Raw genomic sequence first — 56,445 nt, forward strand, 5'->3', positions numbered from 1 at the left:
CGAGCGCTTCGAGCTGCCGGCCGACCGGATCGGCGACGTCGTCGTCGTGGGCCGGCGCGACGTCGCGCTCGGCACGCGCGCGCGCGAGCACGACCTGTCGGGGCTGACGGTGCCGCTGCGCTCGCACGGCGGCCTGTCCGAGCAGCGCGTGCCGCTCCTGTTCAATCGCCGGATCGAGGGCATCGAGCCGGGCCGCCGGCTGCGCAACTTCGATCTGTTCGACCTCGCGCTGAACCGGCCCGCGCCATGACGACGCGCGAGCTTCGCGATCACCCCGCGTACCGCCGCGAGACATTGCGCTGGCGCGGCGAGCGGGCGACGCGCGCGCGCACGCTCGACGTATTCGACCCGTATTCGGGGCGGCGCGTCGGCACGGTGCCGCTCGCGACGGTCGACGACGTGCGCCGTGCGTTCGACTATGCGGCCGCGTACCGGCCGGCGCTGTCGCGCTACGAGCGCTCGCAGATCCTCGAGCGCGCGGCCGCGCGCCTGATCGCATGCGCGGAAGAGGCGTCGACGCTGATCTCGCTCGAATCGGGCCTGTCGAAACAGGACTCGCGCTACGAGATCGGCCGCGTCGCGGACGTGTTCAAGTTCGCGTCGATCGAGGCGCTGCGCGACGACGCGCAGAGCTACTCGTGCGATCTGACGCCGCACGGCACGTCGCGCCGCGTGTTCTCGCAGCGGCAGCCGCTCGACGGCGTGATCGTCGCGATCACGCCGTTCAATCATCCGATGAACCAGGTCGCGCACAAGATCGCGCCCGCGATCGCGACGAACAACCGCGTGATTGTGAAGCCGTCGGAGAAGGTGCCGCTGTCGGCGCTGTATCTCGCCGACGTGCTGTACGAAGCGGGCTTGCCCGAGCCGATGCTGCAGGTGCTGACGGGCGATCCGCGCGAAATCGCCGACGAACTGCTGACGCACCCGAGCGCGACGCTGATCACGTTCACGGGCGGCGTCGCGATCGGCAAATATATCGCGGCGAAGGCGGGCTACCGGCGCATCGTGCTCGAGCTGGGCGGCAACGATCCGCTGATCGTGCTCGACGACGCCGACCTCGAACGCGCGGCGACGCTCGCCGCGCAGGGCTCGTACAAGAATTCGGGGCAGCGCTGCACGGCGGTGAAGCGCATCCTCGTGCAGAAGCGCGTCGCGCCGCGCTTCACGGAACTGCTCGTCGAGCAGACCCGCGCGTGGACATACGGCGATCCGTTCGACCCGGCGAACCGGATGGGGACGGTGATCGACGAGGCTGCCGCCGCGCTGTTCGAGGCGCGCGTCGACGAAGCGGTGTCGCACGGCGCGCGCCTGCTGACGGGCAACGCGCGGCGCGGCGCGCTGTATGCGCCGACGGTGCTCGACCGCGTCGACGCGTCGATGACGCTCGTGCGCGAGGAGACGTTCGGGCCCGTGTCGCCGATCATCGCGTTCGACACGATCGACGACGCGATCCGGATCAGCAACGGCACCGCATTCGGCCTGTCGTCGGGCGTGTGCACGGATCGCGCGGATGCGATCGTGCGTTTCGTCAACGAACTGAACGTCGGCACGGTGAACGTGTGGGAGGTGCCGGGCTACCGGCTCGAGCTGACGCCGTTCGGCGGCATCAAGGATTCGGGTCTGGGATACAAGGAAGGAGTGCAGGAAGCGATGAAGAGCTTCACGAATCTGAAGACGTTCTCTTTACCGTGGGCGTGACGAAATGGCGCTGACCCTCGATGACATTCGCATGCTGTTCGACCGCCACGGCGACATTGCCTACAGCGGCGAGCCGGTGACGCAGCGCGAGCATGCGCTGCAGAGCGCGCAGCTCGCCGAAGAGGCGGGCGCGGGCGACGCGCTGATCGCGGCGGCGCTGCTGCACGATCTGGGCCACCTGCTGAACCGCCAGGGCGAGACGCCGACCGCGCACGGCATCGACGACCTGCATCAGTATTACGTGCTGCCGTTCCTGCGGCCGCTGTTTTCCGACGCGGTGCTGGAGCCGATCCGGCTGCACGTCGACGCGAAGCGCTGCCTGTGCGCGATCGACGCCTCGTATTACGCGCGCCTGTCCGCGGACTCGGTGCGCAGCTTGCATCTGCAGGGTGGCGTCTTCTCGGATGCGGAAGCCGAGGCGTTTCTGAAGCGTCCTTATGCGCCGGACGCGATCCGCGTGCGGCGCTGGGACGATCTCGCGAAGGTGGCCGGCAAGCCGACGCCGGATCTGGATCACTACATGCGCGCGGTTGCGCGCGTCATGGCGTCATGAAGTAACGACCGACTCCCGCATCCATATCTATAACGAGACCCTCAAAAAGGGCTTGCGCGGGGGAGGGGATGTGCTTAGAATCACGCCTCTTTCGCGCTGCGGCGAACGCGGCGCGAAGGGGGAAGTGGGAAGTCTTGAGCTCAGGCAGTACGGTCGACCGCGAGGACGGGCGGGAGCGCGAGACGGCGATGACGAGGTTTCGGTGGCGCGGCGGTAAAAAAGATGTTGACGCGCTGCGAATAAGTGATCATAATCTCATTTCTCTGCTGCTGACAACGCAGCGCTGCTGAGAAGGCGGTGGAAAGTGGTGAAATCTTCTCGCAGATATGCTCTTTAACAATGAACAGCCGATAAGTGTGGGCGCTTGATGTGGCGGACGATCTTCGGATCGCGAGCAAAAGTATCAAGAGTCTCACACAAAAGTAAGCCAGGTTTGTGAAGCAATTCACGACCTGTCAGCTTTGAGTGAGCGACCGGTTGGAAACAACCGAAAACAGTAACAGGCATTGAACTGAAGAGTTTGATCCTGGCTCAGATTGAACGCTGGCGGCATGCCTTACACATGCAAGTCGAACGGCAGCGCGGACTTCGGTCTGGCGGCGAGTGGCGAACGGGTGAGTAATACATCGGAACATGTCCTGTAGTGGGGGATAGCCCGGCGAAAGCCGGATTAATACCGCATACGATCTGAGGATGAAAGCGGGGGACCTTCGGGCCTCGCGCTATAGGGTTGGCCGATGGCTGATTAGCTAGTTGGTGGGGTAAAGGCCTACCAAGGCGACGATCAGTAGCTGGTCTGAGAGGACGACCAGCCACACTGGGACTGAGACACGGCCCAGACTCCTACGGGAGGCAGCAGTGGGGAATTTTGGACAATGGGCGCAAGCCTGATCCAGCAATGCCGCGTGTGTGAAGAAGGCCTTCGGGTTGTAAAGCACTTTTGTCCGGAAAGAAATCATTCTGGCGAATAACCGGGGTGGATGACGGTACCGGAAGAATAAGCACCGGCTAACTACGTGCCAGCAGCCGCGGTAATACGTAGGGTGCGAGCGTTAATCGGAATTACTGGGCGTAAAGCGTGCGCAGGCGGTTCGCTAAGACCGATGTGAAATCCCCGGGCTCAACCTGGGAACTGCATTGGTGACTGGCGGGCTAGAGTATGGCAGAGGGGGGTAGAATTCCACGTGTAGCAGTGAAATGCGTAGAGATGTGGAGGAATACCGATGGCGAAGGCAGCCCCCTGGGCCAATACTGACGCTCATGCACGAAAGCGTGGGGAGCAAACAGGATTAGATACCCTGGTAGTCCACGCCCTAAACGATGTCAACTAGTTGTTGGGGATTCATTTCCTTAGTAACGTAGCTAACGCGTGAAGTTGACCGCCTGGGGAGTACGGTCGCAAGATTAAAACTCAAAGGAATTGACGGGGACCCGCACAAGCGGTGGATGATGTGGATTAATTCGATGCAACGCGAAAAACCTTACCTACCCTTGACATGGTCGGAATCCTGCTGAGAGGCGGGAGTGCTCGAAAGAGAACCGGCGCACAGGTGCTGCATGGCTGTCGTCAGCTCGTGTCGTGAGATGTTGGGTTAAGTCCCGCAACGAGCGCAACCCTTGTCCTTAGTTGCTACGCAAGAGCACTCTAAGGAGACTGCCGGTGACAAACCGGAGGAAGGTGGGGATGACGTCAAGTCCTCATGGCCCTTATGGGTAGGGCTTCACACGTCATACAATGGTCGGAACAGAGGGTCGCCAACCCGCGAGGGGGAGCCAATCCCAGAAAACCGATCGTAGTCCGGATTGCACTCTGCAACTCGAGTGCATGAAGCTGGAATCGCTAGTAATCGCGGATCAGCATGCCGCGGTGAATACGTTCCCGGGTCTTGTACACACCGCCCGTCACACCATGGGAGTGGGTTTTACCAGAAGTGGCTAGTCTAACCGCAAGGAGGACGGTCACCACGGTAGGATTCATGACTGGGGTGAAGTCGTAACAAGGTAGCCGTATCGGAAGGTGCGGCTGGATCACCTCCTTTCTCGAGCTTAAATCCGCGAAGTTGAGCGCTCACGCTTATCGGCTGTGAATCAGGACAGACTCAGGGGTCTGTAGCTCAGTCGGTTAGAGCACCGTCTTGATAAGGCGGGGGTCGTTGGTTCGAATCCAACCAGACCCACCAATTGTCTGGCGAGAAGGGAACCTGAGTGTCTCTGTACGGGGGCATAGCTCAGCTGGGAGAGCACCTGCTTTGCAAGCAGGGGGTCGTCGGTTCGATCCCGTCTGCCTCCACCACAATCTTCAATGACAAGCGTTCGACTTGAGTCGAATCTTTGTCCTTGGCGATTGAGCCAGTCAGAGTGATGCAGGCAACTGTATCGGCTGTCGTTCTTTAACAATCTGGAAGAAGTAAGTAATTTGGATAGCGGAAGCGTCTTTGAGATGGACGTGGAAGTTATCCGGGTTGTGATTGTATCGATGTATCTCAAGATGATTCGAACCGCAAGGTTGAACTCATACTTGGAATACGGCACAACGCGAGAACTCAACCTGTAACGTACTTTGTATCGGATCCTCGTAAGCGCTAAAGCGCTAACGATGATCGAGAGACAGACTCGTTATAGGGTCAAGCGAACAAGTGCATGTGGTGGATGCCTTGGCGATCACAGGCGATGAAGGACGCGGTAGCCTGCGAAAAGCTACGGGGAGCTGGCAAACGAGCTTTGATCCGTAGATGTCCGAATGGGGAAACCCACTCCTTTTGGAGTATCCATGACTGAATACATAGGTCATGTGAGGCGAACGCGGTGAACTGAAACATCTAAGTAACCGCAGGAAAAGAAATCAACCGAGATTCCCAAAGTAGTGGCGAGCGAAATGGGAAGAGCCTGTACTCTTTATTTGTATTGTTAGCCGAACGCTCTGGAAAGTGCGGCCATAGCAGGTGATAGCCCTGTAGGCGAAAACAGTATGAAAGAACTAGGTGTACGACAAGTAGGGCGGGACACGTGAAATCCTGTCTGAAGATGGGGGGACCATCCTCCAAGGCTAAATACTCGTGATCGACCGATAGTGAACCAGTACCGTGAGGGAAAGGCGAAAAGAACCCCGGGAGGGGAGTGAAATAGATCCTGAAACCGCATGCATACAAACAGTCGGAGCCTCTTCGGGGGTGACGGCGTACCTTTTGTATAATGGGTCAGCGACTTACGTTCAGTAGCAAGCTTAACCGAATAGGGCAGGCGTAGCGAAAGCGAGTCCGAATAGGGCGTTCAGTTGCTGGGCGTAGACCCGAAACCAGGTGATCTATCCATGGCCAGGATGAAGGTGCGGTAACACGTACTGGAGGTCCGAACCCACTAACGTTGAAAAGTTAGGGGATGAGCTGTGGATAGGGGTGAAAGGCTAAACAAACCTGGAAATAGCTGGTTCTCTCCGAAAACTATTTAGGTAGTGCCTCGTGTCTCACCTTCGGGGGTAGAGCACTGTCATGGTTGGGGGGTCTATTGCAGATTACCCCGCCATAGCAAACTCCGAATACCGAAGAGTGCAATCACGGGAGACAGACATCGGGTGCTAACGTCCGGTGTCAAGAGGGAAACAACCCAGACCGCCAGCTAAGGTCCCCAAATATGGCTAAGTGGGAAACGAAGTGGGAAGGCTAAAACAGTCAGGAGGTTGGCTTAGAAGCAGCCACCCTTTAAAGAAAGCGTAATAGCTCACTGATCGAGTCGTCCTGCGCGGAAGATGTAACGGGGCTAAGCCATATACCGAAGCTGCGGATGCGTGCTTGCACGCATGGTAGGAGAGCGTTCCGTAAGCCTGCGAAGGTGCACTGTAAGGTGTGCTGGAGGTATCGGAAGTGCGAATGCTGACATGAGTAGCGATAAAGGGGGTGAAAGGCCCCCTCGCCGTAAGCCCAAGGTTTCCTACGCAACGTTCATCGGCGTAGGGTGAGTCGGCCCCTAAGGCGAGGCAGAAATGCGTAGCTGATGGGAAGCAGGTCAATATTCCTGCACCGTCGTTAGATGCGATGGGGGGACGGATCGCGGAAGGTTGTCCGGGTGTTGGAAGTCCCGGTCGCTGCATTGGAGAAGGCGCTTAGGCAAATCCGGGCGCAGGATTCAAGGGTGTGGCGCGAGCTCCTTCGGGAGCGAAGCAATTGGAAGTGGTTCCAAGAAAAGCCTCTAAGCTTCAGTCTAACGATGACCGTACCGCAAACCGACACAGGTGGGCGAGATGAGTATTCTAAGGCGCTTGAGAGAACTCGGGAGAAGGAACTCGGCAAATTGGTACCGTAACTTCGGGATAAGGTACGCCCTGGTAGCTTGATGCGCCTGCGCGCAGAGGGTGAAGGGGTTGCAATAAACTGGTGGCTGCGACTGTTTAATAAAAACACAGCACTCTGCAAACACGAAAGTGGACGTATAGGGTGTGACGCCTGCCCGGTGCCGGAAGATTAAATGATGGGGTGCAAGCTCTTGATTGAAGTCCCGGTAAACGGCGGCCGTAACTATAACGGTCCTAAGGTAGCGAAATTCCTTGTCGGGTAAGTTCCGACCTGCACGAATGGCGTAACGATGGCCACACTGTCTCCTCCCGAGACTCAGCGAAGTTGAAGTGTTTGTGATGATGCAATCTACCCGCGGCTAGACGGAAAGACCCCATGAACCTTTACTGTAGCTTTGCATTGGACTTTGAACCGATCTGTGTAGGATAGGTGGGAGGCTATGAAACCGGAACGCTAGTTTCGGTGGAGCCGTCCTTGAAATACCACCCTGGTTTGTTTGAGGTTCTAACCTTGGCCCGTGATCCGGGTCGGGGACAGTGCATGGTAGGCAGTTTGACTGGGGCGGTCTCCTCCCAAAGCGTAACGGAGGAGTACGAAGGTACGCTAGGTACGGTCGGAAATCGTGCTGATAGTGCAATGGCATAAGCGTGCTTAACTGCGAGACCGACAAGTCGAGCAGGTGCGAAAGCAGGTCATAGTGATCCGGTGGTTCTGTATGGAAGGGCCATCGCTCAACGGATAAAAGGTACTCTGGGGATAACAGGCTGATACCGCCCAAGAGTTCATATCGACGGCGGTGTTTGGCACCTCGATGTCGGCTCATCTCATCCTGGGGCTGTAGCCGGTCCCAAGGGTATGGCTGTTCGCCATTTAAAGAGGTACGTGAGCTGGGTTTAAAACGTCGTGAGACAGTTTGGTCCCTATCTGCCGTGGGCGTTGGAAGTTTGAAGGGGGCTGCTCCTAGTACGAGAGGACCGGAGTGGACGAACCTCTGGTGTACCGGTTGTGACGCCAGTCGCATCGCCGGGTAGCTATGTTCGGAAGAGATAACCGCTGAAAGCATCTAAGCGGGAAACTCGCCTTAAGATGAGACTTCCCCGGGGACTTGATCCCCTTGAAGGGTCGTTCGAGACCAGGACGTTGATAGGTCGGGTGTGTAAGCGCAGTAATGCGTTCAGCTAACCGATACTAATTGCCCGTAAGGCTTGATCCTATAACAAGTCTGTCTCGATAGCCGTTAGCGCTTCAGCGCTTACGGATATCGAGCGTCGAGTGCAAGGCACTCGACGTACAGCGGTTGAAGTACCGCGTATGTGTGAGATACAACCTCACAACCCAAAATTACTGCTTCTTCCAAGATTGGTTGCGCTGCCAAGCAGCGCAACAACCCTCTTTGCCTGATGACCATAGCGAGTCGGTCCCACCCCTTCCCATCCCGAACAGGACCGTGAAACGACTCCACGCCGATGATAGTGCGGATCCCCGTGTGAAAGTAGGTAATCGTCAGGCTCCTCCTCTTGAAACCCCCGTCCCTCACAGGCGGGGGTTTCGCCTTTTACCCCAGCCTCAACAAAAAACAACGCGCGGGCGCATCCCCCAGTCATCCAAGAAAAGAATCGGAAGAACGCGCTAACATCTGATTCTTCGATCCTGTCTGGAGCACGTCGTGAATATCGGGAGGGCCGCAAAGGCTTCGGGTGTCAGCGCGAAAATGATTCGCTACTACGAGAGCGTGGGGCTTCTCAATCCCGCGAAGCGGACCGATTCTGGATATCGCGTCTACCAAGACGAGGAGATCCATTTGCTTCGCTTCATTCGGCAGGCGCGGCGGCTCGGATTTCTTGTCGACGACATCAGGAGACTGCTCGCACTCTGGCAGGATCGCTCAAGGGCAAGCGCCGAAGTCAAAGCGATCGCGCTCGCGCACGTGGCCGAGCTCGATGGCCGGATCGCCGAGCTTACGGACATGCGGAATACGCTCGCGAACCTTGCAGCCCATTGCAACGGGGACGATCGTCCAGACTGCCCCATTTTGGAGCGCTTGGCGGATCCTTGTTGTGATCCAAAGTAGTGCATGCAAGGGTAGGGTCTTGCCGTCGCAAGCCGAGGAAATATCCAAAAAAATCAGGCGCTTAAGCTGGGATTGTTTGAGCTATTCCAAACTGGCATGCATCGCATTCGAGCATTTCACTGGCAAGTTGGTGCAATCCCGCTATAATCGGGTTAACCCTATACGTGATATCCCTGACATCGATTCACCAGGGGATCTCAACCTTCCTTGGAGAGCCAACATGTTTGCCTACATCATCGAAAAGCTGAGCAACTGGTTTGAGGCTGCAGAACGCAACCGCCGTGAAGCCTATCTGGCATCGTCGAGCGACATCGTTCAGCTCGAACAGCGTATCCGCTCGCTGGAAACCAACGGCTACTCGCTGTAACTCGGCGCGGCAAGACGCCGCACCACGCGCTCGATGCGCAAGCAAAGGAAAGCCCCGTATTGACGGGGCTTTGTCTTTTTGTAAGCTGAAAATGTCGTGCGCCAGAGATCACCGTCTATCAACATACAATCAACATCGTCTGAAACGGGGGCCGGATGAGAGTCGTCAATCGCTTCTTTTGCTATGCGACGAGCTGCGCTGCATTGTTCGGTATCGCGACAGCCGCGGTCGCCGGATCGGACAGCACGCGTGCACCGCTGATCCTGGATACCCAAAGCGGAATTCACGACGGCAAGAGCGGCATCGTGCTGCAAAACGCGCCATTATCGCGTGCGCCAATCGTCGCGCCGACGCAACCCGCCCCGATGACTGAACTGCCACCCGGTTCGACTGCGCCGTTGGTCGTCATCCCGTATATCGAAGTGCCGAACTCGGCCGTTCCGCTCAAGGCGCCCCAGCCGCGTCAATAAGCGGCGTTCCGGTTAGTTGGCGCGATGCTCGATCGCGAATTTCGCGCCGCCGTCCTGGCCGAGCACTTCGACGAGATAAGGCAGCGTTTCCTTCATCGTATCGACCAGCGTATATGGCGGGTTCAGAATGAACATCCCGCTGCCGAAAAGCCCAAAGCCGTCCGATGGCGGCCGGCTTACCGTCAAGCTCAGATGCAGCCAGTTGTTCGGCTGCAACTGCTTCAGGTGATCGGGGAATTTCTGCGATTCCGGGCGGCTTACCTGCGGATACCAGATCGCATAGCACCCCGTTGCAAATCGCTTCAGGCTTTCCTCGACGCAAGCGATCGTCTTCGCGTAATCGCGCTTGTCCTCGTATGACGGATCGACCAGCACGAGCGCACGCCGCGGTGGCGGCGGCAGCAATGCCTTGATGCCTTCGAATCCGTCGCCGGCGTAGATCATCGCGCGGCGTCCAGCGTCACGGAAATTGTGACGCAGCACGTCGATTTCGGTACTGTGCAACTCGAACAAGCGCATCCGGTCCTGTTCGCGCATCAGCCGCCATGCGAGATAGGGCGAGCCCGGGTAGTAGCGCAACTCGCCGTCGCTGTTCAGCGCGCGCACTTCGTCGACATAGTCGGACAGCGCCTCGGGCAGATCCGTCGCGTCCCAAATTTTTTCGATCCCCGTGCTGAATTCGCCGGTTTTCGCCGCATAGCCGTCGAACAGCGAATAGACGCCTGCGCCAGCGTGCGTATCAATGTACCAATACGACTTGTCTTTCTTGTTCAAATAACGCAGCAACTGCACGACGACGGCGTGTTTGAGGACGTCCGCGTGATTGCCGGCGTGAAAGCCGTGACGATAGCTGAGCATGGCGAGAGAAATACGGAGCGATACGTGAAAATCGGCCAAGCGCCGGGCGTGCAGATCATGCGGTGATACTGGCTCGCGGATGTGGCCGGCCGATGCGGTCGCGTATTGTACGCGAGTATGCAACACGGCCTGCCGTTCGGCTATTGATACGCATCGCCGACGATCTGCTCGATTCGCTGCTTCGCGTCCGGCGTGATCTTTGCCGCCACGTCGAGCGCGCGCATGTTCTCGACGATCTGCTCGACGCGCGATGCGCCGGTGATCACCGTGCTGACGCGAGGGTTTTTCAGTACCCACGCAAGGGCGAGCTGGCCGACGGTGCAACCGAGGTCGTTCGCAATCTCGCCGAGCGCTTCCACGACGCTGTTCCTCGCCGGGTCTGTCAATTGCTCGCGCAGCCAGTCGTAGCCGTGAATTTCGGCTCGGCTTCCGGCGGGAACGCCATGCCGGTATTTTCCTGTCAGCAGCCCCGAAGCGAGCGGGCTCCAGGTCGTGAGCCCCATGCCGAAGTCTTCATAGAGACGCCTGTATTCCAGCTCGACTCGCTTGCGATGGAACAGGTTGTATTGCGGCTGCTCCATCGTCGGCTTGCGCAGATGATGCCGTTCAGCAATTTCGTATGCGGCGCGAATCTCGTCGGCACTCCATTCGGACGTACCCCAATAGAGTGCCTTGCCGCGCGCGATGATGTCGCTCATCGCCCATACGGTTTCCTCGATCGGCGTATTGGGATCGGGACGATGGCAGAACACGAGGTCGACGTAGTCGAGCTGAAGGCGCTGCAGCGACGCGTCGATCGCGTTCAGCAAGTATTTGCGGTTGAGGGTGTGGTACTGATTCGGCGCTTCTGCGAGCCCCCAGAAAAACTTCGTCGACACCACGTAACTGATGCGCGGCCAGCCGAGGGACTTCAGCGCATGCCCCATGATTTCCTCTGATTTGCCGCCCGCATACACTTCGGCGTTGTCGAAGAAATTGACGCCGGCGTCGCGCGCGGCAGCCAGCGATTCTCGCGCCGTACGGCGGTCGACCTGGTTGCCGTAGGTGACCCATGAACCGATCGACAGCTCGCTGACCTGCAATCCGGAACGTCCCAGCCTTCGGTAGTTCATAACGCCTCCGATCGAGCGTGACCGACCACAAGCTTAGCTCGTTTGACCGCGATGCGCGGTCCCGTTCATGCACAATAGCGGTGTCGGCCGCGCGGCGACAGCCGCGCCATTCGGCCTATGCTATCCGGCAGACTGGATCGATGCCGGACGCGATGCTTTCATTGACTTGACTGACGGAGGCTTGGGGAATGACTTCGAACTTGAACGGGAAGGCGGCCGTCGTGACGGGCGCAGCAAGCGGCATCGGCAAGGAAATCGCGCTGGAGCTCGCGCGCGCGGGCGCGGCGGTGGCGATCGCCGACCTGAATCAGGACGGCGCGAACGCGGTGGCCGGGCAGATCAAGCAGGCGGGCGGCCAGGCGATCGGCGTCGCGATGGACGTGACCAACGAGGACGCGGTCAACGCCGGCATCGACAAGGTGGCCGAGACGTTCGGCTCGGTCGACATCCTCGTGTCGAACGCGGGCATCCAGATCGTCAATCCGATCGAGAACTACGCGTTCGCCGACTGGAAGAAGATGCAGGCGATCCACGTCGACGGCGCGTTCCTGACGACGAAGGCCGCGCTCAAACACATGTACAAGGACGATCGCGGCGGCGTGGTGATCTACATGGGCTCGGTGCACTCGCACGAGGCGTCGCCGCTGAAGTCGGCGTACGTGACGGCCAAGCACGGGCTGCTGGGCCTCGCGCGCGTGCTGGCGAAGGAAGGCGCGAAGCACAACGTGCGCTCGCATGTCGTGTGTCCGGGCTTCGTGCGCACGCCGCTCGTCGACAAGCAGATTCCGGAGCAGGCGAAGGAGCTGGGGATCAGCGAAGAGGACGTGGTGAAGAAGGTGATGCTCGGCCAGACGGTGGACGGCGTGTTCACGACGGTCGAGGACGTCGCGAAGACGGTGCTGTTCCTGTCGGCGTTCCCGAGCGCGGCGCTGACCGGCCAGTCGTTCGTCGTCAGCCACGGCTGGTTCATGCAGTAAGCGGTGGCTTGAATGAGCAAGCGTCGAAGTGCGGCATGGCACGGCCATTTTGCGTTGTTTCGGCCGTTCGGCTGCCCGCGGCCGCGCGTGAGTCCCGGGCGGAGTCCCGTGTGACCTGGGACATAAAGAAACGCGCTCCGCCGGGAGCGCGTTTCTCGTTTCCGTAGCGGCGGCGCCCGCTTTACTTCAGCACCACGGCGATCGCGTTTGCGACGACGTCGATGTTGCGCGTGTTGAGCGCCGCGACGCAGATCCTGCCGGTGCTCACCGCATAGATGCCGAACTCTTCGCGCAGACGGTCGACTTGCGCCGACGTCAGGCCCGAGTACGAGAACATCCCGCGTTGCGCATTGATGAAGCTGAAGTCGCGCTCGACGCCGGCCGCCTTCAGGCGCTCGACGAGGCCGTTGCGCATCGCGCGGATGCGATCGCGCATTTCGCCCAGTTCCTGCACCCACGAAGCGCGCAGTTCCGGCGAAGCGAGCACCGCGGCGACGATCGCGCCGCCGTGCGTCGGCGGGTTCGAGTAGTTCGTGCGGATCACGCGCTTCAACTGCGACAGCACGCGTGCGGCTTCGTCCTTGCTGTTGGTGATGATCGACAGCGCGCCGACGCGCTCGCCGTACAGCGAGAACGACTTCGAGAACGACGACGACACGAACACGTTCAGATCCGCCGCCGCGAAGAGGCGCACCGCGGCCGCATCGGCCTCGATGCTCTCGCCGAAGCCCTGATAGGCGATGTCGAGGAACGGCACGAGCTGGCGCGCCTTCACGACCTCGACCACTTGCGCCCATTGCGCGTCGTTCAGGTCGACGCCCGTCGGGTTGTGGCAGCAGGCGTGCAGCACGACGATCGTGCCCGGCTCGTAACCGTTGAGCGCGGCCAGCATGCCGTCGAAGTTGACGCCGTTCGTCTTCGCGTCGTAGTACGGGTACGCGACGACTTCGAAACCTGCCATGTCGAACAGCGCACGGTGGTTTTCCCAGCTCGGATCGCTGATCGCGACTTTTGCCTTCGGATTCAGCGTGTGCAGGAAGTCTGCGCCGATCTTCAGTGCGCCCGTGCCGCCGAGCGCCTGCGCCGTCACGACGCGGCCGGCCGCGATCAGCGGCGAATCGTCGCCGAGCAGCAGCTTCTGCACCGACGCGTCATAGGCGGCAATCCCGTCGATCGGCAGATAGCCGCGCGGCAGGCCGGCTTCGACCCGCGCCTTTTCCGCGTCGCGCACCGCACGCAGCAGCGGAATCTTGCCGTCCTCGTTGGTGTAGACGCCGACGCCCAGATTCACCTTGGTCGGGCGAGTGTCGGCGTTGAAGGCTTCGTTCAGGCCCAGGATAGGGTCGCGGGGGGCAAGTTCGACAGCGGAGAAGAGCGACATAATTGATTCGCAGCAGTTGTGAAAAGAGGGTCAGCTTCGGGCGTCGATGCGGGCCGGCGATCATCGGGCAACGCTCGGCAGTCCGGCGCGAAAGCGAAAGCGAAACGCGGCAGCTTGCCATTGTAACGAATTCGACGTCTCCATTCGGCTAATGTCTCGGCCGCGCGCGCGGTTTTTGCGCGTCCGGCCGCCAAATCCCGAGCACGGCGATGCGGAGCCGGCCGGACGTCGAAGCGCTAGAATGATCTTTTGCTCCGTTTCGGCCCGCCGCCTCCCGCATCCACATGTCCGAACATCATTCCGACACCCGCGACGATCTCGACGAATCGAAATTCGTGACGTTCGACGGATCCCCGTTCCAGCTATATCAGCCTTATCCGCCGTCGGGCGACCAGCCCACCGCGATCGCGACGCTCGTCGAAGGCGTCGAGGACGGCCTGTCGTTCCAGACGCTGCTCGGTGTGACGGGCTCGGGCAAGACCTACACGATGGCGAACACGATTGCGCGGCTCGGCCGCCCGGCGATCGTGTTCGCGCCGAACAAGACGCTCGCCGCGCAGCTCTATGCGGAGTTCCGCGAGTTCTTCCCGCGCAACGCGGTCGAGTACTTCGTGTCGTACTACGACTACTACCAGCCGGAAGCGTATGTGCCGCAGCGCGACCTCTTCATCGAGAAGGATTCGTCGATCAACGAGCACATCGAGCAGATGCGGCTGTCGGCGACGAAGAGCCTGATGGAGCGGCGCGATGTCGTGATCGTCGCGACGGTGTCGGCGATCTACGGTATCGGCAACCCGTCCGAATACCACCAGATGATCCTCACGCTGCGCACGGGCGACAGGATCGGCCAGCGCGAGGTGATCGCGCGGCTGATCGCGATGCAGTACACGCGCAACGAGCAGGACTTCCAGCGCGGCACGTTCCGCGTGCGCGGCGACACGATCGACATCTTCCCGGCCGAGCACGCGGAGATGGCGGTGCGCGTCGAGCTGTTCGACGACGAGGTCGATTCGCTGCATCTGTTCGATCCGCTGACGGGGCGCGTGCGGCAGAAGATTCCGCGCTTCACCGTCTATCCGTCGTCGCACTACGTGACGCCGCGCGAGACCGTGATGCGCGCGGTCGAGACGATCAAGGACGAGCTGCGCGATCGCCTCGAGTTCTTCCACCGCGACGGCAAGCTCGTCGAGGCGCAGCGCCTCGAGCAGCGCACCCGGTTCGACTTGGAGATGCTGCAGGAGCTCGGCTTCTGCAAGGGCATCGAGAACTATTCTCGACACTTCTCCGGCGCGGCGCCGGGCGAGCCGCCGCCGACCCTCGTCGACTATCTGCCGTCCGACGCGCTGATGCTGCTCGACGAATCGCACGTGCTGATCGGCCAGTTGAACGGGATGTACAACGGCGACCGCGCGCGCAAGGAGAACCTCGTCGATTACGGGTTCCGGCTGCCGTCGGCGCTCGACAACCGGCCGCTCAAGTTCCCCGAGTTCGAGCGCAAGATGCGCCAGGTGGTGTTCGTATCGGCGACGCCCGCCGATTACGAGCGGCGCGTGTCCGGCCAGACCGCCGAGCAGGTCGTGCGGCCGACGGGGCTCGTCGACCCCGAGATCGAGGTGCGGCCGGCGAGCACGCAGGTCGACGACGTGCTGTCCGAGATCACCGAGCGCGTGAAGGCCGACGAGCGCGTGCTGATCACCGTGCTGACGAAGCGCATGGCCGAGCAACTGACCGAATTCCTCGCGGATCATGGCGTCAAGGTCCGCTATCTGCATAGCGATATCGACACCGTCGAGCGCGTCGAAATCATTCGCGACCTGCGGCTCGGCACGTTCGACGTGCTGGTCGGGATCAACCTGCTGCGCGAAGGGCTCGACATTCCGGAGGTGTCGCTCGTCGCGATCCTCGACGCGGACAAGGAAGGCTTCCTGCGCGCCGAGCGCTCGCTGATCCAGACGATCGGACGCGCGGCGCGCAACGTGAACGGCAAGGCGCTCCTGTACGCGGACCGGATCACCGATTCGATGCGCCGCGCGATCGACGAGACCGAGCGGCGGCGCGCGAAGCAGATCGCGTACAACGAGGAGATGGGCATCACGCCGCGCGGCGTCGTGAAGCGGATCAAGGACATCATCGACGGCGTCTACAACGCCGACGAAGCGCGCGCCGAACTGAAGGAGGCGCAGCAGCGCGCGAAATTCGAAGACATGTCCGAGAAGCAGATCGCGAAGGAAATCAAGCGGCTCGAGAAGCAGATGGCCGATTACGCGAAAAATCTCGAGTTCGAGAAAGCCGCGCAGACGCGCGACCAGCTCGCGCTGCTGCGCGAACGGGTATTCGGCGCGAATGTGGGCGATCATCTGAGCGGGGTCGAATGAGGGTTCCGCGGCGCCCCGCCGCATTCGTTAATCTCGCTGTAAGCCTTGTCGGATCAGGGATTTAGCGGCATCTCCATTTGTTTTGGAGGGCGTTCGGTGCTACACTTGCGCCTGTATTGAGAATAGTTCGCATTAGCGTTCTTCATCGCTTTTTTTGTCTCACCCCCGGGTTCCGGGTCCGCGCGGGCGGGACGTGTAACACGAGATAAAAACAGGAGTGTCAATGTTGCGTTCTTCCTTTGTCCGCAGCGGCGTCGCGTTGGCGGCCGCGTGCGCTGCGCTGTCGGCGACGGCGGCCGAATACCCGATCGGCAAGCACCAGATTCAAGGCGGGATGGAGATTGGCGCGGTGTACCTGCAGCCGATCACGATGGACCCGGAAGGCATGATGCGCAAGGCGTCGGATTCGGACATCCACCTCGAAGCCGATATCCACGCGGTCAAGAACAACCCGACGGGCTTCGCCGAAGGCGACTGGATGCCGTATCTGCAAGTCGCGTACAAGCTGACGAAGCAGGGCGACGCGAAGTGGAAGTCGGAAGGCGATCTGATGGGCATGGTCGCGAGCGACGGTCCGCACTACGGCGACAACGTGAAGCTCAACGGCCCCGGCAAGTATCACCTGACGCTCGTCGTGAAGCCGCCGATGCAGACGGGTCACATGGCGTTCGGCCGCCACGTCGACAAGGAAACCGGCGTCGGCGCGTGGTTCAAGCCGATCACGCTCGAATACGATTTCCCGTTCGCTGGAATCGGCAAGAAGGGCGGGTACTGATCGCGCGAGCAGCAAACGGACAGCGCGCGATGAGCGCGCTGTCTTTTTAGAGAAATACGATGACATTCCCCAGAGCATTCGCATTCGCCGCCGCGATTTTCATCGCGGGCGCAGCGCACGCGGCCGATCTGCCGACCTTCAAGCTCGAGATGGCTGACGGCAAGCTCAATCCGGCGCGCATCGAAGTGCCGGCCGGCCAGCGCATCAAGATTCAGATTCGCAACACGGGCAAGGGCGCCGTCGAGTTCGAGAGCGTGCAGCTTCGCAAGGAGAAGGTGCTCGCGCCGGGCGGCGAATCGTTCGTCGTGATCGCGCCGCTGTCGCCGGGCGAGTACAAGTTTTTCGACGATTTTCACCAGCAGGCGCAAGGCGTCATCGTCGCGAAGTAACGGTTTTCGCGTTTGACGCGCGGCACGTGCCGCGCGGCGGGCGCCGGGAGGTAAAACAAATGGGTCAGATCTTGTTCATCGTCTGGCGGGAGAGCGTCGAGGCGTTGCTCGTCGTCGGCATCCTCTACGCATGGCTGAAGAACGGCGACGACGATGCGCGCCGCGGCTTGCCTTATCTGTGGGCGGGCGTTGGCGTCGGCCTGCTGATGGCGGTGGGCCTTGGCGCCGCGCTCGTCGGCTTCACCGAAGTGCTGTCGGGCGACGCGCAGGACTACTTTCAGACCGCGATGGTGCTGATCGCGTGTGTGCTGATCGTGCAGATGGTGCTATGGATGAAGCGCCACGGGCGCACGCTCAAGCGCGACATGGAGCAATCGCTGCAGAAGAGCACGCAGGACGCGAACTGGTGGGGCGTCGCAGTGCTCGTCGCGCTCGCGATCGCGCGCGAGGGCAGCGAGACGGTTATTTTCCTCTACGGGCTCGGCTTCGGCCAGTCCGGGCACGTCGACGGCGGCCAGATGCTTGCCGTGCTGATCGGCCTCGGTCTCGCGTTCCTGACGTTCTACGTACTGCAACTCGGCGGCAAGTACTTCTCGTGGCGACACTTTTTCCGCGTCACTGAAATCATGCTGCTGTTCCTCGGCGCAGGCCTGTTCCAGACGGGCGTCGACAAGCTGATCGACAAGGAAATCCTGCCGCTCGGCATCGCGCAATTGTGGGATACGTCGGCGATCCTCGACGATTCGAGCACGTTCGGCTCGCTCGTGTCGACGCTGACGGGCTATCGCGCGCATCCGTCGCTCATGAATCTCGTGGCGTACGCGGCCTACTGGGCGCTCGTCTACCTGCTGATCAAGCGCGCCGCGCGCCGCCCGGCGGCGACTGCGGGGCGGCCCGCATGAGCGCAGTCGTCGGCCGTCGCCGCACGAGCTTCGTCGCGCAAGCCGGGCACTGGATGCAGCGCCACGGCGCGCTGATCCGCGGCATCCAGTGGGCCGTGGTGCTCGTCTATGCGCTCCTCATCCTCGTGCCGGCGTTCATGCCGCTGCCCGACGATACCGCGCACCTGTGGAGCAACCTGACGCTCGCCGCGCAGTTCGTGTTCTGGGGCATCTGGTGGCCGTTCGTGCTGCTGTCGATGGTGATGCTCGGCCGCGTCTGGTGCGGCGTGCTGTGTCCAGAGGGCGCATTGAGCGAATTCGCGAGCAAGTTCGGCCGCGGCCGCGCGATTCCGCGTTGGATGCGCTGGAGCGGCTGGCCGTTCGTCGCGTTCGGCCTGACGACGATCTACGGGCAGATGGTCAGCGTCTATCAGTATCCGCGCGCCGTGTTGCTCGTGCTCGGCGGCTCGACGCTCGCCGCGATCGTGATCGGCTTTCTGTACGGACGCGAGAAGCGCGTATGGTGCCGCTATCTGTGCCCGGTGAACGGCGTCTTCTCGCTGCTCGCGCGTCTTTCGCCGCTGCGCTACAAGGTCGACGAGGACGCATGGCGCCGTTCGTACAAGAAGGGCGAGGACGGCCACCGCGTGATTCCGATCAACTGCGCGCCGCTCGTGCCGCTTCGCAACATGAAGGGCGCGGCGGCGTGCCACATGTGCGGCCGATGCAGCGGCCACCGCGGCGCGATCGAATTGACGACGCGCTCGCCGTCCGAGGAAGTGGTCGCGCTCGGTGACAAGCAGGCGAGCGGCTGGGACACCGCGCTCATCCTCTATGGCCTGCTCGGCGTCGCGATCGGCGCGTTCCACTGGACGGTGAGCCCGTGGTTCGTGCAGATCAAGCAGGCGCTCGCGGGCTGGCTGATCGATCACGACATCATGTGGCCGCTCGATACGAACGCGCCCTGGTTCATCTTCACGCACTACCCCGAGCACAACGATGTGTTCTCGTGGCTCGACGGCTCGCTCGTCATCGCGTACATCGCCGGCACGGGGCTCGCTTACGGCACGGCGCTCGCCGTGCTGCTCGCCGGCGCCGCCGCAATGCTCGGCCGCTTCGAGCGCGTGCGGCTCCATCATCTGGCGCAGGCGCTGATTCCGCTCGCCGGCGCGGGCGTGTTTCTCGGCTTGTCGGCGACGACGCTTTCGCTGTTGCGCGCCGAGCACGTGCCGCTCGGCTGGGCGTCGGATGTTCGCATCGCGATTCTCGTCGGCGCGAATCTGTGGAGCGCGTGGCTTGCCTGGCAGGTCACTGGCCGCTATGCGGGCTTGCCGCGGCGGCTCGTCGCGATGCTCTGGTTCGGCGCCGCGCTCGCGGTGGTCGATAGCGCATGGTGGCTGATGTTCTGGGGATTCTGACGCGCTTCGAGCGGTATGATGCAGCCGTCGATGGACGCGCATCGCGAAGGAGTGTCGAGATGAGAACCAAATCCGTTCTGACGAGCGACGACGTGAAGAAGATGGCCGCCGCCGCCGAGTCGTTCGCGGCCGCGAACCAGTGGTCCGTGACGGTCGCGATCTTCGACGACGGCGCGCATCTGCTGCATCTGCACCGGATGGACGGCGCCGCGCCGAGTACCGTCGAGATGGCGATCGGCAAGGGCCGCACGGCCGCGCTTGGCCGTCGCGAGAGCAAGGTCTACGAAGACATCGTGCTGCAAGGGCGCGTGTCGTTCCTGAGCGTGCCGCTCGTCGGCCTCGTCGAGGGCGGCGTGCCGATCGTCGTCGAAGGCGAGACGGTCGGGGCGGTCGGCGTGTCCGGCGTGAAGTCCGAGCAGGATGCGGCCGTCGCCCGCGCGGGAATCGCCGCGTTGACCGACGCCGGCTGATCGGCACGGTGCGGCACATTGCGTCGCTCGTCTGTCTCGGCGTCGAGACGATCGACGAGCCGCTGTTCGTGCGTTTCGCGATTGACCGTCTCCGCCCATCCGTCAAACAAAAAAGCGACGCGTCCGGTGACGCGTCGCTTTTCTCTTTCACGCAGTGAGAACCCAAAAAAAAGCGGCTTGGCTTGCTGCAACGGCTGCTTGAATATGTTTGCACGAAGGGGTCTAGACTCGCGTGCAAGCCGTTGTGGCTGGCTAATGCCTAACACCTCTCGGAGAGGTGGTCCCCACAATACTCGGTTCGTTACTTCGTCAGGATCAGCTTGCCGAGGCGCGTGGCCCGCAACTGATAGGTTTCGCCGTTATGCGCGATGCTCACGTGGCTCTGGCCTTGCAGCAACGCGTCGCTGCTCACTACGCGCTGCCCGGCGCTTGCGCTTGCGGCGGCGGCAGGCTTCGCGATGGCCTTTGCCGATTCGGCCGGCGTCGTCACCGCTGCTGCCTTGGAACGGCTGCTGGGTGCGGTACCGCCGGTGCGGCGCAACGTGAGCGTAGTAGAGCGCATAAGTTCGGTCATTCAGGCGATCGGTGAGTGGCGATTCGATGGAATGAATACTAAATGATAACCATTCCCATTTACAATGTATCTTTATCGATCGAAAACTGATTGCCGATAGGCGGAGACAAAGAGGGCGACGGATGCACCGCCGCCAGGGATCGTCAGTGCAGCGGGTCCGGGTCCTTGCGGCCCTGCGCGTACTCGCGAATCAGGCGAACGGTGTCGATGTCGGATGCGCGGTAGGCTTCCCTCACGATCCCCTGCGTCTGGCGCGCGTCCTCGCTGTCGTTGCTGACAGGCAGCGTCGTCCGATACTCGAAGCGCAGGAACAACTGCTGATCGTCGCGTTCTTCGATCGTCATCGTCAGCGACCCGCCGATCTCGCCGTCGGCCGCATGGATGTCGTAGCGGACCTGCTCGTTCGGCGTGAACGTCACGCGATCGCGTACCGTCGCGTTGCCATAGTGCAGTTCGCGCTCGAGCGTCGTTTCCGTGCGCGCGTGAACGATGCAGTTGTCGAGGCCGATCACGAACAACTGCGGCTGCTCGGCGCGCAGCACGAGGCCTTCCCACAACTGCGCGCGAGTCAGCGTCGGCAGGGACGGGTTGTCGGCGGCGTTAATCTGGATCAGATGTTCGAAGTTCAAAGCGGCGGATTCCTTCTGTAGTGCGGCCCATGCCGGGCGCGAGAAGCTATTGTGACGCAAATCCGCCGCGGCGGCGGAGCTTCGGCCCTCTGCCGTTCGGCCAATGGGGGCGGCCGCCGTCTATGCGGAAATGCGGCCCATCCGGCCCCTCTGGTAATCGGCAACCGCCGCGCGGATCTCGTCCTCGGTGTTCATCACGAACGGGCCATAGCGCACGATCGGCTCGTTGAGCGGCGCGCCGCCGATCAGCAGCAAGTCGAGCGGCGCATCGCCCGCGGCGAATACGGCGGTGTCGCCGTCTTCCGCGTACACGACGACATGGCGCGCGTCGACCTCCGTCCCGTCCGCTCCGTAGAATCCGCTGCCCTCGATCGGATAGGCGAATACGCGAAAGCCGGGCGGCACCGGCTGCTCGACGATTGCGCCGGGCGACAGCGTGAAGTGCTGGTAGAGCATCGGGGTGCGCGTCTCGATCGTCGCACATGCGCCGAACGCCTCGCCGGCGATCACCCGCACGATCGCGCGGCCGTCGGGCGATTTGGCGGTCGGAATGCGCGCGGCCGGAATGTCCTGATAGCGCGGCGCGATCATCTTGTCGCGGCGCGGAAGGTTCACCCAGAGCTGGAACGCGTGCGCGCGGCCGCCCCGGCGCGCGAATTCGGGGTCGGGCATTTCGCTGTGGACGACGCCCGCGCCCGCCGTCATCCACTGGACGTCGCCCGGACCGAGCGCGCCCGCATGTCCCGCCGAATCGCGATGGCGAAACCAGCCTTCCAGCACGTAAGTAACGGTTTCGAAGCCGCGGTGCGGATGATCGGGCGCACCCTTCGCATCGCCCGGCGCGTAATCGACGGGCCCCATTTCGTCGAGCAACAGGAACGGATCGAAATCCGTCAGCAGGCGGGTCGGAAACGGGCGGTGAACCACGAAGCCGCCGCCTTCCGTCGTGCGGAGCGCCGGGTAGGTACGCTGGATCGAGCGGGCGATAGTCATGGAAAAGCTCTCGGAGTGATGGGAAATAACGTTATTTTTGCAACGTAAGGCTATTATATTGAGCGAATTGCCGATTAAATCCGCTCGATTCGCAATGGATCGTTGTGGAATTGGAACGATGAAATGACTATCGATGCACATAACCTGAACGACTTGATGTACTTCTCTCAGGTGGTCGAGCACGGCGGCTTCTCGGCCGCGGAACGCGTGCTCGGCATCTCGAAGTCGCGTCTTTCGCGGCGGCTGACCGAGCTCGAGGCGACGCTCGGCGTGCGCCTGTTGCAGCGCTCGACCCGCAAGCTCGCGTTGACCGAGGCCGGCCAGCTCTTCTATCAGCATTGCCAGGCGATGTTGTCGGAGGCGCAGGCCGCGATGAACGCGGTGCAGCAACTGCGCTCGGCGCCGCGCGGCACAGTGCGCGTGAGCGTGCCCGTCACGGTGTCGCAGACAATGCTGTCGCGCCTGCTGCCGGAATTCCTGCGCCGCTATCCTGAAGTGCGCGTGCAGATTCGCGTGACGAATCGCGTGATCGACCTGTTCGAAGACTCGATCGACGTCGCGCTGCGCGTGCGATCCGAGCCGCCGCAGAATGCGAACATCGTCGTGCGGCCGCTGTGGCGCACCGAGCAGATGCTCGTCGGCGCGCCGAGCCTGCTGCAGCAGAATGCGCCGCCCCTCGTGCCCGACGATCTGGCGGGATTCGACACGCTCGATACGCCGTCCGGAGACGGGCGGCACGTGTTCAACCTGATCGCGCCGGACGGCACGCGCCACGCGCACGAGCACGAGCCGCGCCTTGTGACGGCGGATCTGATGACGATTCGCGAAGCGGTGCTCGACGGGGTCGGAATCGCCGCGCTGCCGGAATCGATGTACGGTAACGCGTTGCGCGCGGGACAACTGTCGCCGGTGATGCCGGGATGGACGCTGCCTGTGCCGCAGCTCTATGCGGTGTTCGTGTCGCGGCAGGGGATGCCGCCCGCCGTGCGCGCGTTCGTCGATTACCTCGTCGAGAAGCTCGACAACGAAAACTACAAGGACCCGGGCTGTCCGGAGCGCGGCACGAAGGACGCGGAGACGAGGATTTCGCTCTGACGGAATCGGAAGATCGCGCGCGCATCGGTTTTGTCATTTGACGCGAGTCACGCAATCGGTAGTTTCAATCGGCAGCCGCTTGAATGCGTGCTCGACCCGGCCTATATTGGAATCCCGATTTCGTGAGGGAAGGTGCCGAGCGAAACAAGGTGGCCGCATATGTTGCGAGCCAGATAGGGCAGACCGCGCAAGTCCGTGCAGACCACGGCATGTCGCATCGCGTTGCTCGACGCGCAGCAGTCAGGCCGCCGGGCCCGCCGCCCGAAGGCGCCCGTGCGCGCATGAAAAAAGGCCTTCATCTGGCGATGGAGGCCTTTTACTTTGGGGGCCGCGTGCGTTTATCGCACGCGAGATGCGCTGCGCCTACTTCGCGTTCGACTTCGGCTCGGTCACGAAGCCGAGCTTCGTCAGGCCGCCTGCCTGCGCGGCCGACATCACTTCCGCGACGCGTTCATAGGCGACCTTGCGGTCTGCGCGCAGATGCAGTTCCGGCTGCGGGTTCGTCTGCGCGGCTTGCGCGATGCGCGACTGAAGATTGGTCGCGCTCACCGGCTGGTCGTCCCACAGAACCGTGCCGTCGCTTTCGATCGCGACGTCGATCGTCTTCGGCTTCACCTCGACCGGCTGGCTGCTCGCGCGCGGCAGATCGATCTTCACCGCATGGTGCATCGCCGGGATCGTGACGAGGAAAATGATCAGGAGTACGAGCATGACGTCGACGAGCGGCGTCATGTTGATCTCGTTCATCAGGCCGTCGTCGTCCTCGTCGCCGAAGCTGGGGTTCATTGCCATCGCAAGCCTCCGCTCAGTTCGCGCGCGCGGCGAGCCGCAGCCCGTCGCGCTGCGCCGACGACGCGAGGCGCGCGCCCGTCACGAAGTACGCATGCAGGCCGTGCGCGAAGCGGCGCAGGCGGCTCACGATGCTCTTGTTCGCGCGCGTGAGCGCGTTGTAGCCGAGCACGGCGGGAATCGCGACGAACAGGCCGAACGCGGTCATGATCAGCGATTCGCCGACGGGGCCGGCGACCTGGTCGATCGACGTCTGGCCCGTCGCACCGATCACGAGCAGCGCATGATAGATGCCCCACACGGTGCCGAACAGACCGACGAACGGCGCGGTGCTGCCGATCGACGCGAGGATCGCGAGGCCGCCCTGCATCCGCGCGATGCCTTCGTCCATCGTGTCCTTCAGGCAACGCGTGACCCAGTCGGACACGTCCATCCGGTCGTGCAGGTGCGGCTGCGTCTGATGGTGATGATCGGAGGCTTCCTTGCCGGACAGCGCAAGCGCGAGGAACGGGTTGTCCTGCGCCGACGACGATGCGCGGCCGAGCTTCTTCACGCCTTCGTCGAAATCGTCCGAATGCCAGAACGACTGTTCGGCGTCTTTCGACAGGCGCTTCAGGCGAATCACGTTCCAGCCCTTGATGACGATCACCATCCACGACAGGACCGACATCACGAGCAGCGCGACCGCGATGGAGCGTGTCACGAAGTCACCTTGCGCCCACACGTGCGCGATTCCGTAGCTTTGCATTTCCTTTCCTTGTTGTTTCTTTCGGTGTTGCTGAGATTAGTCGGTCAGAGTGAAGTCATAAGGCTGCGTGTAGGCGGCGCGCATCGGCTGTCCGTTCTGCAGATATGGCTGGCACGGCGACGAGCGGATCGCGTCGAGCGCCGCGTCGTCGAGGCGCGGGAAGCCGCTGCTCTGGACGACCTGCGCGCTTTCGATCCTGCCCGTCAGGCCGACGACGAAGCGGACCTTCACGACACCCGTCTCGCCGCGCCGCTTCGACATCGACGGGTAGGCGGCCTTCGCGATCTGGCAGGTCAGGTGCGCGCCTTCCTTTGGCGCGACGATCTCCATCGTCGGGCGGTTCGCCGGCGCGCCAGCGAGCGGCACGGCTTTCGCGCTCGTCTCGGCGGGCGCGGCAGGCGCGGGCGGTGCGGGTTCCGGCGCGGTGATCGCATTTGGCGCAGGCTCGTGCGTGACGGGCAGCGGCGTCGGGCTCGGCTTCGCGACGGGCCGGGGGACGGGCGCCGGCTTCGGCTTGACCTTCGGGACGGGCTTCGGCGGCGTGGGCGCCGGCGCCGACTGGATGCCGACCGGCTGCGCGACGGGCGCGCTCAGCAACTCGGCGGTGATCGTCTTCGATTCGAGCGGACGATGCGGCACGTCGTTGCGCATCAGCAGCGCGCCGGTGAGCAGGAGCGCGTGTCCGGCGAGAACCGTCGCGGCAGCGGTGACGACGCGGGGATTCATACGGGAAAAGGCCGGCGCGGATGCGGCCGGCAAGGAATTCGAAACCTGCATGTTAGCTTCGTAGCACGGCGGCGCGCGTGATGAGCGCCGCGAAGTGTTGCATCACTTGCGGAAAATCAGCAAAGAGATGCACACGGTAGTCACGAATCCGATCAGCAATTCCATTACGGGCTCCTTTACAGGTAGGCCGTTGGCTCGCGCGGGCAGGCTTGCTGACGGGCTGGTAAAACGAGAGCGCGGCGCGCGGCGCCGCGTGCAATCCTGGCACGCCGGTCAAGCCGCCTTGCGTTCGTAGAACATGATGGGGACTGGCACGGCCGCGGGGTGCTCGACACCGCAGCGGCTCGCACAAACGCCCTGTTCCGCCATGATCCCGCGCACGGTTTCCTCGCACTTGCCGCAGCAGGTGGCGACCCCGAGTTCGAACTGGAGTTCTTCGAAGGTGTCCGCGCCTTCCTCAAAGGATGCGCGAATCTTCCGATCGGAAACGGACTTGCATACGCAGACAATCATGATGGAGCGCGATAGCTAACGTTAATGCGAATTATTATCATTATATTTGTACGGGTTGGCAAGCGCGGCTCCGGGTTTTTTGTAACAAAACCAGGTGCTTGGAAGGGTTTCCGGGGAAGGCCGCAGCGGTGAGGCTACGACGGATCGGCGGCCGACGCGGCCGTGCTGGGAGACGAAATGGTGACGGATTCGACCGGCACGTCGAGCCCGAGCAGCGTCGCGGCGAGCGTCTGCAAATGCCGGCCGTCGCTCGTCGAGCAGAGGCGCGGCAGCGGCGCCGGCCGGGACGAGGCGGGCGCGCGCAGCCCGCGCTCGTCGAGGATGCGCGCGAGCTGGCGGGCGATCGCATCGCCCGTGTCGATCAGATGAAGGCAGTTCGACGTCACGTCGCGGATCGCCGCGTCGAGGAACGGGTAGTGCGTGCAGCCGAGCACGAGCGTATCGGCGCCTGCTTCGAGCATCGGCTCGAGATAGCCCGCGAGCAGCGCACGCAACTCGGGCGAGCCGGTGTCGCCGCGCTCGATCGCCTCGACGAGGCCGTGCCCCGCCTGGCGGATGAAACGGCAGTCGGCCGCGTAGCGCGCGATCAGCGCTTCGAAGCGTGCGCTGCGCAGCGTCGCCTGCGTCGCGAGCACGCCGGCGACGCGCGTCTTCGAATGCAGCGCCGCCGGCTTGATGCCGGGCTCGACACCGACGAGCGGGATCGGCAGACGTTCGCGCACGACGGCGATCGATTGCGCGGTGGCCGTGTTGCACGCGACGACGAGCGCCTTCGCGCCCTGCGCGACGAGCCATTCGCCGATCGCGAGCGTGCGCTCGATGATGAACGCGTCGTCGCGCGGGCCATATGGCGCATGGAGCGAATCGGCGACGTAGACGATCGCCTCGCCGGGCAGTTGCTCGCGCACCGCGCGCAACACCGACAGGCCGCCGAGCCCCGAATCGAAGATGCCGATCGGCGTGCGGGCGGGCGATACGCGGGAATCGGACGTGTGCGGCGTCGTCATGCGGGCGATCGAGCGTGAACCGAATGAAATATCGACGAGAGGGAATTACTCCGGCGAGCCCATCATCGACTGCTGATAGTTCTGAATGCCGACCTTGCCGATCAGATCGATTTGCGTTTCGAGCCAGTCGATGTGCTCTTCGGTATCGTCGAGGATCTTCTCGAAGATTTCGCGTGACACGTAATCACGCACCGATTCGCAATAAGCGATGGCTTCCTTGCACGTGGCCTGCGAGACCTGCTCGAGCTTCAGATCGCATTTCAGGATCTCCTCGGTTTCCTCGCCGACGAGCAGCTTGTGCAGATCCTGCAGGTTCGGCAGGCCGTCGAGCACGAACACGCGTTCGATCAGCCAGTCCGCGTGCTTCATTTCGCCGATCGATTCGTCGTATTCGTGCTTGCCGAGTTTCTCGAGCCCCCAGTGCTTGTACATCCGCGCATGCAGGAAATATTGATTGATCGCGGTCAGTTCGTTTTTCAACTGGGCGTTCAGATATTCGATGACTTTCTTGTCGCCTTGCATGTTCGTTCCTTGTGATGTGTGGGGCTTGAGTCCCTGAACGATAAACGCTCGTTCCTGAAAAGCCAAGGGCGAATCCGTTCGATGTCCGAAAGACGGAACGGACCCGCCGCATTAAAAAGGCCGGATTGAAATCCGGCCTGAAAATCATTCCTATTTACGCGCTCGCGACCGGAATCTTGCCGATCTTCGCCTGCCACTCCTTCGGCCCCGTCTGATGGACCGACGTGCCCTGCGAATCGACCGCGACCGTCACCGGCATGTCCTGCACGTCGAACTCGTAGATCGCTTCCATGCCGAGGTCTTCGAACGCGAGCACCTTCGCGCCGCGGATCGCCTTCGACACGAGGTACGCGGCGCCGCCGACCGCCATCAGATACGCGGCCTTGTGCTTCTTGATCGCGTCGATCGCGACGGGGCCGCGCTCGGCCTTGCCGACCATCGAGATGAGGCCCGTTTGCGCGAGCATCGTCTCGGTGAACTTGTCCATGCGCGTCGCCGTCGTCGGGCCTGCCGGGCCCACCACTTCGTCGCGCACCGGATCGACCGGGCCGACGTAGTAGATCACGCGGTTCGTGAAGTCGACGGGCAGCTTCTCGCCCTTGGCGAGCATGTCGGCGATGCGCTTGTGCGCGGCGTCGCGGCCGGTGAGCATCTTGCCCGACAACAGCAGCGTCTGGCCCGGCTTCCACGACGCGACTTCTTCCGGCGTCAGCGTATTCAGGTCGATGCGCCTGCTCGTTTCGGTGTTCGGCTCCCAGTGGACCTTCGGCCATGCGTCGAGCGACGGCGCCTCGAGCGACGCCTGCCCCGAGCCGTCGAGCACGAAGTGCGCGTGGCGCGTGGCCGCGCAGTTCGGGATCATCGCGACGGGCTTCGACGCCGCGTGCGTCGGCGCGGCCATGATCTTCACGTCGAGCACGGTTGCGAGGCCGCCGAGGCCCTGCGCGCCGATGCCGAGCGCGTTGACCTTCTCGTGCAGCTCGACGCGCAGTTCTTCGACCCAGTCCTTCGGGCCGCGCGCGATGATCTCCTGGATGTCGATCGACTCCATCAGCGATTCCTTCGCCATCAGCATCGCTTTCTCGGCGGTGCCGCCGATGCCGATGCCGAGCATCCCCGGCGGGCACCAGCCCGCGCCCATCGTCGGCACGGTCTTCAGCACCCAGTCGACGATCGAATCCGACGGGTTCAGCATCACGAACTTCGACTTGTTCTCCGAGCCGCCGCCCTTTGCCGCGACCTGCACGTCGACCTTGTCGCCCGGCACGATCTCATAGTGGATCACGGCCGGCGTGTTGTCCTTCGTGTTCTTGCGCGCGCCTTCGGGCGGGTTGACGATCGATGCGCGCAGCACGTTGTCCGGATGCGTGTAGCCGCGGCGCACGCCTTCGTTGATCATGTCGGTGACGCTCATCGTCGCGCCGCCGTTTTCACTTGCCCAGCGCACGTCCATGCCGACCTTCACGAAGATCGTGACGATCCCCGTGTCCTGGCAGATCGGGCGCTTGCCCTCCGCGCACATGCGGCTGTTCGTCAGGATCTGCGCGATCGCGTCCTTCGCGGCCGGGCTCTGTTCGAGCTCGTATGCGCGGCCGAGCGCCTGGATGTAGTCGAGCGGATGGTAGTAGCTGATGTACTGCAGCGAATCCGCGATGCTCTGGATCAGGTCTTCCTGTTTGATGACGGTCATGGCTGAGGCTCTGTGAGGACTGTGGGTATGGGAATCGACTCAGGCCGACTGTTGCGCCGGCTCGCGCGGCGCCGACGGGTGCGTCGGCGCTTCGTGGAAATGCTCGGGGTGCGTGTGCGTCGTCAGGCGGTCGACCCACGCCATCACGATCGCCGACACGAGGAACGCGACGTGGATCAGCACCTGCCACATGATCGCGTGCACCGTGTGCTGGTCCGGATTGATGAACGTCTTCAGCAGGTGGATCGACGAGATGCTGATGAGCGCCATCGACAGCTTCACCTTCAGCACGCCCGCGTTCACGTGGTCGAGCCATTCCGGCTCGTCCGGATGGCCCTCGACGCCCAGGCGCGACACGAACGTTTCATAGCCGCCGACGATCACCATGATGAGCAGGTTCGAGATCATCACCACATCGATGAGGCCGAGCACGGCGAGCATGACGCTCGTTTCGTCGAGGCTCGCCGCGTGCGACAGCAGATGCCAGACTTCCTTCAGGAACAGGAACACGTAGATCGCCTGCGCGACGATCAGGCCCAGATAAAGGGGGACTTGCAGCCAGCGGCTCATGAAGATGACGGCGGGCAGCGGGCGCATCTTGCGGCGGGCCGGGCGGGCGGCGCGCAGATCGGTCGGGGCGGCGGACATGGTCGGGCGAAGCGGGGATGCGGGGATATGGAGCGTTTTTGAAAAAAAGCGCGTTATTGTAACGCGTCGGTCGGGCCGCTTGCAGCGGCGCGGCATCGAGGCCGCGCATCGAGGCCGGTGGTGCCGGCTGGGCGCGAGGCCGACCGTGCGCCGCGGGCGCGGGCGGCGTGCGTTCAGGGCGAGTTCAGGGTGAGACGGGCGGCGAGCGCCGCACGCGCAGGCTCGCGAGCACGATGCCCGTCACGACGCACGCGAGCGCGATGCCGTGCGCGAGCGTCGGCCGTTCGCCGAGGAACAGGATGCCGTAGATCGCGGCCGAGATCGGCAGCACCGCGCTGAACACGCCGGCGAGGCTGCCCGGCACGTGACGGATGCCCTTCATCCACAGCCAGAACGAGAAGATGCTCGCGGACAGGCCATACCAGACGACGAGCGTCCAGACGCCCGCCGGCACGCTCGCGTAGTCGAAATGCCAGAGCGCGCCCGCGCCGAGCGGCAGCATCAGCAGCAGGCCGAACAGGTGGGTGTACGCGCAGATGTCGATCGGCGCGAGCGTCTGCGTGAGGCGCCGCGACAGGATCACGTAGATCGACTCGCAGCAGACCGCGCCGAGCATCAGCAGATTGCCGGCGAGCGAGCCCGCGTGCGCGCCGCCTTCGCTCGCGGTGCCGTTCGCGACATTGATCGTCACGACGCCGGCGATCGCGAGCGCGATCGACACGAGCGCACGCCTGTTCGGTTTCTCGCTCAGGAAGATCCATGCGAACAGCGCGACGACGGCCGGGATCGTGCTTGTGATGACGCCCGCCGCGACGGCGCTCGTGCGCTGCACGCCGTTGAGCATCAGCAGCGTGAACATGAACGTGCCGAAGAACGCCTGCAGGAACAGGTTCAGCCATTCGCCGCGCTTGACGGTGCGCATCTTGACGGGGCTGAAGAGCGGCCAGAGCACCGCGTTCGCGATGACGAAGCGCAGCGTGGCGAGGAGGGTGACGGGAACGAAGGCGACGATCGATTTGCCGATGCCGACGTTGCTGCCGACGAGCAACATCGACGCGATGAGAAAGAAGGCGTAGCGATTCAAGCTGGAATCCGGGCGACGAGTTGGTTAGCATTGTAGGGTCGCACGAAAGCCAGCGTAAAGCCGCGTCGGGCCGCTCGCCGCGTAAGTGACGGGTAAGTTCCGGCGCTTATCGTGAAACGTCTGCATCGTTTTGCCGCGGCCGTCCGGCGTGGTGCGGTGCAGCATCGCGCGTCACGTGAGCCGCATGCGGCGCGCAGGGTGGGAGACAGGCGCGTCGCGCGCCAATCAGACACGGCGCGCCCGATCGCGCCGGCACGTAGTGGGTTCCATGTTCACCAAGGGGTAGTCGATGTCTGCGATTGAATCGGTTCTGCACGAACGCCGCCAGTTCGCGCCGCCCGCCGCCGTGGAGAAGGCGGCAGCCATTTCCGGCATGGCGGCTTATCGGGCGCTCGCCGAAGAGGCTGAGCGCGATTACGAAGGATTCTGGGCGCGTCTCGCGCGCGAGACGCTCGAATGGCACAAGCCGTTCGGCAAGGTGCTCGACGAGACGAACGCGCCGTTCTACACGTGGTTCGAGGACGGCGAGCTGAACGCGTCGTACAACTGCCTCGACCGCCACGTCGCCGCCGGCCTCGGCGAGCGCGTCGCGGTGATCTTCGAGGCCGACGACGGCACCGTCACGCGCGTCACCTACGCCGATCTGCTCGCGCGCGTGTCGCGTTTCGCGAACGCGCTGAAGAGGCGCGGCGTCGGCCGCGGCGACCGCGTTGTCATCTACATTCCGATGTCGGTCGAAGGCATCGTCGCGATGCAGGCGTGCGCGCGGATCGGCGCGACGCACTCGGTCGTGTTCGGCGGCTTCTCGTCGAAGTCGCTGCACGAGCGCATTGTCGACGTCGGCGCGACCGCGCTCATCACGGCCGACGAGCAGATGCGCGGCGGCAAGGCGCTGCCGCTCAAGAACATCGCCGACGAGGCGCTCGCGATGGGCGGCTGCGACGCGGTGAAGACCGTCGTCGTCTATCGCCGCACGGGCGGCAACGTCGGCTGGCACGCGGGCCGCGACGTCTGGATGCACGAGATCGTCGCGAACGAGTCCGACGCGTGCGAGCCCGAGTGGGTCGGCGCCGAGCATCCGCTCTTCATCCTGTACACGTCCGGCTCGACCGGCAAGCCGAAGGGCGTCCAGCACAGCACGGCGGGCTATCTGCTGTGGGGCGCGCAGACGATGAAGTGGACGTTCGACTGGAAGCCGACCGACGTGTTCTGGTGCACGGCCGACATCGGCTGGGTCACGGGCCACTCGTACATCACGTACGGGCCGCTCGCCGTCGGCGCGACGCAGGTCGTGTTCGAGGGCGTGCCGACCTATCCGAACGCGGGCCGCTTCTGGAAGATGATCGGCGACCACAAGGTATCCGTGTTCTACACCGCGCCGACCGCGATCCGCTCGCTGATCAAGGCGGCCGAGGCCGACGACCACGTGCACCCGAAGAGCTACGATCTGTCGAGCCTGCGGATCATCGGCACGGTCGGCGAGCCGATCAATCCGGAAGCGTGGATGTGGTATCACAAGCACGTCGGCGGCGGGCGCTGCCCGATCGTCGACACGTGGTGGCAGACCGAGACGGGCGGCCACATGATCACGCCGCTGCCCGGCGCGACGCCGACCGTGCCGGGCTCGTGCACGCTGCCGCTGCCGGGCATCATGGCCGCCGTCGTCGACGAGACGGGCCAGGACGTGCCGAACGGGCAGGGCGGCATTCTCGTTGTCAAGCGTCCGTGGCCGGCGATGGCGCGCACGATCTGGGGCGACCCGGACCGCTTCAAGAAGAGCTATTACCCGGAAGAGCTCGGCGGCCGCCTCTATCTGGCGGGCGACGGCACCGTGCGCGACAAGGAAACCGGCTACTTCACGATCATGGGCCGCATCGACGACGTGCTGAACGTGTCCGGACACCGGCTCGGCACGATGGAGATCGAATCGGCGCTCGTGTCGCACGAACTCGTCGCGGAGGCGGCCGTGGTCGGCCGGCCGGACGACACGACGGGCGAGGCGGTCGTCGCGTTCGTCGTGTTGAAGCGCACGCGGCCGGAAGGCGAAGAGGCGGCGGCGCTCGCGAAGGCGCTGCGCGACTGGGTCGGCAAGGAGATCGGGCCGATCGCGAAGCCGAAGGACATCCGCTTCGGCGACAACCTGCCGAAGACGCGTTCGGGCAAGATCATGCGGCGCCTGCTGCGCTCGCTCGCGAAGGGCGAGGCGATCACGCAGGACACGTCGACGCTCGAGAACCCCGCGATCCTCGAACAGCTCGCCGAAGTGCGCTGAGCGTGACGGCGCGCGGCGCGCTGTCGAATGCGCGCCGCCCGAGCCCCTGCGCGGCAATCCCGATTGCCTGCGCAGGGGCTTTTTGTTACACAAGCGCATGGCCGCTTCTTCCGGTACCTCTTCGCCCACGCCGTCGCATCCCGCCGAACCGCCGTTCGTGCCGGTGCCGCTCGCGCGCGCGCATGCGCGCTACTGGCGTTTCAACGTCGCGCTGATCGCCGTGCTGATGACGATCGGCTTCGCCGTGTCGTTCGTCGTGCCGCTGTTCGCGCCGGCGCTCGCGCATCTGCGCTTCGCCGGCTTCAGCCTGCCGTTCTACGTCGGCGCGCAGGGCGCGATTCTCGTCTATCTCGCGCTGATCGGCGTCTACATCGTGCTGATGCAGCGCGCCGACCGGATTCTGCGGCGCGACTACGACGCGTATGCGGACGAAGCGAAGCGCAACGAAGCCATTTCGACGGACGCCGACGCATGCTGACGAATCGGCTGGTTCGCGCGTATGCGCTGTACACGATCGGCTTCGCCGCGTTCGTGCTGCTGCTGTGGCGGATCGAGCGCGCGACCGGGCCGGGCGTGTGGATCGGCTATGTGTTCCTGTTCGTGCCGATCGCGGTCTACGCGGTGATCGGGCTGCTGTCGCGGACCTCGGATCTCGTCGAATACTACGTGGCCGGGCGGCGCGTGCCGTCCGCGTTCAACGGCATGGCGACCGCCGCCGACTGGCTGTCCGCTGCCTCGTTCATCGGTCTCGCGGGCTCGCTGTACGCGACCGGCTACGACGCGCTCGCGTACCTGATGGGCTGGACGGGCGGCTTCTGCCTCGTCGCGTTCCTGCTCGCGCCGTATGTGCGCAAGCTCGCGCGCTACACGATTCCCGATTTCCTGGGCACGCGCTTTTCGAGCACGCTCGTCAGGGCGTTCGCGGCGATCGCCGCGATCCTGTGCTCGTTCGTCTACCTGGTCGCGCAGATACAGGGCATCGGCCTCATCGCGACGCGCTTCATCGGCGTCGATTTCTCGATCGGCATCTTCTGCGGCCTCGCGGGGATACTTGTCTGCTCGTTCCTCGGCGGGATGCGCGCGGTCACGTGGACGCAGGTCGCGCAGTACATCATCCTGATCATCGCGTTCCTGCTGCCCGTTTCGCTGATCGCGATGAAGAACGGCCTCGGGCCCGTGCCGCAATTCAATTACGGCCATCTGATGTCGCGTGTCGAAACGCTCGAGACGGAGATACGCGACGCGCCGCAGGAACGGCAGGTGCGCGACGCGTATCGCAGGCAGGCGGCCGAGATCCAGGCGCAGCTCGATCGGCTGCCGGCGTCTTACGAAGATGCGCGCGCGCGGCTCGTGGAAGACGTTGCCGCGCTGCGCCGGCACAACGGGCCGCTGCGCGAGATCAACCTGCGCGAGCGCGAGCTCGCCGAGTTTCCGCGCGATCCGGCGGCGGCGCGGGTCGTGTGGGAGCAGGCGCGCGACGATCTGCTCGCGCGCGCGGCGGACCCGGTGCCGATGCACGAGCCGTTTCCGGCCGCGAGCGACGACGACCGCCGCCCGCGCGAACGAAACTTCCTGGCGCTGCTGCTGTGCCTGTCGCTCGGCACGGCGAGCCTGCCGCACATTCTGACGCGCTACAACACGACGACGTCGGTGGCGTCCGCGCGGCGCTCGGTCGGCTGGACGCTGTTTTTCATCGCGCTGTTCTATTTGACGGTGCCGGTGCTCGCGGTGCTGATCAAGCACGAGATCCTGACGAATCTGGTGGGGCGGCCGTTCGCCGATCTGCCTGCATGGATTACGCAATGGCACCGATTCGAGCCGGGGCTCATCAGCGTCGTCGATCAGTTGCGCGACGGCATGATCCATTGGTCGGAGATCCAGATGCAGCCCGACATCGTCGTGCTCGCGGCGCCGGAGATCGCGGGACTGCCGTATGTCGTGTCGGGGCTGATCGCGGCGGGCGCGCTTGCCGCGGCGCTGTCGACGGCGGACGGACTGTTATTGACGATCGCGAATGCGCTGTCGCACGACGTCTACTACCACATGGTCGCGCCCGACGCGTCGAGCCAGCGGCGCGTGACGATCTCGAAGGTGCTGCTGCTTGGCGTTGCGCTGTTTGCGTCGTATGTCGCGTCGCTGAATACGGGAAAGATTTTGTTCCTGGTCGGGGCGGCGTTCTCGCTCGCCGCGTCGAGCTTCTTTCCGGTGCTCGTGCTTGGCGTGTTCTGGAAGCGCACGACGACGCGTGGCGCGGTGGCCGGGATGGTGACGGGGCTTGGCGTGTGCGTGTACTACATCGTGTCGACGTATCCGTTCTTCACGCAGATCACGGGCTTCGCGGGGCCGAACTGGCTCGGCATCGAGCCGATCAGCTCCGGCGTGTTCGGCGTGCCGGCCGGGTTTGCGATGGCGATCGTCGTGAGCCTGCTGGATCGGCGGCCGGATGCGTATACGAACGCGCTCGTCGACTATATCCGGCATCCGTGACGGGCGGTTTTCGCTGGGACTGGCGGCTTGGTTCCGGAGTTTGCTATACTTGCCGTCTTCCCGGAGAGATGGATGAGTGGTTTAAGTCGCACGCCTGGAAAGCGTGTATAGGTGAAAGCCTATCGGGGGTTCGAATCCCCCTCTCTCCGCCAGTAGGCTATTAAGCGGGATCTTCCGGGATTCTGCGACACACCCTCGAAGCCTTGCAACAGCAGGGTTTCGGGGGTTTTTCTTTTCTTGCCACCTCCCGCTTCAACTCGCACAATCCAACCATCAAACGGGGGTTGAAACGGGGGTTTCCGCGTGCGCGGTCGCATCGAATCAATTCTCGACGCCGAGAAGGCGTATGGACGGCGCGAAGGTGAGAACCCCGCTCGCTGGCGCGGCCACCTCGACAAACTCCTACCGAAGCAGAACAAGCGAAAGAAAGTGAAGCACCATCCGGCGCTGCCGTGGGGCGAACTGCCGGAGTTCATCCGAAAGCCCGAAGTGCGTGATGCGCGATCCGCGCGCATGCTGCATCTGTTGATTCTCACGTGCGTGCGCACGAACGAGATGCTGATGGCCCGGCCGGAAGAGTTCGATCTGCGCCGTAAGGTCTGGACGATTCCCGGCGACCGCATGAAGATGGGATTGCCGCTGCGCGTGGCACTATAGGACGTAGTGCATAGGCATAAGAAGCGCTTTGAATCCTCCGCCGCGTTGCAGAAATACCCTATCACCATTGACGGCGTGCCCGATAATGGGAAAAGAGCCGCATGAAGAAGGAAGTCGGGCCGCGACGATTCTTCGCCACCGGGCGCGTCTCCCTGAAATCTGCAAGGTGCGAAGTCGAATATTCGTGCAACAGCCGGGCCGACCATCTCGTATCCATGTCCAAACGTGAACGGTCCGTCATCTGAACGTCGTTCGGATCGAGACGTCCGACGTCGCCACAACCTGCGGGGTGTCGAATACAAGTTTCCATCGGCAGTTTCTTGAGACAGATGTATTCAAATGCTATCGAAAAGGGGAACCACATGTATCCGTGGATATGGCTTTGGGCTCCGAATTTTTATTTTCCATTGAGCGGCGCCGTCGACCAGACGATTCAGCCTGATTTGTTCGACACCATCGATCCAGGCGCGGGCAATGGAAGGGTCGAGCGGAAAGCATTCCAGGTTGCCTCGTATGGGCGCCAACTCGGGCTGATCACCGAGGTGCTGCTGGACATCGCCAGGAATCAATGAGCGATGTCGGCGGAAGCGAAAGAGTCCGTGGAATGCCTCAAGCGCATACAGGGCGAGATCGAGCAAATCAAAAAGGAAGAGTCAGAGTCGATCGCCGAGGAAATAAATGCCAGGCTCCTGCAACTGAAGACGCAAAATCCCAAAGAATTTTCACGGCTGCGCACGCAACTCCAGGACATCTTCAAGGAAGACTCCTGATTCCTTATTTCGGCATGCGACGCGGTTCCCAAAGCGGACGCGGTTCAAATTGGATGCTCGACACTTGAACCGGTCCATGTGCCGGTTCCGTTGACCGTGGGAGGCCTGCGTGGCTCGAACCGAGGCGCCCGACGCGGGTTGCGCCCGGGAAGGCGCCCGAGCGGCATTCCCGCCCGCTGATCCGCGATGAAAGTCTCGGACGCCATCTGCGCTCGCGCCTCGCGCCGCACGACGGCATCACACCGCGAATGCGCGATCGAACACGGTCCTGTCGTCGAACGCGAGCGTTCCGTTCGCGAAGATCAGATCGAGGTGATGGCTGCCCTGTTCGCCGCCGCCGAGACCGAGATGCAGGCCCGGATGCCGCTCCTCGAAGCCGGCGTTGCGGCCGTACAGCCCCTTGATTCCGAGGTTCGTGCCGATGCCGAACTCCTCGATCTTGCGGTGGTTCGCGTGCCGTTCCAGATACGACGCGAAATCGTGGCGAAAGCCAGGATGATCGCTGTCGAAGCCGGCGATCGTGCTGTTCTCGATGCGCAGCGTCGCAAGCCGCTCGGCGACCTTGTATTTGACGGCGAACGGAATGGTGCTGAGAAACGTCCCGCTGAACACGATCGAGCCGTGCAGATCGGTGACGTGCGTCGCGATCTCGCCAGGCACGACGTCGAGGTTGCCCATGCCGTCGACGCTCGTCCATTTCTGATCCGGCTTGAGCGAGCCCGTCAGCAGGTTGCCGGCCTCGTCGATGAAGCGGACCTGCGACGCGCGCGCGGCGGCGTCGATCAGCCGGCCGTTGCGCGCGGCGATGTCGTCGAGCGATTCCGAGAAGGCTTCGTCGAGATGCGGGCCGTAATCCTTGAACAGCACCGACTTGCCCCAGTGCTCGACGATTGCGGGCCGGATTGCCGAAAGGAACGGCGGGCCGCTCGGCAACGGCGTCGGCAGGCACGACGAGTCGTATAGCAGGACGAACAGATCGGAGCGGTCGATCGCCGCGATGATGTCGGCGGGCGGCGTGCTTTCGAGGCAGAGCGTGGTTGCGTCGAGCGATTCGGGTAGTGCGGAAAACGCTTGCAATGCGATATCGCGGTTGCTTGCGTCGTATCCGACCAGCAGATTCGCCGTATCCGAGCGCGCGAGCTTGTCGCGCAGTGCGGGATGAAAGCCGAGTGCGCGGTGCAGGTTCAGCATGCGTGTCTCCGGAAGCGACGGAAGGGCGCGCGCCCTTCCGTCAGATCGAATGGCCTGCTTAGACCGGCCAGAGCGCGGTGCCGAACGGCACCACCGCATCCTCGACCATCATGTCGACGGCTTCAGCATGCGTATCTTCCTGCATCCAGGCGAGCAAATCGATTTGCTGATTTTCCTGCATGTCAATTCTCCAGGTGTTGTGAGCACGAGTTATTCAACATGGAAACATGGCGGCCAGGCCGCCGCTGCTTGCGCGGCATTTCTTGTCAATGCCTTACAAGTGCATTCGATATTACTTGTCGATTTTATTGAATGCAATTGTCGATATTGTTTTTACTTGTCGTGTACTAAACACGGGAGAGGGCACGATGCGTCGCCGGCCGAAAATCGCAATGGTGATTGGAATTGATGTATGAAAGTGAATCCGGCTTCTTAAATAGTGGGAAAGCGAGGAGTGGATTGCCTATTGGTGTTTCTGATCTTCGATTCAATTTTTCGAATAATTTCGGGCGCCGGAATTCGAGAGATCGCGCAATCGCGCACGCACATCGGCAGGCGGAGACGACGCATTGCGCCGAATCGTCGTCGACGGACGGTCGGCCGCCCGGCATGCCGCCATGTCCTGCCGGTGCTGCGGATACATGGCGTTGACGGGCAGCGGAGCCTGCGCGAACGGTTCGAGCACGGTCACGAGCCGGCCCGCGTCCAGCGCGGCCGCGACGATGAAGTGCGGCAGCAGCGCGACGCCGAGCCCCGCGAGAGCGCGGGCAAGGGCATCGCGCGTAGCGAGTTCAACCATTCCGCGGACGAACCGGTGCATTTCCTGCTGATCTGGATCGGGCCGTCGGTGCGGGGCGTCGAGCCGCGCTATCAGCAGGCGAGCGTGAGCGACGACGAAAAAGCGCGGGCGGCTGCGCCTCATCGTGTCGCCGGAGGGGCAGGACGGCTCGCTGAAGATCCGGCAGGACGCGCGGGTCTACGCGGGCCTCTTCGACGGCGACGCGAGCGAGCGGTTCGAGCTGCCGCCGCGGCGCTTCGCCTATGTGCACGTCGCGCGCGGATCGGTGACAGTCAACGGCGTCGAGCTGCGCGACGGCGACGGCGCGCGGATTCGCGGCGAAGCGGCGCTGCAGATCGCGACGGCAAGCAGGCGGAGGTGCTGCTGTTCGATCTGCGGCCGATCGAAGTCACCGCCGAGTGGGCGTGACGCGGGCGCGCGATGGATGTTCGCCGGCGAAGCGGTAGAATCCGAATCGTCATATGAAAGTTGGCGGGTCGGCAGGCTCGCCGCAGCCCTTCATGTCGAGCATCGAACTCTACTGCGGCGCCGAAATCGAGCCCGATTCGGAAAAGCGCGTGCTGATCGCGCTTTTCGAGCATCTGGACGCGCGCGGTCTGCCTGCCGTCGTGCTCTCGAACTTCACGATCGGCCGATGCCAGATCGATTTTCTCGTCGGCACCGAATCGACGACGCTGCTGCTCGAGGTCAAGGGTTTTCGCGTGCCCGTCATCGGATTCGTCAACGGCTCATGGTCGAGCGTCTCGCCGGACGGCTCGCTTCAGCGCGAGCGGAACGGCTGGGACCAGGCGCTGAAGAACAAGTATGCGGTGCGGAAACGGCTGGGCGTCGAGATGTCCGGCAGATGGATTCCCTATCCCAACGCGGCCGTGCTGTTCGAGGCCGGCATCGCGCCCGGCTCGATGTTCGACGAGATGGATCACGAGTGGGTCGCGATTCGCGGAATCGAGCGTCTCGGCGAACTGCTGGCCGCCCGCGCGGGCGAGCCGTGGCCGCTCGATTGGCTGCGCCTGCTCGCCGGCACGCTGAATCTGGATCGCTCGACGCTGCAACTGGCGGTAGCCGGACCGGCGCGGTCGATGGCAGGGCGGCCGCCGTTTGCGGCCGAATCGCCCAGAACATTCGAGCCGTCTGGAGCGGCTGCGCCTGCGCCGTTCGACGCCTCCGCCCCGCCGAATCCGTCCCAGCCGTTCGTCGTGCCGTCGACCATCCGGACGGACGAAGGGCTGCCTCGCGCGCTGCCGGCAGACGTCGCGCCGGCTCGGCGCGGCGTCGTTCGACGCGCTGCGTCCGCGCCTGCCGTTTGGTCGCCCGCGGCCACAAGCGATGCGCACGCCGCGCGCAGCTCGAACGCCGCCGCACGTCCCGGGCTGCCTTCCGTCGCCACGGCGGTGCGGCCCGCCCGCGGCGAGCGGGCGCGCCGCCTGCCGTTGGGCGTCTTCGTACTGTTGAGCGCGGCTGCGTTCGTCTGGCGAAGCGACACGCGCTGTCCCGCCGAACGCAACCGCTGTCGCCGCGTCGCAGACGACGACGGTCAAGCCGCCGCGTCCGCATCGCCCGAAAAGGCACGTCGCGTCGAAACCGCGCCGGACGACCGCGCCGGCCAGAACCGATACGGCCCGAGTGGACGCGGCGGCCGATGCGGCGGCCGTCGCCGAACGGCCGGCGTCCGCTGTCCGATCCGAATCGCCGCCCACGGTCGAATATCCCGTATCCTGCCCGCCAGGTGTCGACCGTCTGGGCTGCAACGGACGCGTGGACCCGGAGTGACAGCCTGGCTGTCCCGCCGGTACGCGATCGACGATCCGATCAACGAAACCGCGCGCATTTGCGATGAGCGGCGGCGAGGCCGCCTCCGACGCCGATGCGCGATACGCACTGAGGGATTCACGATGAAACTGCTGCTCGTCGGATCGACGGGGCTCGTTGGCCGTCACGTGCTGGACCTGGCGCTCGCCGATCCGCGCGTCGATGGCGTGACGGCGCTCGCGCGCCGCGCGCTGCCCGCGCATCCGAAGCTGCATGCGCCGCGCGTCGATTTCGATCGTCTGCCCGAAGACGCGCCGTGGTGGCGCGCCGACGCGGCGATCTGCACGCTCGGCACGACGATGCGCGCGGCCGGCTCCAGGCCCGCGTTCCGGTTAGTCGATCACGACTATCCGCTCGCGGTTGCGCGCATCGCCCGGCGGCACGGCACGCCGACATACGTGCTCAATTCGGCGCTCGGCGCGGACCCGTCGTCGCGCTTTTTCTACAACCGCGTGAAGGGCGAGCTGGAGCGGGATCTGGCGGCCCTCGGGTTCGCATCGTTCACCGCGGTGCGGCCGGGCCTGATCGGCGGGCATCGGGACGAATTCCGCGCCGGCGAGCGAGCCGCCGTGCTTGCATTGACGCTGTTCGGGCCGCTGCTGCCGCGCGGCTGGCGGCTCAATCCGGTGCCGACGATCGCCCGCGCGTTGCTCGACGCGGCGCTGAATCCAGCGCCGGGCGCGCATCTCGTCACGTCCGATCGGCTGACCTGATCGCCGCGCGCGGGTTCGCATGCCGGCGCATCGGGCTCGCTCGCGATTCGCGCCGCTCCCTCAATGGCAATGCTTTCTACGGAGTCTGAATGGACAGTCATATCGCAGCGGTCGAGCTGAAGAAAGCTTACCGGCTCATCAATCATGGCCCGACGGTGCTCGTATCCGCCCGCCACAACGGCGTGGACAACGTGATGGCGGCGGCGTGGGCGTGTGCGCTGGATTTCTCGCCGCCGAAGCTGACGGTGGTGCTCGACAAGGCGACGAAGACGCGCGAATTGATCGAGCGCAGCGGACGCTTCGTCGTCCAGGTGCCGACGGCCGCGCAATTGCAGCTCACGCAGGAAGTCGGCAGCCATAGCCTGTCGAGTCAGCCGGACAAGCTGCGGCGCGCCGGCGTGCGGCTCTTTTCGATCGACGGCCACGACGCGCCGTTCGTCGAGGGCTGCTCGGCGTGGCTCGCGTGCACGCTCGTGCCGGAGCCGCACAACCAGCAGGCGCACGACCTGTTCATCGGCGAGGTTGCCGCCGCATGGTCCGATACGCGCGCGTTCAAGGACGGGCATTGGCAATTCGAACAGGCCGATCCCGCGTGGCGAAGCCTGCATCATGTCGCGGGCGGCCACTTCTATGCGATCGGCGAGCCGCTGTCGGCTCGCGGGGCCGGCGAGCAGGACGCCGAAGCCGCGCTGTAGAGGCGCGCGCCGCGCCGCGCGCTGCGCTCGACGTCCTCGTCGGCAGTTGGCCGTCTGTCGATCCTCCGACGGCTGATTCGAAACGAATCAGATGCTTCAGCGAGACTGGCTCGGAATGGCGACTCTGAAAAATCCGGATCGCCAGTAGGTCCAGCCGCCCGTCTGAGGCTCGAAAAAACCGTGCAACGGGATTCCGCTGCTGATCGAAAGCGTGACCTTCGTCTCGTCGATCCTGATCGACGCGGGGTTTCCCGAAGTCGGTCCATAGTAGCTCCAGATCAGGGGGTATACCTTTTCCTGATCGGGCGAGAAGAACAGGCAGACCGGATACGGGATGCATTTCAAATTGTGTTTGAAGATGAGGCTCGTATTGATCGTGTTGTCCGCCGGCCGCCAGTCCGAGTCATAAGCGAAATTGGCGCTGAACGTGGACGGGGATGACGAAATGGCTGATTCGGTATAGGTGATGTCGGTGCTCATCGTGAATTCCTCTTGTTCGCTGGGGGGAATCGAATGCGCTATTTCGCGAATGCCGCCGGATGGGGCGAGAGGGTGCGGCGTGCGGCCGGCGCGCGAATGAAAGGAGGCGGCGGGGTACGTATGTTCGCCTCGTCCATGTATGGTTGTGCGCGGAAAGTGTTTTGTCGACTATGAGTTCTGGTAGGGCGGTCAATCGGCCTTCGATCATCGGTCGCAAGACCGGTAACGGCCGGACGGTTTGATTTCTGCTCCGACGCCAGCCGGGGAATCGCGCGCGCGGGCCGGCACGCGTCCTAATATGAAAATGCGTCGATCGCCCGCCTGACCTTGCGCAGCGCGTCGCGCAGCGTTTGCGGATCGACGGACCCGAGCGCGACGCGGATCGCGTGCGGCACGTGCGCGGACGTCGCGAACGGCTCGGCGGTCGACACCGCCACCCGCTCGCGCATCAGCGCCATCGCGACGCGGTCGGCCCGCGCATCGTCGGCGAGCGGCAGCCACACGAAATACGACGCCGGATGGCGGACGCAGCGCAGCCCCGCGAACGCGCCGGTCGCGATCGCCTGCCGCGCCGCCGCGTCGCGGCGCTTGTCCGCCTCGAGGCGCGCGACCGTCCCGTCGTCGAGCCAGCCGCATGCGATCGCCGTCATTACGCCAGGCGTGTTCCACGTCGTGCCCCGGATCGCGCGCTCGATCGCCGGCATCCATTGCTCGGGCACCACGACGAAGCCGACGCGCAGCCCGGTCGCGACGTTCTTCGACAGCCCGGACACGTAGACGGTCGTCTCCGGCGCGAGCGCGGCGATCGGCGCGGGCGGATCGTCGGCGAGGAATGCATACGCGCCGTCCTCGATGATCAGCAGCCCGTGGCGGCGAGCGATCGCGACGAGCCGGCGCCGGCGGCGCGCGCTCATCACCCAGCCGAGCGGATTGTGCAGCGTCGGCATTGCATACACCGCGCGCACGCGCCGCGTTTCGCAGAGGCGCTCGAGCGCGTCGAGGTCGGGGCCCTGGCCGGACGCCGGAACCGGCGCGAGCTCGAGACGCTGCGCATCGGCGACGACCTTGAAGCCCGGATAAGTGAGCGCGTCGACGGCGACGACGTCGCCGGGCTGCAGCAGCGCCATCGCGGCCACGGCGAGCCCGTGCTGCGCGCCATTGACGATCGCCACGCGCGGCGCGTCGACCGGCAGCCCGCGGCACGCGAGATGGCGGGCGACCGACGTGCGCTCGTGCCATCGTCCGCCGTGCGGCTGATAGCGCAGCAGCGCGTCGAGGTCGCCCGACGACGCAAGCTGCCGCAGCGCACCGCGCAGCAGTTCGGCCTGCTCGGGCAGCGACGGATAGTTGAAGGCGAGATCGACGACGCCGGCGGCGCTCGCGTGCTGGTCGATGCCGAGCCCGCGCGGCAGCGCGGTTTCCCGGACGAACGTGCCGCGGCCGGTCTCGCCGCTCACGAGCCCCATCGCCTCGAGCTCCGCATAGACGCGCGTCGCGGTGACGAGCGCGAGGCCCTCGGCGGCTGCGAGCTTGCGATGCGTCGGCAGACGCGTGCCGGGCGGCAGGCGGCCCGAGCGGATGTCGGCGGCGAGCGTGTCGACGAGGCGTTTGTAGCGGGCGTGGGCCATGCCGATGTATCCATGACAATTATTTGATTGTATCGATTCTCGGACATACGATGCGTCGTTGCAATCGACCCGCGACGGAGACGACGCCATGCATATCGCTATTCTGACTTTCGAAGGCTTCAACGAGCTCGATTCGCTGATCGCGCTCGGCATTCTCAACTGCGTGAAGAAGCCGGGCTGGCGAGTGTCGATCGCGAGCCCGACGCCGCGCGTGCGCTCGATGAACGGCGTCGCGATCGACGCGCAGGCGTCGCTGCGCGACGCGAACGACGCCGACGCGGTGCTCGTCGGCAGCGGCATGCGCACGCGCGAAGTCGTGGCCGACGCCGCGCTGCTCGCGCAACTGCGGCTCGATCCGGCCCGGCAGTTGCTGGGCGCGCAGTGCTCGGGCACGCTCGTGCTCGCGAAGCTCGGGCTGCTCGACGGCGTGCCGGCGTGCACCGATCTCACGACGAAGCCGTGGGTGCAGGAGGCCGGCGTCGACGTGCTGAACCGGCCGTTCTTCGCGAACGGCAACGTCGCGACGGCGGGCGGCTGCCTCGCGTCGCATTACCTGGCTGCGTGGGTCATTGCGCGTCTCGACGGGCGGGAAGCGGCGGAGCGCGCGTTGCATTACGTCGCGCCCGTCGGCGAGAAGGAGGCTTACGTGTCGCGGGCGATGGCGCATGTCGTGCCGTATCTGGCCGCTTCGGCGACGGCCGCGTGAGCGAAGGGCGGCGCGCGTGTCGGTGCGGTCGACGCGGTCGATCGACGGCGACGCGATACAATCGTGGTGCGTCGAATGACGAATGCAGAACGTCGAACATGCTGAACGGTTGACTCACGACCGACGACCGACGCCACGCCGCATTCCGGCGAAATGCCTCGCGAGCCGCTCGCCCGCCTTCAGGAGACCCATGTTGACTTCCGGCATCGCCCGCCGCGCGCATCGCGGCCCGCAAGCGACAATCGACGAAGCCGCGGCCGCCGCCGCGGGCGGCGTCGCCGCGCGCACGTCGCCCGCGAGGATCTTCGCGTTCAACGGCGACGCCGACGGCCTGTGCGCATTGCAGCAGTTGCGCCTTGCCGAAGGGCCGGGCGGCACGCTGGTGACGGGCGTCAAGCGGGACATCCGATTGCTGGGCCGCGTGTCGGCCGCCGCCGGCGACGAGGTCACGGTCCTCGACGTATCGCACGATCAGAACCGCGCGGACGTCGGGCGGCTGCTTGCGGCGGGCGCGCGGTTGCGCTACTTCGACCATCACTTCGCGGGCGCGTTGCCCGACCATCCGAATTTTCACGCGTACATCGACACCGCCGCCGACGTCTGCACGAGCGCGATCGTCGATCGCTACCTGAACGGACGCCACGCGCGCTGGGCGATCGTCGCGGCGTTCGGCGACGCGCTGCCGCGGCTCGGCGAGACGCTCGCGCGCGCGCATCGCATCGCGCCGGCGGCGCTCGAGCGATACGCGCGGCTCGGTTTGTGCCTGAACTACAACGCGTACGGCGAGCACGTCGACGATCTGCATTTCGATCCCGCCGCATTGGCGGAGATGATGCAGCCGTTCGCGGAGCCGCTCGACTTCATCGACAGCACCGACGTGCTGCGCGTGCTGAGCGACGGCTATGACGCCGACCTGCGCTGCGCGCGCGCGGTGCGCCCGGCAGTGGCCGCGTCGCGCGCGATCATGCTCGTGCTGCCCGCCGAGCGCTGGGCGCGCCGCGTGACCGGCGTGCTTGCGAACGAGCTCGTGCGCGAGCATCCGGCGTGCGCGCTGGCGATTCTGAGTCCGAGGACGGACGGCAGCTACGTCGTCAGCGTGCGCGTGCCGGAGAGCGGCACGATCGGGGCGGACGATTTCTGCCGACGCTTCGAAACGGGCGGCGGACGCAAGCGCGCGGCGGGCGTCAACTATCTGCCGGCCGATCGGGTCGACGAGTTCGCCGCGCAATTCCGCGCGAGCTTCGACGCGCCCGCCGAAAGCGCGTAAGACGCGCGGGCGGCGGACACGGCCGGCCGCGCGCGTCGCGTCAATTGCCGCTTGCCGCCGAATTCGCTTCCGTCACGTGCGCGCCGCCCGACGTCAGCATCGTGCGCAGCCGCGCGGCGTCGAAGAAGTCGGAATGCCGCCCGGCCGAATCGAGCAGCACCATCACGACATCGCGCCCGTCGATCGTCGTCTGCATCACGAGGCAAATGCCGGACTCCTTGATATAGCCCGTCTTCTGCACGCCGATGTTCCAGTCGTCGTCGCGCAGCAGGATGTTCGTGCTGTGGTAGTAGAGCGTGCGCAGGCCCGTGTCGACGTCGTATTTCAGATCGGTCGAATACTGGCGGATCAACGGGTACTGGTAAGCGGCCTCGACCATCTTCACGAGATCGCGCGCGGTCGACACATTGTGTTTCGACAGCCCGGTCGGATTCTCGAAATGCGTGTCGACCATGCCGAGCGATCGCGCCTTCTGGTTCATCGCGTCGACGAATGCGTCGCGGCCGCCCGGATAGTAGCGCGACAGCGCCGCCGCGGCGCGATTCTCGGACGCCATCAGCGCGATGTGGAGCATGTCGTCGCGAGTGAGCGTCGAGCCGATCGCGAGGCGCGAGCCCGTGAACTTGTCCTGATCGCGATCGTCGTCGGTCACTTCGATCGGCTCGTCGAGCGGCGCCTTCGAATCGAGCACGACCATCGCGGTCATCAGCTTCGTCACCGACGCGATCGGCGCGACCGACTGCGAATTCCGGTCGAACAGCGCTTCGCCCGTGTGCTGGTCGACCATGTAGACGATGTTCGACCGGAGTCCGAACGGTCGCGGCGTGTCGCGCGGCTCGAACGCGCGGCCGCCGAGCGGCGCGCGCGGCGAGAACGCCACGCGGCGCATGCCGCCCGCCAGCCGGTAGCGGCCGGCCTTCATGTGGTGCGTGGCGAGCGCGTGCCGCGCGAGCGACGCGTGGCCCGGCTGCGGATGAAAACTGGCGGTGCGAATCGACGCGGCAGCCGCGGGATGCCGCTTCGACACGGGCGATTTCGCCTGCGCGCCGAACGACGGAACGGCGAGTACGGATGCGAGGACGATCGGCAACACCGTTCGTTTCGACGTACGAAGTACGAATCCACACATCGCTTTCAACGAGGAAAACGGTGTCGCTTTCATGGCGCCCCTGTTTTTGGATGCCGGCTTTGGAACGATTATAGTAACGGCCTATTACGGTAGCAATTACAGTGACATAGGGAATATTCCTCATCCAAATTATTTAATTTGAAACGATCGTTTTGCATTCCTGTCGGATGAGGAAATTCACGCTGCGGGAAGGCCGCGCGACGAAGCGCGCCGCGCCCCTGGCGCGCTTCGTTCTGGAATCGATCCCGCCCGGCAGCCGGGATTCCCGCACCGTTTTCCCGGTTCTGTTTCCAATGCGCGCGTCGGCTGCGCGCGCGCACGAAATATGCGAGACGATGCCGATTGATCCAACGCAATGGCGGGTGCCGCGCGCGGCCTATGCTGGGCTTGTCGTGCCGGGCGTCGAGCGAGCGCAGCGCGATGCCGGGAGCCGGCATGCGCGGCCGCCGGCGTCCGTGCACGGCCCCGACGCGCGTCGCGGCCCAAGATGAAAGCGCGCGATGCACGCGCGGCCGCGCATCGCGCCGGTCCGCGCCGTCGGGCCGCGCCGCCGTCCATGTGACGGGAGGTCGACCATGCCGATCCACAATGCCGATTTCGCGGCGGTCTTCGCGGAGATCGCCGACTTGCTCGAGATACAGGGCGCCAATCCGTTTCGCGTGCGCGCGTACCGCAACGCGTCGCGCACGGTCGGCGGGCTCGGCCGCGACATCGGCGCGATGATCGCCGACGGCAGGAGCCTCGACGACATCCCGACGATCGGAGCCGATCTCGCCAACAAGCTGCGCGAGATCGCGACGACCGGCACCTGCGAGCTGCAGCAGCAACTGCGCCGGGCGCTTTCGCCCGCGATCGTCGAACTGCTCGGCGTGCCTGGGCTCGGCGCGAAGCGCGTGCGCGCGCTGCACGACGCGCTGCATGTCGAGACGCTCGAGCAATTGAAGGGCGCGGCCGAGAACGGCAAGATCCGCGGGCTGCCCGGCTTCGGCGAGAAAACCGAGGCGCACATCGCGGAGGCGATCGGCGCGCGGCTGCGGCGCAAGTCGCAGCGGTTCCTGCTGTCGTTCGCGACGCAATATCTGACGCCGCTCCTCACCTATCTGCGCGAGACGCCGTGCGTGTCCGAGGCGGTCGCGGCCGGCAGCTTCCGCAGGCGGCGCGAGACCGTCGGCGATCTCGACATCGTCGTCACGTCGAGCGATCCGGCGAAGGTGTCGGCGCGCTTCGTCGCGTACGACGAAGTCGCGCGCGTGCTCGCGAGCGGCGACACGCGCTCGAGCATCGTGCTTCGCTGCGGCATTCAGGTCGATCTGCGCGTCGTGTCGCCGGTGTCGCTCGGCGCGGCGCTCGTCTACTTCACTGGATCGAAGGCGCACAACATCGCGATGCGGCGCATCGCGCAGGCGCGCGACCTGAAGATCAACGAATACGGCGTGTTCAACGGCGAGCGGCGCATCGCCGGCGCGACCGAGGAATCGGTCTACGCATCGATCGGCCTCGCCTGGGTGCCGCCCGAACTGCGCGAGAACCAGGGCGAGATCGAAGCCGCGCGCGAGGGCCGGCTGCCGACGCTCGTCGAGCGCAAGCATTTGCGCGGCGACCTGCATGCGCACACGAACGCGACCGACGGGCGCGACAGCCTGCACGACATGGCGCTCGAGGCGCGCAAGCGCGGCCTCGACTATCTGGCGATCACCGATCATTCGCGCCGGCTCGGCGTCGCGCACGGTCTCGACGCGGACCGTCTCGCCAGACAAATCGACGAGATCGACCGGTTGAACGAAACGCTCGACGGCATCGTGCTCCTGAAGGGGATCGAGGTCGACATCCTCGAGGACGGCTGCCTCGATCTGCCCGACGGCGTGCTCGCGCGGCTCGATCTCGTGGTCGGCGCGGTTCACAGCCATTTCGATCTGTCGCGCGCCGCGCAGACCGCGCGCGTGCTGCGCGCGATGGACCATCCGTATTTCACGATCCTCGCGCATCCGTCGGGGCGGCTGCTCGGCGAGCGCGACGCATACGACATCGATCTCGCCCGCGTGATCGAGCATGCGCGCGCACGCGGCTGCCATCTGGAGCTGAACGCGCAGCCGCAACGGCTGGATCTCGCCGACGTCTGGTGCCGGCAAGCGGCCGAGGCCGGCGTGCTCGTGTCGATCGATTCGGATGCGCACCGTCGCGAGGATCTGGGCCATCTCGGGATCGGCGTCGATCAGGCGCGGCGCGGCTGGCTGACGAAGGAGCAGGTGCTCAACACGCGCACGCTCGCGCAGTTGCGGCCGCTGCTCGCGCAGACGATGGGGGGCGGTGCGGCGTCGTCCGCGGGCGGCCCGGCCAAGCGTGCGCCGGCCAAGCGGACGGCCGTGCGCGGCACTGATGACGGCGGCGCGCGCCGCACGAAGAAGAACGCGCGCGGGGCGGCCTGAGCGCGCCGCCACGGCAGGCGCAAGTCAGCCGCCGGTTGATTCGCGCGCTGCGGCTCGCGGCGTTCAAGCCGCCATCGACGAATGCGGATGCATTCATCCGACCATTGCGGCGCTTCGGCGCCGTGTTGCGGATCGAATCGCTCGTGTTGCTCGGCGTGGTTGCGGCGGCTGCGGTGCTCGCGTCGAGCGTGCTGCCGGGCGCGCTCTGAAAGCCGGAAAACAGCAGACAGACAGCAGACAAACAGCAGACGAAACCGCGATTGCGGCATGCACGTTGTCATCGATCATCGATCGGCAATCGATCTGTCGAACAGCACTTCAGACGACGCCCATGCGTGCCGTATACCGGGCTAACGGTGACGGGTGGCAATGCGAAGCGTGCGTTCCAACCATACAGATGCATGACGGGAGCACGATCAATTTTCATACGATTGGCTCGCGTCATCGAACGCGCCTTCGCGATGTCGTCAACCGAGCCGTTCACCTCCCCACTGTTACCTGCGTCTGCATCATGAAACTCTTCTACGACATGAAGATCGGCGCCCGGCTGATCGTGCTGATCCTTGCCGCGCTCACCGCGCTGTGCGCCATCACCGGCTTCGGCATCTACGAAAGCCGCCGCGTCTACACGGCCGCCAGCTATTCGACGGTCAACACCGTGCCGAGCTTCGTCGTGCTCGACGACGCGCAGCGCGCTTTCGATTCGATGCTGCTGCTCGTGAATCAGCACGCGTTCTCGACAAACGCCGATCAAACCAGGGATCTCGAACAGAAGATCGCGCAGGAGCGGCGCAATGTGGACAACCAGTTCTCGAAGTACGACGCGCTGCTATCCAACGACAAGGACAAGGAATTGCTCGCGGCGGATCGCACGCTGATGAGCCAGTTCGACACGATGCGCGACAACGTGCTCGCGCTGTCGCGCGACGGCAAGAAACAGGAAGCGGGCGAGCTGATGGGCACGCGGATGACCGAACTCGCGCAGCAGGTGAACACGGCGCTCGCCGCGCACCGCGCGTTCAACGTCGATCTCGGACAGGCAGGATCGAACGAAGCGAAGGACATCATCGATCGCGCGGTGACGCTCGAGGCGTCGGCGGCCGCCGTCGTGCTCGCGGTCGTGCTATGGCTCGGCGTGCTGATCTCGCGTTCGATCACGAAGCCGATGGGCGACGCGGTGAAGTTCGCGCGCACCGTGGCCGACGGCGACCTGACGGCGCACATCGACGCGACGTCGAAGGACGAGACGGGGCAGTTGCTGAAGGCGCTCGGAGACATGAACGACAGCCTGAAGGGCATCGTCGAGCGCGTGCGGATGGGCAGCGACGCAGTGGCGACCGCGTCCGGGCAGATCGCGGCCGGCAACCTCGATCTGTCGTCGCGGACCGAAGAACAGGCGGCGTCGCTGCAGGAGACCGCGTCGAGCATGGAAGAGCTCACGTCGACCGTCCGGCAGAACGCGGAAAACGCCCAGCAGGCGAGCGGGCTCGCGTCGAATGCATCGGACGTCGCGCTGCGCGGCAGCACGGTCGTCGGCCAGGTCGTCGATACGATGAGCGATATCAGCGAGCGTTCGTCGAAGATCGCGGAAATCATCGGCATCATCGAAGGCATCGCGTTCCAGACCAACATCCTCGCGCTGAACGCGGCCGTCGAGGCCGCGCGCGCGGGCGAGCAGGGCCGCGGCTTCGCGGTCGTCGCGGGCGAGGTGCGCGGGCTCGCGCAGCGTTCGTCGAGCGCGGCGAAGGAGATCAAGGAGCTCATCAGCGCATCGGTGCAGAAGATTCGCGACGGCTCCACGCTCGCCGGCGAAGCGGGCAGGACGATGACCGAGGTCACGCAGGCGGTGGCGCGCGTGACCGACATCATGGGCGAGATCGCGGCGGCGTCGGCCGAGCAGAGCCGCGGCATCGAACAGGTCAATCTCGCGATCACGCAGATGGACGAAGTCACGCAGCAGAACGCCGCGCTCGTCGAGGAGGCGGCGGCCGCTTCGCATTCGCTCGAGGAGCAGGGGCGCGAGCTGAAGCAGGCGGTCGCGTTCTTCCGGCTCGATGGCCTCGCGGCCGGCTCGCCGGCGGAGCCGGTGACACCGCCGCATCGGGCCGCGCCGCCGGCGCGCGCGGCGGCGAAGACGCCGGCGACACGGGCCGCGCATGCGGCGCGCACGCTCGACGTCGCGAAGCCGGCCGCGTCCGCCGCCGTTGCCGCGGCGCCCGCGCCAGCCGCATCGGCTTCGCGCGCGACGGTGGCGGCGGATGCGAACGCGGACTGGGAAACGTTCTGAACGCCGGATGACGGCGCGCGATCGCCGCGCAACGTCATCGGCCGCCGCATTCGTCAGGTTTCCCGAACGCCGGCGCGCCCCGCACCGTCACAGCAGATCGCGCAACCGGTACCACGCCATCGCGAGCACGAGCGCCGGCATCCTGAGCGCCGCGCCGCCCGGAAAGTCGCGATGGCGGATCTTGCCGAACACGTCGAAGCGCGCGGCCTGTCCGTCGATCGCATCGGCGATCAGCTTGCCCGCGAGCCCCGTTGTGTTCACGCCGTGCCCGGAGAAGCCCTGCGCGAAATAGACGGTCGGCGACAGCCGGCCGAAGTGCGGCGCACGGTTCATCGTGATGTCGACGAAGCCGCCCCACGCATGGTCGACCTTCGCGTCGGCGAGCTGCGGGAAGGTCTTCAGCATGTCGCGGCGCATCGCGTCGGCGAGGTCGCGCGGCTCGAGCGTCGAATAGCTGACCTTGCCGCCCCATAGCAGGCGCGTATCGGGCGTGGGGCGGAAGTAGTCGAGCGCGAAGCGGCTGTCGCAGATCGCGGCCTGCGCGGGCATCAACGCGTGCGCGCGCGCTTCGCCGAGCGGCTCGGTCGCGATCACGTAGGTGCCGACCGGCATGATCTTGCGCGACAGCGCGGGTGCGAGCGCACCGAGAAACGCATTGCACGCGAGCACGACGAATTTCGCGCGGACCGCGCCGCGCGCGGTCGACACGACGTGCCCGCCGGCTTCGCTCGCGATGCGCGTGACGGCGCTGTCCTCGTAGATGCGCGCGCCGCTTTCGACGGCCGCGCGCGCGAGCCCGAGCGTGTAGTTGAGCGGATGCAGATGGCCGCTGTCCGGATCGAAGAGCCCGCCGAGATAGCGGCTCGACTGCACGTATTGCGCGAGCGCGTCGCGCTCGACGTAGCGCAAGCGCTCGTAGCCGAAGCGGCGCGCCGCTTCGTCGCGCGAGCGGCGCAGCGCATCGACGTCGCGCGGCTTGTTCGCGGCGGTCAGATAGCCGGGCATCAGCGCGCAGTCGATCGCATGCTTCGCAATCCTTTCCTTGACGATCGACAGCGTCTCGCGCCCCATGTCCCAGATCAGCCGGATTTCGTCGGCGTTCAGATACGGCTCGAAGGCGTCGATTCCGCATGCGAAGCCGCCGATCAACTGGCCACCGTTGCGCCCGCTCGCCGCCCATCCGACCTTCGACGCCTCGACGACCGCGACCGAATGGCCGCGCTCGGCGAGATTGAGCGCGGCCGACACGCCGGTCAGGCCCGCGCCGATCACGCAGACGTCGGCGTCGATCGTGCCTTCCAGCGGCGGATGACGGGTGGTGTCGTTGACGGTCGCCGCATAGTACGACGCGGCGTGCGGTTGGTTGATGAACTCGAGCATGGCGTATGGATCGATGGGTTGGTGGGTGGGCCGGCGGTGCCGCGCTCGCGGGCGAGCCCGCGCGTTCAGAACAGCAGCTCGCGCGCGCGGTGATACAGCATGCCGAGCGCGAGCGCGGGCTGCCGCCACGCGGGGCCGCCGGGAAAGCGCCGGTGTCGCAGCCGCGCGAACAGATCGAACGCGCGCGCGTCGCCCGCGATCGCGTGCGCGACGATGCGGCCCGCGATGCCGGTCAGCGCGACGCCGTGGCCGCTGAAGCCCTGGAGATAGAAGTAGTTCGGATCGATCGCGCCGAAATCCGGCGCGCGGTTGCGGGTCACGTCGACGAAGCCGCCCCATGCGAATTCGATGCGCACGTCGGCGAGCTGCGGGAACGCGCCGATCATCCGGCTGCGTATCGCGCCGACGAGCGCGTCGGGCGACGCGCCCGCCGAGCTCGCGCGGCCGCCGAACAGCATCCGGTGGTCGGCGGACAGCCGGAAGTAATCGAGAAAGAAGTTGTTGTCGCAGACCGCGTCGCGCCGGGAGATCAGCGCGTTCGCGCGGTCGGCGCCGAGCGCCTCGGTCGCGACGATGTACGACGCGACGGGCGCGATGCGCGCGGCCGCCGCGGCGGGCAGCACGCCGCCCGGGCCCGCGTTGCAGCACGCGACGACGTAGCGGCAGCGCACCTCGCCCGACGGCGTGCGCACGACGGGCCGCGCGCCGCGCGCGACTTCGAGTGCGGGCGTGTGCGAGAACAGCCGCGCACCTTCGCGCCGCGCCGCGTCGGCGAGACCGATGCAGTATTTGAGCGGATGCAGATGCCCGGACCGCGGATCGTGGACGCCCGCGACATAGCGCGGCGACGCGATGCGCGCGCGAACCGCGTGCGCATCGAGCCATTCGAGCGACGGATGGCCCCAGCGCGACGTCGCGCTATCCATCCACTGCCGCAGCTCCGGCACGCGGCGCGGATGCGTCGCGACGGTCAGATAGCCGCGCGTGAGGTCGCAGTCGATGCCGTAGCGCGCGATGCGCTCGTCGACGAGCGCGAGCGCGTCGAGCGACAGCGCCCATGCTTCGCGCGCGCCTTCGATGCCGAGCTGGCGCTCGATTTCGCCGTCCTTCGCGAAGCCCGCGATCAACTGCCCGCCGTTGCGGCCGGACGCGCCCCAGCCAGGCCGGTATGCGTCGAGCACGGCGACCGACAGGCCGCGCGCGCGGCAGTCGAGCGCGGTCGACAGGCCGGCGAATCCGGCGCCGATCACGCAGACGTCGACGTCGAGCGCATCGTCGAGCACCGGGTCGTCGGCGGGGCGGCGGACGGTGGCTTCGTAGTACGAGCGGCGGGCGAGCGCGTCGGCGCGGCGGGCGAAGGTGTCGATCATGGGCAAAACGCGAAAGTCGTTCGGCATGCACGCGTCGCGACGTCGTGCAGCCGCGGCGCGTGATGCTTCAGAGAAAGGTTGTGGCGCAAACGCACGCGCGTCGCGCCATTGACGTCAGAACGAGTAGATGAACTGCGTCGCAAGCAGATCGTTGGACTTGCTGTACGAGCCGTCGTTCCGCAGGAACACCTTGTTGTTCGCCCAGTCGTGCCGGTATTCGACCTTCACGGTGATCTGCTGCGTCGGGTAGAACAGCAGATCGAGCGCGACGTCCTGCCGGTTCGCGCCCTTGCACTCGAAGCCGAGGCCGCCGTTCGCCTTCGATGTCGCGAGGCAGTCCGCATCGATGCCGAAGCCGTCCGCGGTATCCATCCCGTTGCCGTTGAGCGCGATCCCGCCGCCGCCGCCGCCGTTCTTGCTGTTCGCGAGGAAGTCGTAGCGCAGCGTCGCGCCCATCCGGCCGAGCACCGGCACGTTGAACTTGCGGTGCGCGAGCAGCGACAAGCCGTACCACTGCGCGCGGCCGCCGTTGAACGCGGCGTGCTGCTGCTGGCCGTAGTCGATTTCCGCGTTGTACTGAATGTCGGCGAGCGTGTATGTCGCATCCGCTTCGGCGAAGAAGAACGTGCCGTACGGGCTCGACGACTGGCCGCCCGGACCGTAGACGACCGCGCCCGACTGCGTCGTCGCGCTGCCGAGCGTCTGCCGCCCGATGTTGAACGAGCCGCCGAGATCGAGCGCGCTCGACCACGTGTAGTCGACGCGCGCGGTGAACGTCGGCACCTTGTTGCTCGTCGTGATCGGGTCGCCGAGCGCGTTCGTGCCCGTCTGCGTGACCGAGCCGTACGTGCGGTACTGCTCGTTGCCGAGCAGGAACTTCCACGCCCAGTTGCCCTTCGTGTAGTTCGCGCCGACGCCGATGTAGCTGCCCGGATCGGAGAAGTCGTACAGCAGGTTGTGCGTGAGCGTGAGCATCTGGTTCGACTGCTGCACCTCGTAGCCGCCGAAGCTCGGCATGAGGCCCGCGACGAGCGTCGTGGTCGCGCTGAGCGGCACGTTGACGACGGCGGTGTTGAGGATGTTGTTGCCGATGTTGCCGCGCGAGTTCTGCAGGAGCGTGATGCCGTTGCCGCGATTCGGCATCAGCGTGATCTCGGCCGACGGCGCCATCGGGCCGACGCCGAACGTCTTCTTGATGTCGAGGTAGAGATCGCCGAATGTGCTGTTGAAGTAGTTGTAGTTGCTCTCGTGGTTCGCGAACAGGAACGACGACG

General features: G+C 64.7%; 48 protein-coding genes, 3 tRNA genes, 3 rRNA genes and 5 pseudogenes (2 of these 59 cut by a window edge). 35 read left to right on the forward strand and 24 right to left on the reverse strand.

The window, feature by feature from the left end:
* From phnA to AQ610_RS21400, 11 genes are all read left to right on the forward strand, one after another.
* Positions 1-250, forward strand: the 3' portion of a protein-coding gene (gene phnA / locus AQ610_RS21345) for a phosphonoacetate hydrolase (protein ID WP_009914324.1). Its footprint begins 1,022 nt before the window's first position; the window shows 250 of its 1,272 coding nt (coding positions 1,023-1,272); its start codon lies beyond the left edge, outside the window; its stop codon occupies positions 248-250.
* On the forward strand, positions 247-1,701 hold the full coding sequence (gene phnY, locus AQ610_RS21350) for a phosphonoacetaldehyde dehydrogenase (RefSeq protein ID WP_006028966.1): 1,455 nt from the start codon (positions 247-249) through the stop codon (positions 1,699-1,701). The genes phnA and phnY overlap by 4 nt, the downstream gene beginning before the upstream one ends.
* A 4-nt stretch (positions 1,702-1,705) precedes the next feature.
* Positions 1,706-2,254, forward strand: coding sequence for a phosphonate degradation HD-domain oxygenase (locus AQ610_RS21355; protein WP_009914327.1), 549 nt, complete (start codon positions 1,706-1,708; stop codon positions 2,252-2,254).
* A 508-nt stretch (positions 2,255-2,762) separates the two neighbouring features.
* Positions 2,763-4,293, forward strand: a 16S ribosomal RNA gene (locus AQ610_RS21365).
* Positions 4,294-4,357: 64 nt separating this feature from the next.
* Positions 4,358-4,434: transfer RNA gene (locus AQ610_RS21370), tRNA-Ile, on the forward strand.
* Between the two features lie 37 nt (positions 4,435-4,471).
* Positions 4,472-4,547, forward strand: a tRNA-Ala gene (locus AQ610_RS21375).
* 329 nt (positions 4,548-4,876) lie between these two features.
* Positions 4,877-7,756, forward strand: a 23S ribosomal RNA gene (locus AQ610_RS21380).
* 183 nt (positions 7,757-7,939) lie between these two features.
* Positions 7,940-8,052, forward strand: a 5S ribosomal RNA gene (gene rrf / locus AQ610_RS21390).
* The 16S, 23S and 5S rRNA genes sit together here with 2 tRNA genes alongside, the layout of an rRNA operon.
* A gap of 157 nt (positions 8,053-8,209) precedes the next feature.
* Positions 8,210-8,614: a Cu(I)-responsive transcriptional regulator gene (gene cueR / locus AQ610_RS21395; RefSeq protein WP_009914330.1), complete on the forward strand. Its 405-nt coding sequence runs from the start codon at positions 8,210-8,212 to the stop codon at positions 8,612-8,614.
* 220 nt (positions 8,615-8,834) lie between these two features.
* Entirely contained in the window at positions 8,835-8,981 is a 147-nt protein-coding gene (locus tag AQ610_RS34430; RefSeq protein ID WP_006028476.1) for a DUF3563 family protein, read from the forward strand.
* Positions 8,982-9,136: 155 nt separating this feature from the next.
* A complete protein-coding gene (locus AQ610_RS21400; RefSeq protein WP_006028477.1) occupies positions 9,137-9,451 on the forward strand; it encodes a hypothetical protein in 315 nt (104 codons plus the stop codon).
* A 12-nt stretch (positions 9,452-9,463) separates the two neighbouring features.
* Here AQ610_RS21400 and AQ610_RS21405 read toward each other — a convergent pair whose 3' ends face one another.
* The gene (locus AQ610_RS21405) at positions 9,464-10,309 is read right to left on the reverse strand and encodes a 23S rRNA (adenine(2030)-N(6))-methyltransferase RlmJ (RefSeq protein WP_009914331.1); all 846 of its coding nucleotides are present in this window, start codon (positions 10,307-10,309) and stop codon (positions 9,464-9,466) included.
* A gap of 140 nt (positions 10,310-10,449) precedes the next feature.
* Positions 10,450-11,421, reverse strand: a complete 972-nt coding sequence (locus tag AQ610_RS21410; protein WP_009914333.1) for a potassium channel beta subunit family protein — start codon at positions 11,419-11,421, stop codon at positions 10,450-10,452.
* A gap of 188 nt (positions 11,422-11,609) precedes the next feature.
* Here AQ610_RS21410 and AQ610_RS21415 point away from each other — a divergent pair, with 188 nt between their 5' ends.
* On the forward strand, positions 11,610-12,398 hold the full coding sequence (locus AQ610_RS21415; RefSeq protein WP_043283057.1) for a 3-hydroxybutyrate dehydrogenase: 789 nt from the start codon (positions 11,610-11,612) through the stop codon (positions 12,396-12,398).
* A 181-nt stretch (positions 12,399-12,579) separates the two neighbouring features.
* Here the strand turns inward: AQ610_RS21415 and AQ610_RS21420 are convergent, their stop codons facing one another.
* On the reverse strand, positions 12,580-13,779 hold the full coding sequence (locus tag AQ610_RS21420; RefSeq protein WP_006028481.1) for an amino acid aminotransferase: 1,200 nt from the start codon (positions 13,777-13,779) through the stop codon (positions 12,580-12,582).
* A gap of 284 nt (positions 13,780-14,063) precedes the next feature.
* On the opposite strand from AQ610_RS21420, the gene uvrB reads away from it, so the two are divergent.
* The 6 genes from uvrB (at position 14,064) to AQ610_RS21450 (ending at position 20,087) form a co-directional block, all read left to right on the forward strand.
* Positions 14,064-16,154 (forward strand): excinuclease ABC subunit UvrB, encoded by a 2,091-nt coding sequence (gene uvrB, locus AQ610_RS21425; RefSeq protein ID WP_006028482.1) that lies wholly within the window; start codon positions 14,064-14,066, stop codon positions 16,152-16,154.
* Between the two features lie 223 nt (positions 16,155-16,377).
* A complete protein-coding gene (locus AQ610_RS21430; protein ID WP_009914338.1) occupies positions 16,378-16,929 on the forward strand; it encodes an iron transporter in 552 nt (183 codons plus the stop codon).
* A 59-nt stretch (positions 16,930-16,988) separates the two neighbouring features.
* Entirely contained in the window at positions 16,989-17,318 is a 330-nt protein-coding gene (locus AQ610_RS21435) for a cupredoxin domain-containing protein (RefSeq protein WP_006028484.1), read from the forward strand.
* Between the two features lie 59 nt (positions 17,319-17,377).
* Complete coding sequence (locus AQ610_RS21440; RefSeq protein WP_009914340.1) at positions 17,378-18,220, forward strand: FTR1 family iron permease; 843 nt, start codon at positions 17,378-17,380, stop codon at positions 18,218-18,220.
* Positions 18,217-19,617, forward strand: coding sequence for a 4Fe-4S binding protein (locus AQ610_RS21445; RefSeq protein WP_006028486.1), 1,401 nt, complete (start codon positions 18,217-18,219; stop codon positions 19,615-19,617). Before AQ610_RS21440 ends, AQ610_RS21445 begins: the two co-directional genes overlap by 4 nt.
* Before the next feature lie 59 nt (positions 19,618-19,676).
* Entirely contained in the window at positions 19,677-20,087 is a 411-nt protein-coding gene (locus tag AQ610_RS21450) for a GlcG/HbpS family heme-binding protein (RefSeq protein ID WP_006028487.1), read from the forward strand.
* Positions 20,088-20,388: 301 nt separating this feature from the next.
* Here the strand turns inward: AQ610_RS21450 and hemP are convergent, their stop codons facing one another.
* The 3 genes from hemP to AQ610_RS21465 form a co-directional block, all read right to left on the reverse strand.
* A complete protein-coding gene (gene hemP, locus AQ610_RS21455; protein WP_006028489.1) occupies positions 20,389-20,577 on the reverse strand; it encodes a hemin uptake protein HemP in 189 nt (62 codons plus the stop codon).
* Between the two features lie 227 nt (positions 20,578-20,804).
* Positions 20,805-21,290, reverse strand: coding sequence for an SRPBCC family protein (locus tag AQ610_RS21460; RefSeq protein ID WP_006028490.1), 486 nt, complete (start codon positions 21,288-21,290; stop codon positions 20,805-20,807).
* Between the two features lie 120 nt (positions 21,291-21,410).
* Positions 21,411-22,283, reverse strand: coding sequence for a pirin family protein (locus AQ610_RS21465; protein WP_006028491.1), 873 nt, complete (start codon positions 22,281-22,283; stop codon positions 21,411-21,413).
* Between the two features lie 123 nt (positions 22,284-22,406).
* Between AQ610_RS21465 and AQ610_RS21470 the strand changes: the two genes are divergently transcribed.
* On the forward strand, positions 22,407-23,378 hold the full coding sequence (locus AQ610_RS21470; RefSeq protein ID WP_006028492.1) for a LysR family transcriptional regulator: 972 nt from the start codon (positions 22,407-22,409) through the stop codon (positions 23,376-23,378).
* Between the two features lie 363 nt (positions 23,379-23,741).
* On the opposite strand, the gene AQ610_RS21475 is transcribed toward AQ610_RS21470, so the two are convergent.
* From AQ610_RS21475 to AQ610_RS21515, 9 genes are all read right to left on the reverse strand, one after another.
* Entirely contained in the window at positions 23,742-24,170 is a 429-nt protein-coding gene (locus tag AQ610_RS21475; RefSeq protein ID WP_009914375.1) for an ExbD/TolR family protein, read from the reverse strand.
* Between the two features lie 13 nt (positions 24,171-24,183).
* Positions 24,184-24,915, reverse strand: coding sequence for a MotA/TolQ/ExbB proton channel family protein (locus AQ610_RS21480; RefSeq protein ID WP_006028494.1), 732 nt, complete (start codon positions 24,913-24,915; stop codon positions 24,184-24,186).
* 36 nt (positions 24,916-24,951) lie between these two features.
* Positions 24,952-25,692: an energy transducer TonB gene (locus AQ610_RS21485; RefSeq protein WP_006028495.1), complete on the reverse strand. Its 741-nt coding sequence runs from the start codon at positions 25,690-25,692 to the stop codon at positions 24,952-24,954.
* A 222-nt stretch (positions 25,693-25,914) separates the two neighbouring features.
* A complete protein-coding gene (locus AQ610_RS21490; protein WP_009914377.1) occupies positions 25,915-26,154 on the reverse strand; it encodes a (2Fe-2S)-binding protein in 240 nt (79 codons plus the stop codon).
* A 134-nt stretch (positions 26,155-26,288) separates the two neighbouring features.
* On the reverse strand, positions 26,289-27,161 hold the full coding sequence (gene murI, locus AQ610_RS21495; protein ID WP_006028497.1) for a glutamate racemase: 873 nt from the start codon (positions 27,159-27,161) through the stop codon (positions 26,289-26,291).
* A 45-nt stretch (positions 27,162-27,206) separates the two neighbouring features.
* The gene (gene bfr / locus AQ610_RS21500) at positions 27,207-27,683 is read right to left on the reverse strand and encodes a bacterioferritin (protein ID WP_006028498.1); all 477 of its coding nucleotides are present in this window, start codon (positions 27,681-27,683) and stop codon (positions 27,207-27,209) included.
* 154 nt (positions 27,684-27,837) lie between these two features.
* A complete protein-coding gene (locus AQ610_RS21505; protein ID WP_006028499.1) occupies positions 27,838-29,373 on the reverse strand; it encodes a fumarate hydratase in 1,536 nt (511 codons plus the stop codon).
* A gap of 39 nt (positions 29,374-29,412) precedes the next feature.
* On the reverse strand, positions 29,413-30,021 hold the full coding sequence (locus AQ610_RS21510; RefSeq protein ID WP_006028500.1) for a TIGR00645 family protein: 609 nt from the start codon (positions 30,019-30,021) through the stop codon (positions 29,413-29,415).
* A 184-nt stretch (positions 30,022-30,205) separates the two neighbouring features.
* The gene (locus AQ610_RS21515; protein WP_006028501.1) at positions 30,206-31,105 is read right to left on the reverse strand and encodes a DMT family transporter; all 900 of its coding nucleotides are present in this window, start codon (positions 31,103-31,105) and stop codon (positions 30,206-30,208) included.
* Positions 31,106-31,394: 289 nt separating this feature from the next.
* Here AQ610_RS21515 and acs point away from each other — a divergent pair, with 289 nt between their 5' ends.
* The 6 genes and pseudogenes from acs to AQ610_RS36290 all read left to right on the forward strand — a co-directional run bounded on the left by acs (position 31,395) and on the right by AQ610_RS36290 (position 37,291).
* Entirely contained in the window at positions 31,395-33,377 is a 1,983-nt protein-coding gene (gene acs, locus AQ610_RS21520) for an acetate--CoA ligase (RefSeq protein WP_006028502.1), read from the forward strand.
* Between the two features lie 97 nt (positions 33,378-33,474).
* The gene (locus tag AQ610_RS21525; RefSeq protein WP_015603650.1) at positions 33,475-33,855 is read left to right on the forward strand and encodes a DUF4212 domain-containing protein; all 381 of its coding nucleotides are present in this window, start codon (positions 33,475-33,477) and stop codon (positions 33,853-33,855) included.
* Positions 33,849-35,864 carry a sodium:solute symporter family protein gene (locus tag AQ610_RS21530; protein ID WP_006028504.1) on the forward strand — a complete coding sequence of 672 codons (2,016 nt, stop codon included), beginning with the start codon at positions 33,849-33,851 and terminating at the stop codon, positions 35,862-35,864. The genes AQ610_RS21525 and AQ610_RS21530 overlap by 7 nt, the downstream gene beginning before the upstream one ends.
* A gap of 62 nt (positions 35,865-35,926) precedes the next feature.
* A tRNA-Ser gene (locus AQ610_RS21535) sits at positions 35,927-36,016 on the forward strand.
* A gap of 151 nt (positions 36,017-36,167) precedes the next feature.
* Positions 36,168-36,521 carry a tyrosine-type recombinase/integrase gene (locus AQ610_RS21540; RefSeq protein ID WP_009914380.1) on the forward strand — a complete coding sequence of 118 codons (354 nt, stop codon included), beginning with the start codon at positions 36,168-36,170 and terminating at the stop codon, positions 36,519-36,521.
* A gap of 362 nt (positions 36,522-36,883) precedes the next feature.
* Positions 36,884-37,291: pseudogene (locus tag AQ610_RS36290) on the forward strand (hypothetical protein).
* A 237-nt stretch (positions 37,292-37,528) separates the two neighbouring features.
* Here AQ610_RS36290 and AQ610_RS21550 read toward each other — a convergent pair.
* From AQ610_RS21550 to AQ610_RS37545, 3 genes and pseudogenes are all read right to left on the reverse strand, one after another.
* A complete protein-coding gene (locus tag AQ610_RS21550) occupies positions 37,529-38,482 on the reverse strand; it encodes a hypothetical protein (RefSeq protein ID WP_006028508.1) in 954 nt (317 codons plus the stop codon).
* A 58-nt stretch (positions 38,483-38,540) separates the two neighbouring features.
* On the reverse strand, positions 38,541-38,663 hold the full coding sequence (locus AQ610_RS37950; protein ID WP_009893885.1) for a hypothetical protein: 123 nt from the start codon (positions 38,661-38,663) through the stop codon (positions 38,541-38,543).
* 423 nt (positions 38,664-39,086) lie between these two features.
* Positions 39,087-39,263, reverse strand: a pseudogene (locus tag AQ610_RS37545) (LysR substrate-binding domain-containing protein); the annotation flags it as partial.
* On the opposite strand from AQ610_RS37545, the pseudogene AQ610_RS31940 reads away from it, so the two are divergent.
* From AQ610_RS31940 to AQ610_RS21570, 4 genes and pseudogenes are all read left to right on the forward strand, one after another.
* Positions 39,243-39,689 (forward strand): annotated as a pseudogene (locus tag AQ610_RS31940) (pirin family protein); the annotation flags it as partial. The pseudogenes AQ610_RS37545 and AQ610_RS31940 sit on opposite strands and share 21 nt — an antisense overlap.
* 92 nt (positions 39,690-39,781) lie before the next feature.
* Positions 39,782-40,096: pseudogene (locus AQ610_RS37550) on the forward strand (nuclease-related domain-containing protein); the annotation flags it as partial.
* A gap of 1,077 nt (positions 40,097-41,173) precedes the next feature.
* Positions 41,174-41,803 (forward strand): Rossmann-fold NAD(P)-binding domain-containing protein, encoded by a 630-nt coding sequence (locus AQ610_RS37555; protein WP_009914383.1) that lies wholly within the window; start codon positions 41,174-41,176, stop codon positions 41,801-41,803.
* 89 nt (positions 41,804-41,892) lie between these two features.
* Positions 41,893-42,498 (forward strand): flavin reductase family protein, encoded by a 606-nt coding sequence (locus AQ610_RS21570; RefSeq protein ID WP_006028512.1) that lies wholly within the window; start codon positions 41,893-41,895, stop codon positions 42,496-42,498.
* Positions 42,499-42,594: 96 nt separating this feature from the next.
* Here AQ610_RS21570 and AQ610_RS21575 read toward each other — a convergent pair whose 3' ends face one another.
* Positions 42,595-42,978 (reverse strand): hypothetical protein, encoded by a 384-nt coding sequence (locus AQ610_RS21575; protein ID WP_006028513.1) that lies wholly within the window; start codon positions 42,976-42,978, stop codon positions 42,595-42,597.
* Between the two features lie 293 nt (positions 42,979-43,271).
* Entirely contained in the window at positions 43,272-44,606 is a 1,335-nt protein-coding gene (locus AQ610_RS21580; protein WP_009914384.1) for an aminotransferase-like domain-containing protein, read from the reverse strand.
* Positions 44,607-44,694: 88 nt separating this feature from the next.
* On the opposite strand from AQ610_RS21580, the gene AQ610_RS21585 reads away from it, so the two are divergent.
* Positions 44,695-45,312: a DJ-1/PfpI family protein gene (locus AQ610_RS21585; RefSeq protein ID WP_006028515.1), complete on the forward strand. Its 618-nt coding sequence runs from the start codon at positions 44,695-44,697 to the stop codon at positions 45,310-45,312.
* Between the two features lie 190 nt (positions 45,313-45,502).
* Entirely contained in the window at positions 45,503-46,579 is a 1,077-nt protein-coding gene (locus AQ610_RS21590) for a DHH family phosphoesterase (RefSeq protein ID WP_006028516.1), read from the forward strand.
* 40 nt (positions 46,580-46,619) lie between these two features.
* On the opposite strand, the gene AQ610_RS21595 is transcribed toward AQ610_RS21590, so the two are convergent.
* The gene (locus AQ610_RS21595) at positions 46,620-47,741 is read right to left on the reverse strand and encodes a serine hydrolase (protein WP_197417885.1); all 1,122 of its coding nucleotides are present in this window, start codon (positions 47,739-47,741) and stop codon (positions 46,620-46,622) included.
* Positions 47,742-47,875: 134 nt separating this feature from the next.
* On the opposite strand from AQ610_RS21595, the gene AQ610_RS36295 reads away from it, so the two are divergent.
* The 4 genes and pseudogenes from AQ610_RS36295 (at position 47,876) to AQ610_RS21610 (ending at position 52,421) form a co-directional block, all read left to right on the forward strand.
* Positions 47,876-48,199 carry a hypothetical protein gene (locus tag AQ610_RS36295; protein WP_009914387.1) on the forward strand — a complete coding sequence of 108 codons (324 nt, stop codon included), beginning with the start codon at positions 47,876-47,878 and terminating at the stop codon, positions 48,197-48,199.
* An 84-nt stretch (positions 48,200-48,283) separates the two neighbouring features.
* Positions 48,284-50,134, forward strand: a complete 1,851-nt coding sequence (gene polX, locus AQ610_RS21605) for a DNA polymerase/3'-5' exonuclease PolX (protein WP_006028519.1) — start codon at positions 48,284-48,286, stop codon at positions 50,132-50,134.
* A 53-nt stretch (positions 50,135-50,187) separates the two neighbouring features.
* A pseudogene (locus AQ610_RS36300) lies at positions 50,188-50,343 on the forward strand (copper resistance protein CopD); the annotation flags it as partial.
* Positions 50,344-50,645: 302 nt separating this feature from the next.
* Positions 50,646-52,421 carry a methyl-accepting chemotaxis protein gene (locus AQ610_RS21610; protein ID WP_006028520.1) on the forward strand — a complete coding sequence of 592 codons (1,776 nt, stop codon included), beginning with the start codon at positions 50,646-50,648 and terminating at the stop codon, positions 52,419-52,421.
* An 87-nt stretch (positions 52,422-52,508) separates the two neighbouring features.
* Here AQ610_RS21610 and AQ610_RS21615 read toward each other — a convergent pair whose 3' ends face one another.
* The 3 genes from AQ610_RS21615 to AQ610_RS21625 all read right to left on the reverse strand — a co-directional run.
* Complete coding sequence (locus AQ610_RS21615; protein ID WP_006028521.1) at positions 52,509-53,801, reverse strand: NAD(P)/FAD-dependent oxidoreductase; 1,293 nt, start codon at positions 53,799-53,801, stop codon at positions 52,509-52,511.
* 65 nt (positions 53,802-53,866) lie between these two features.
* Positions 53,867-55,171 (reverse strand): NAD(P)/FAD-dependent oxidoreductase, encoded by a 1,305-nt coding sequence (locus AQ610_RS21620; RefSeq protein ID WP_045554700.1) that lies wholly within the window; start codon positions 55,169-55,171, stop codon positions 53,867-53,869.
* A 114-nt stretch (positions 55,172-55,285) separates the two neighbouring features.
* Positions 55,286-56,445: the 3' portion of a DUF3138 family protein gene (locus tag AQ610_RS21625; protein WP_006028522.1), read on the reverse strand. It continues 421 nt past the right edge of the window; only the last 1,160 of its 1,581 coding nucleotides appear in the window; the start codon falls outside the window, past its right edge; it ends in the stop codon at positions 55,286-55,288.

The sequence above is a fragment of the Burkholderia humptydooensis genome, assembly GCF_001513745.1.
GTDB classification, from domain to species: Bacteria; Pseudomonadota; Gammaproteobacteria; order Burkholderiales; family Burkholderiaceae; genus Burkholderia; species Burkholderia humptydooensis.

Bases quoted from the DNA above. Each gene is read 5' to 3' on its own strand.
- AQ610_RS21530 (WP_006028504.1), top strand. From the start codon at position 33,849: ATGCTGACGAATCGGCTGGTTCGCGCGTATGCGCTGTACACGATCGGC.
- AQ610_RS21450 (WP_006028487.1), top strand. From the start codon at position 19,677: ATGAGAACCAAATCCGTTCTGACGAGCGACGACGTGAAGAAGATGGCC.
- AQ610_RS21430 (WP_009914338.1), top strand. From the start codon at position 16,378: ATGTTGCGTTCTTCCTTTGTCCGCAGCGGCGTCGCGTTGGCGGCCGCG.
- AQ610_RS21440 (WP_009914340.1), top strand. From the start codon at position 17,378: ATGGGTCAGATCTTGTTCATCGTCTGGCGGGAGAGCGTCGAGGCGTTG.
- bfr (WP_006028498.1), bottom strand. From the start codon at position 27,683: ATGCAAGGCGACAAGAAAGTCATCGAATATCTGAACGCCCAGTTGAAA.
- AQ610_RS21620 (WP_045554700.1), bottom strand. From the start codon at position 55,171: ATGATCGACACCTTCGCCCGCCGCGCCGACGCGCTCGCCCGCCGCTCG.
- polX (WP_006028519.1), top strand. From the start codon at position 48,284: ATGCCGATCCACAATGCCGATTTCGCGGCGGTCTTCGCGGAGATCGCC.
- AQ610_RS21415 (WP_043283057.1), top strand. From the start codon at position 11,610: ATGACTTCGAACTTGAACGGGAAGGCGGCCGTCGTGACGGGCGCAGCA.
- AQ610_RS21435 (WP_006028484.1), top strand. From the start codon at position 16,989: ATGACATTCCCCAGAGCATTCGCATTCGCCGCCGCGATTTTCATCGCG.
- AQ610_RS21615 (WP_006028521.1), bottom strand. From the start codon at position 53,801: ATGCTCGAGTTCATCAACCAACCGCACGCCGCGTCGTACTATGCGGCG.
- uvrB (WP_006028482.1), top strand. From the start codon at position 14,064: ATGTCCGAACATCATTCCGACACCCGCGACGATCTCGACGAATCGAAA.
- AQ610_RS37555 (WP_009914383.1), top strand. From the start codon at position 41,174: ATGAAACTGCTGCTCGTCGGATCGACGGGGCTCGTTGGCCGTCACGTG.
- AQ610_RS21570 (WP_006028512.1), top strand. From the start codon at position 41,893: ATGGACAGTCATATCGCAGCGGTCGAGCTGAAGAAAGCTTACCGGCTC.
- AQ610_RS21445 (WP_006028486.1), top strand. From the start codon at position 18,217: ATGAGCGCAGTCGTCGGCCGTCGCCGCACGAGCTTCGTCGCGCAAGCC.
- AQ610_RS21485 (WP_006028495.1), bottom strand. From the start codon at position 25,692: ATGCAGGTTTCGAATTCCTTGCCGGCCGCATCCGCGCCGGCCTTTTCC.
- AQ610_RS36295 (WP_009914387.1), top strand. From the start codon at position 47,876: ATGAGGAAATTCACGCTGCGGGAAGGCCGCGCGACGAAGCGCGCCGCG.
- AQ610_RS21420 (WP_006028481.1), bottom strand. From the start codon at position 13,779: ATGTCGCTCTTCTCCGCTGTCGAACTTGCCCCCCGCGACCCTATCCTG.
- AQ610_RS21470 (WP_006028492.1), top strand. From the start codon at position 22,407: ATGACTATCGATGCACATAACCTGAACGACTTGATGTACTTCTCTCAG.
- AQ610_RS37950 (WP_009893885.1), bottom strand. From the start codon at position 38,663: ATGCAGGAAAATCAGCAAATCGATTTGCTCGCCTGGATGCAGGAAGAT.
- AQ610_RS21525 (WP_015603650.1), top strand. From the start codon at position 33,475: ATGGCCGCTTCTTCCGGTACCTCTTCGCCCACGCCGTCGCATCCCGCC.
- AQ610_RS21400 (WP_006028477.1), top strand. From the start codon at position 9,137: ATGAGAGTCGTCAATCGCTTCTTTTGCTATGCGACGAGCTGCGCTGCA.
- AQ610_RS21590 (WP_006028516.1), top strand. From the start codon at position 45,503: ATGTTGACTTCCGGCATCGCCCGCCGCGCGCATCGCGGCCCGCAAGCG.
- AQ610_RS21480 (WP_006028494.1), bottom strand. From the start codon at position 24,915: ATGCAAAGCTACGGAATCGCGCACGTGTGGGCGCAAGGTGACTTCGTG.
- AQ610_RS21575 (WP_006028513.1), bottom strand. From the start codon at position 42,978: ATGAGCACCGACATCACCTATACCGAATCAGCCATTTCGTCATCCCCG.
- acs (WP_006028502.1), top strand. From the start codon at position 31,395: ATGTCTGCGATTGAATCGGTTCTGCACGAACGCCGCCAGTTCGCGCCG.
- AQ610_RS21465 (WP_006028491.1), bottom strand. From the start codon at position 22,283: ATGACTATCGCCCGCTCGATCCAGCGTACCTACCCGGCGCTCCGCACG.
- murI (WP_006028497.1), bottom strand. From the start codon at position 27,161: ATGACGACGCCGCACACGTCCGATTCCCGCGTATCGCCCGCCCGCACG.
- AQ610_RS21595 (WP_197417885.1), bottom strand. From the start codon at position 47,741: ATGAAAGCGACACCGTTTTCCTCGTTGAAAGCGATGTGTGGATTCGTA.
- AQ610_RS21505 (WP_006028499.1), bottom strand. From the start codon at position 29,373: ATGACCGTCATCAAACAGGAAGACCTGATCCAGAGCATCGCGGATTCG.
- AQ610_RS21510 (WP_006028500.1), bottom strand. From the start codon at position 30,021: ATGTCCGCCGCCCCGACCGATCTGCGCGCCGCCCGCCCGGCCCGCCGC.
- AQ610_RS21405 (WP_009914331.1), bottom strand. From the start codon at position 10,309: ATGCTCAGCTATCGTCACGGCTTTCACGCCGGCAATCACGCGGACGTC.
- AQ610_RS34430 (WP_006028476.1), top strand. From the start codon at position 8,835: ATGTTTGCCTACATCATCGAAAAGCTGAGCAACTGGTTTGAGGCTGCA.
- AQ610_RS21475 (WP_009914375.1), bottom strand. From the start codon at position 24,170: ATGGCAATGAACCCCAGCTTCGGCGACGAGGACGACGACGGCCTGATG.
- AQ610_RS21585 (WP_006028515.1), top strand. From the start codon at position 44,695: ATGCATATCGCTATTCTGACTTTCGAAGGCTTCAACGAGCTCGATTCG.
- AQ610_RS21410 (WP_009914333.1), bottom strand. From the start codon at position 11,421: ATGAACTACCGAAGGCTGGGACGTTCCGGATTGCAGGTCAGCGAGCTG.
- AQ610_RS21490 (WP_009914377.1), bottom strand. From the start codon at position 26,154: ATGATTGTCTGCGTATGCAAGTCCGTTTCCGATCGGAAGATTCGCGCA.
- phnY (WP_006028966.1), top strand. From the start codon at position 247: ATGACGACGCGCGAGCTTCGCGATCACCCCGCGTACCGCCGCGAGACA.
- AQ610_RS21355 (WP_009914327.1), top strand. From the start codon at position 1,706: ATGGCGCTGACCCTCGATGACATTCGCATGCTGTTCGACCGCCACGGC.
- AQ610_RS21580 (WP_009914384.1), bottom strand. From the start codon at position 44,606: ATGGCCCACGCCCGCTACAAACGCCTCGTCGACACGCTCGCCGCCGAC.
- AQ610_RS21550 (WP_006028508.1), bottom strand. From the start codon at position 38,482: ATGCTGAACCTGCACCGCGCACTCGGCTTTCATCCCGCACTGCGCGAC.
- AQ610_RS21610 (WP_006028520.1), top strand. From the start codon at position 50,646: ATGAAACTCTTCTACGACATGAAGATCGGCGCCCGGCTGATCGTGCTG.